Source organism: Paenibacillus sp. J22P169 (genome assembly GCF_059691995.1).
Genome location: NZ_JCAUAO010000001.1, coordinates 2709517 through 2767187 on the forward strand (window position 1 = coordinate 2709517; position 57671 = coordinate 2767187).

Annotated in this window: 31 protein-coding genes (2 of these 31 only partly in view); 2 read left to right on the top strand and 29 right to left on the bottom strand. The window is 40.8% G+C overall.

The annotated features are described in order from the left end of the window. From AC58QG_RS12460 to AC58QG_RS12500, 9 genes are all read right to left on the bottom strand, one after another. Positions 1-448 carry the 5' portion of a transposase gene (locus tag AC58QG_RS12460; RefSeq protein WP_497362846.1) on the bottom strand. 323 nt of this gene lie to the left of the window's left edge, so 448 of the gene's 771 nt are visible here — the first part of the coding sequence; the start codon lies at positions 446-448; the stop codon falls past the left edge of the window. A 126-nt stretch (positions 449-574) separates the two neighbouring features. Continuing rightward, positions 575-3259 carry a CBM96 family carbohydrate-binding protein gene (locus tag AC58QG_RS12465; protein WP_497362346.1) on the bottom strand — a complete coding sequence of 895 codons (2685 nt, stop codon included), beginning with the start codon at positions 3257-3259 and terminating at the stop codon, positions 575-577. A gap of 222 nt (positions 3260-3481) precedes the next feature. After that, positions 3482-4225, bottom strand: a complete 744-nt coding sequence (locus AC58QG_RS12470) for a hypothetical protein (protein ID WP_497362347.1) — start codon at positions 4223-4225, stop codon at positions 3482-3484. Positions 4226-4287: 62 nt separating this feature from the next. Then, on the bottom strand, positions 4288-10752 hold the full coding sequence (locus AC58QG_RS12475) for an InlB B-repeat-containing protein (protein ID WP_497362348.1): 6465 nt from the start codon (positions 10750-10752) through the stop codon (positions 4288-4290). A 192-nt stretch (positions 10753-10944) separates the two neighbouring features. Beyond that, complete coding sequence (locus tag AC58QG_RS12480; RefSeq protein WP_497362349.1) at positions 10945-12537, bottom strand: response regulator transcription factor; 1593 nt, start codon at positions 12535-12537, stop codon at positions 10945-10947. Positions 12538-12551: 14 nt separating this feature from the next. Next, positions 12552-14234: a sensor histidine kinase gene (locus AC58QG_RS12485; protein WP_497288055.1), complete on the bottom strand. Its 1683-nt coding sequence runs from the start codon at positions 14232-14234 to the stop codon at positions 12552-12554. A 110-nt stretch (positions 14235-14344) separates the two neighbouring features. Beyond that, positions 14345-15976, bottom strand: coding sequence for a type 2 periplasmic-binding domain-containing protein (locus AC58QG_RS12490; protein WP_497288056.1), 1632 nt, complete (start codon positions 15974-15976; stop codon positions 14345-14347). A 62-nt stretch (positions 15977-16038) separates the two neighbouring features. Continuing rightward, positions 16039-16917, bottom strand: coding sequence for a carbohydrate ABC transporter permease (locus AC58QG_RS12495; protein WP_497288057.1), 879 nt, complete (start codon positions 16915-16917; stop codon positions 16039-16041). A 25-nt stretch (positions 16918-16942) separates the two neighbouring features. After that, a complete protein-coding gene (locus tag AC58QG_RS12500; RefSeq protein WP_497288058.1) occupies positions 16943-17896 on the bottom strand; it encodes an ABC transporter permease in 954 nt (317 codons plus the stop codon). A 342-nt stretch (positions 17897-18238) separates the two neighbouring features. On the opposite strand from AC58QG_RS12500, the gene AC58QG_RS12505 reads away from it, so the two are divergent. Further along, positions 18239-21022 (top strand): glycoside hydrolase family 31 protein, encoded by a 2784-nt coding sequence (locus AC58QG_RS12505; protein WP_497362350.1) that lies wholly within the window; start codon positions 18239-18241, stop codon positions 21020-21022. Positions 21023-21109: 87 nt separating this feature from the next. Here the strand turns inward: AC58QG_RS12505 and AC58QG_RS12510 are convergent, their stop codons facing one another. From AC58QG_RS12510 to AC58QG_RS12520, 3 genes are all read right to left on the bottom strand, one after another. Further along, the gene (locus tag AC58QG_RS12510; RefSeq protein ID WP_497362847.1) at positions 21110-23224 is read right to left on the bottom strand and encodes a M56 family metallopeptidase; all 2115 of its coding nucleotides are present in this window, start codon (positions 23222-23224) and stop codon (positions 21110-21112) included. A gap of 51 nt (positions 23225-23275) precedes the next feature. Then, positions 23276-23653, bottom strand: a complete 378-nt coding sequence (locus AC58QG_RS12515; RefSeq protein WP_497288060.1) for a BlaI/MecI/CopY family transcriptional regulator — start codon at positions 23651-23653, stop codon at positions 23276-23278. A gap of 134 nt (positions 23654-23787) precedes the next feature. Beyond that, positions 23788-25323: a glycoside hydrolase family 31 protein gene (locus tag AC58QG_RS12520; RefSeq protein ID WP_497362351.1), complete on the bottom strand. Its 1536-nt coding sequence runs from the start codon at positions 25321-25323 to the stop codon at positions 23788-23790. 145 nt (positions 25324-25468) lie between these two features. On the opposite strand from AC58QG_RS12520, the gene AC58QG_RS12525 reads away from it, so the two are divergent. After that, on the top strand, positions 25469-26341 hold the full coding sequence (locus tag AC58QG_RS12525; RefSeq protein ID WP_497362352.1) for a helix-turn-helix domain-containing protein: 873 nt from the start codon (positions 25469-25471) through the stop codon (positions 26339-26341). Between the two features lie 591 nt (positions 26342-26932). Here the strand turns inward: AC58QG_RS12525 and AC58QG_RS12530 are convergent. The 17 genes from AC58QG_RS12530 to AC58QG_RS12610 form a co-directional block, all read right to left on the bottom strand. Beyond that, positions 26933-28339: a hypothetical protein gene (locus AC58QG_RS12530; protein WP_497362353.1), complete on the bottom strand. Its 1407-nt coding sequence runs from the start codon at positions 28337-28339 to the stop codon at positions 26933-26935. A gap of 277 nt (positions 28340-28616) precedes the next feature. Then, on the bottom strand, positions 28617-28889 hold the full coding sequence (locus AC58QG_RS12535) for a hypothetical protein (protein ID WP_497362354.1): 273 nt from the start codon (positions 28887-28889) through the stop codon (positions 28617-28619). Positions 28890-28946: 57 nt separating this feature from the next. Continuing rightward, entirely contained in the window at positions 28947-29831 is an 885-nt protein-coding gene (locus tag AC58QG_RS12540; protein ID WP_497362355.1) for a carbohydrate ABC transporter permease, read from the bottom strand. An 18-nt stretch (positions 29832-29849) separates the two neighbouring features. Then, positions 29850-30761, bottom strand: coding sequence for an ABC transporter permease (locus AC58QG_RS12545; protein ID WP_497362356.1), 912 nt, complete (start codon positions 30759-30761; stop codon positions 29850-29852). A 93-nt stretch (positions 30762-30854) separates the two neighbouring features. Further along, on the bottom strand, positions 30855-32558 hold the full coding sequence (locus tag AC58QG_RS12550; RefSeq protein WP_497362357.1) for an extracellular solute-binding protein: 1704 nt from the start codon (positions 32556-32558) through the stop codon (positions 30855-30857). A gap of 123 nt (positions 32559-32681) precedes the next feature. Then, positions 32682-33494 (bottom strand): response regulator transcription factor, encoded by an 813-nt coding sequence (locus AC58QG_RS12555; RefSeq protein WP_497362358.1) that lies wholly within the window; start codon positions 33492-33494, stop codon positions 32682-32684. Continuing rightward, entirely contained in the window at positions 33487-35223 is a 1737-nt protein-coding gene (locus tag AC58QG_RS12560; RefSeq protein WP_497362359.1) for a sensor histidine kinase, read from the bottom strand. The genes AC58QG_RS12555 and AC58QG_RS12560 overlap by 8 nt, the downstream gene beginning before the upstream one ends. Positions 35224-35710: 487 nt before the next feature. Continuing rightward, positions 35711-38068, bottom strand: a complete 2358-nt coding sequence (locus AC58QG_RS12565; RefSeq protein WP_497362360.1) for a discoidin domain-containing protein — start codon at positions 38066-38068, stop codon at positions 35711-35713. A gap of 162 nt (positions 38069-38230) precedes the next feature. Beyond that, positions 38231-43156 carry an S-layer homology domain-containing protein gene (locus AC58QG_RS12570; RefSeq protein WP_497362361.1) on the bottom strand — a complete coding sequence of 1642 codons (4926 nt, stop codon included), beginning with the start codon at positions 43154-43156 and terminating at the stop codon, positions 38231-38233. Positions 43157-43169: 13 nt separating this feature from the next. Beyond that, positions 43170-44831, bottom strand: coding sequence for a DUF4091 domain-containing protein (locus AC58QG_RS12575; protein ID WP_497362362.1), 1662 nt, complete (start codon positions 44829-44831; stop codon positions 43170-43172). A gap of 18 nt (positions 44832-44849) precedes the next feature. Next, positions 44850-45710: a carbohydrate ABC transporter permease gene (locus AC58QG_RS12580; protein WP_497362363.1), complete on the bottom strand. Its 861-nt coding sequence runs from the start codon at positions 45708-45710 to the stop codon at positions 44850-44852. After that, on the bottom strand, positions 45695-46624 hold the full coding sequence (locus tag AC58QG_RS12585) for a carbohydrate ABC transporter permease (RefSeq protein ID WP_497362364.1): 930 nt from the start codon (positions 46622-46624) through the stop codon (positions 45695-45697). The genes AC58QG_RS12580 and AC58QG_RS12585 overlap by 16 nt, the downstream gene beginning before the upstream one ends. 63 nt (positions 46625-46687) lie before the next feature. Continuing rightward, positions 46688-48052 carry an ABC transporter substrate-binding protein gene (locus AC58QG_RS12590; protein ID WP_497362365.1) on the bottom strand — a complete coding sequence of 455 codons (1365 nt, stop codon included), beginning with the start codon at positions 48050-48052 and terminating at the stop codon, positions 46688-46690. Positions 48053-48232: 180 nt separating this feature from the next. After that, complete coding sequence (locus tag AC58QG_RS12595; RefSeq protein ID WP_497362366.1) at positions 48233-49825, bottom strand: response regulator; 1593 nt, start codon at positions 49823-49825, stop codon at positions 48233-48235. A 14-nt stretch (positions 49826-49839) separates the two neighbouring features. After that, on the bottom strand, positions 49840-51612 hold the full coding sequence (locus tag AC58QG_RS12600) for a sensor histidine kinase (protein WP_497288077.1): 1773 nt from the start codon (positions 51610-51612) through the stop codon (positions 49840-49842). Positions 51613-52309: 697 nt separating this feature from the next. Continuing rightward, entirely contained in the window at positions 52310-53254 is a 945-nt protein-coding gene (locus tag AC58QG_RS12605) for a hypothetical protein (protein ID WP_497362367.1), read from the bottom strand. Between the two features lie 122 nt (positions 53255-53376). Beyond that, positions 53377-57671, bottom strand: partial view of an S-layer homology domain-containing protein gene (locus AC58QG_RS12610; protein ID WP_497362368.1) — the 3' portion only. It continues 547 nt past the right edge of the window; only the last 4295 of its 4842 coding nucleotides appear in the window; its start codon lies beyond the right edge, outside the window; the stop codon is at positions 53377-53379.

Here is a 57671-nt window from a genome sequence, read left to right on the forward strand (position 1 = left end):
CGTTTTTTCGCCCCATCTTTACTTTCCGAGTGCTGTGATGCCCCGCGGGACATTCAACTGATTCACTGTCTTTATGGTACACGAACTTCTCTTTTTGTTCGTCCTGATGCCCGTATAGCATCATGGCATTGAGCTTTATCGTTGGCGTAATTTCGTCCTTAGCTAGAAGTTTGAGATTTGTAAAGCTCCCATATGCTCGGTCGGCAAGTACTTCTTTGACGACAAGTCCTGTTTCAGCCGTTTGCTTCATCAGGTCGGGGAATGCCTTAGGATCGCTGGCGTTACCTGGCTCTACTTTCATTGCCGTAATGATGCCATCCTCTGTCATTGCGATGCTTATTTTGTATCCGAAAAAGGAGTCTGTAGCGCTCTTCCAGCCGAAACGGGCATCTGGGTCTATGGCAGACTGCGCCCCTTTCCAGGCTAATAACCGTTCATCGGTTACAATCTTCTTCGTTTCTTCGAGGCGGGTTTTTAAAGAACCTTCGGCATCAGGAAGTAGTTGTTCTACGGTCTCACCTAAAACAGCAAAGAAGGAGTCTTTATAAAAAGTCTCCTCCTTACTTCAAACTTTCTACTGTAAAGTGACCTGTAGATAGGCCTTATACAAGCCGCTATCACTTTCCTTACTCTTAACAGTGCTTAACAAGCCAGTTAAATCTTGCAGAGCAAGACTTAATGTTTTATCTCCACTTGCCTGCGCTTGTGCATACGCCGTAATGTCATACTGTCGCCATTGATATGTGGAATCAAAAGATCCAGTAGCTATTGTACTACCAATTACAGGCATATTGCTCCAATTAAGCCCGCTTTCGGACCAGGCATCATTTTGCACCTCATAAACTGCAACATTTGAGACAGTTCCGTTTGGATCATTTAATGCACCAAATACATTTAGAATTACGGAGTAAATCGGCTGACTGATTGGGTTAAGGTCAAATTTTAAGAAAGCTTTGCGCCCATACCCAGTCGGATTGTCCTTAATATCCAAACCTGCAGCTGTTCCAAAATTGGTCCCTGCTGAGCCTCCGCTACGCACAAATGCGTCTGCGACTACATTCAACTTCAATGGCTTTAATGTCACTTCCAAATAAGCACTTCCACCACTCGTTTCTTTGCTTAGGATACTGCTCAAGTAACCTGACGAATCCTGCAAAGCCACGCTGAGTGTCTTATCCCCATTCGCTTGAGCAATGGCATATGAGGTAAGGTCATACTCCCGCCATTGATACGCTCCATTAAAGGCAACAGTACTCGACAAACTACCAATGGTCGGCATATTGTTCCAATTCAGCGTACTCTCTGTCCAAGTGTCATTCTGCACTTCATAGACACCAACATTCGCAACGGAACCAGCGGCATCTGTTATAGCGCCATAGACCTTTAATTTAACTGCAGCAATATCACCACCGGTCAAAGTTCCGAGATCGAACTTCATGAACGTTTTCCGTCCATAGCCTGTAGGATTTTCTTTCACTTCTAGCACGGTAGCTGCCCCATAGTTATTTCCTGCGTAACTTCCGCTTCTTACAAAAGCATCTTCTTTCACTTTAATGACTCGTTTATTCGTAGGAGCTGTGGGTTTATCGGGATCTGAATATTCATGTGCTCCAATATCAGAAGCATCTACATATAACGAATTGCCAAAGTAATCTCTACCTCCATTGTTTACAATAAATATACCTGCATCGATAGCTGGAGATGTATTCTTTAGCTTATATCCCGTCAACGTATCTATCTTAGGTTGACCAGGTAACGTACCTGTTCCACCCTTACCAGGATCCACAAATTGAGGATCTCCGACAACTGCAGTTGCATCAGCGGCAAGTGGAGCTGTTAGATAATATAAGTTGTTTCTATACGTACCACCGCCATTTACAAGGCTTTTAACATAAAAAATATTATTTGAGACAACCGTATTGTTATCCGGTGACACTCTTGTGTCATTATTCGGTGAATAAAAGGTATTGTTATAGACAAGTCCACCATAGCCGCCATATATCAACCGATTTGTTATGTTTTGTGCAATATTATAGCGATAAATAATTGGTTTGTAGTTAGACTTATTCCCCTGCAAATCACAAATAAGAAACGCCGAGCCTGAATCATGGGCATAGTTATATTGAAAAATAACATTACTGCTATTCAAATCAGCGTCAAAAGCCGTATCATCCGCTGTTCTCGTTGTTGCCCAATGCGTAATATTGTAAACTTCGTTAAATTGGTAAATACCATCAATCGTATTCGTAACTTCAATGCCAGAAGTACGCCAGTCATGTGCGATATTATACTCACTTAATGGAGCATATGAAGGTGAGATTAACTGGCCGAAGTCAGAGTATTCCAATCCTCCCATTAACATATTATTTCTCATTACAATATTTCTGTTCGGAACAACAGCCGTTTGGTTCGCATTGGAATATGCTGCTAATGTAGCTGCTTGAGCAATCCGAATACCAGTCTCAGATACCCTTTCAATGGTATTGTTTTCAATGGTTATTCCATCGAAATACGTTTTGGCAGGTTGTGTGCCCGTATATCCTGGACGTGTATCTACAGTGGCAATGGAGATGCCTCCCGTACCCTTAAACCAAGAGCTATCATACCCACCTAGAGCAGGTGGATTGGAATACGCCCCCGCTACAGTCCCACCTGTTGTGTCATTTGGTCCAAACTCACGCAACCCGTTAATATCGTGAATGTAACAATTACGAATGACAATATGCTTGTAAGACCCCTCTCGCCCCGATGCTGTTACCCGAATACCAGCCAAGTACCCAGTAACCTCGAAAGTCGAACTTGTAGTCAACTGAACCGTAGTTGTTGTCGTGCGCCAATTGGTTACAGCCAGATTGTTAATTTCCCAATACTCTTGGTTATCCAGCTTCACGGCACTCGAAATCAGACCTTCGGCATCAATCTTCGGTTTTTCTCCCATACCATAGCTATTAATGACAATAGGACTGCCTTCTACACCAGAGCCTTTCGGCCAAAGTTGTCCAAACCAAATTTCTCCTGATTTAAATAGTATTTGGTTACCTGGTGCAAATTGCGTCGCATTTACCTTGCCTAAGGTTTTCCACGCTGTCCCTGGTGTTGTCCCGTCATTCGAGTCTTGCCCATTCGAGTAATCCACATAATAAGTACCAGTTACTGCTGCTTCAGCCTTGGGCATTACTTGGGCTGGCAGTATCATAGCCAATACAAAAATGGCCATAACTACAACCTTCATACACCCACTAAACTTGCTGCTGCTCATCAATAATTCCTCCTCTACAATTTTTGAAATCGCTTCCATTATCAACAGATGAAAAGGAGCACCCTACATCGATAATCGAATGTGTGATGCTCCCATGTAATCGTTAGTCAATGGCTTACGATTGAATTAATCATATACATATGAGAAAGTTATGTCTGCTGACGATTCTGACTTCTTTCTATACAATTTTTACTCTTTATTACCGTTATGTGTAAAAGTTTTTCAATCATTCTTGATTCCTCTATAAAGTTTATCGTTTATTTTAACATTCAATTTTTTAATCATCTGTTCAATAAATTTATCATAGTTTGTATTTACAATTTGCATGGCAACATCTTCTTTGACTTCTGATAATTCTCTGTACCCAGTGGTTGTCCCCAACTTGTACATATTATCTCTCTTCTGCAAATAATACACTTCAAGCTCTCCATCACTTGGTTTAAGTTCATTGTCCATTAACTTCTTTTTCAACTCTAAAACCAAATTACTTTGGCGATAATTATAGTACTCCAATTCACCAAATTGTTTATTCCCATAGATAACTTTTCCACTTTCAATGGATTTTTTACGAGTGTTATTTTCATTTTTAAGAGCATCAAGAAAGGCTTCATAGCTTATATCTTCAATTATACCTTTGTCTTTAGCCAGAATTTGCTCCATTTTCAGTTTGGTCAACTTATCCATCGTTATTTGTTTTAAAATCTCTAATGGGATTTCACCGTTGTAATTTCGACTCCAAAATGTTTTATCAATATCAGCCTTATACTTTTGTCTAAAGTAACTAATGACATCGGACTCCGTATTGTTTTGTATCAACGAGAATTCCGATACAGTTATTTCCTCACCATTAATATAAGCCAGAGTTTTGTTTTTATCGTGATTCCAATCCATGATCACTGCCAAAAGTAGGACAACCAGTGTAGTCGCTATACTTAGAAGTAGCATCTTTTTCTTAATAACCATCATCCTCCATTAATAAAGCAAGCCATTGACTCTATATGGTCAATGGCTTACCCCTATTCCAAAATCTAAAATGCTTTTTCTAATAACCGTTGAATGAACACAGCAGCCTCTGCACGCGTGATTATTCTTTTTGCATGTAGCTGATCTTCAGAAATAATACCTAGGTCTGCAAGGCTTGCAGACGCTAGTACAGACCAATCAGATAGCGTGGTGGCATCCTTAAATGCAGACAATGTCTTATTTGGATCTACTTTACCATCGAGTCTTAAGAGCGGTAATGTTCTACCAAGAATTGTATAGACTTCTTCATGGGTAATGATACCGCTTGGATTAAACATATCTTCCGTTACACCGCTTATTAGTTTAGTATCTACTGCTCTCGTTATCGCATCAGCATACCAATCCTTCACGTCAACGTCTCTAAAGTGTTGTTCTGCTACTCCTTTGTCATAAATACCTAATGCCGCTGATAACATTTGCACAAATTCCGCACGAGTTACAGAACGATTTGGTTCAAAATCCCCATTTGGTAAACCATTAACCACGTATTTAGAGGCTAAAGCCTGAATACTTTCTTCTGCTTCATTCCCTTTTATATCGTTGAATATAATTTGTCTAGCTGCTGCTAATACATAGGTACTGTTTAATAGACTCATACCTACATATTTCCCATTTACATTTACTAATGGAACAGGAACAAAGGAGCCATCTTTTTGCATTCTTAAAGCGATAACATCTTTGTGTGTAGTTTCACCTAAAATACGACCAACCATCTTTTCAAACATTTCAGTAGGTTTATCTACCCCATTATTCGATAACTTTACTTCGAATGATACAGGAGAATCTAATAACCTGTAACCTTGTCTTTCAGCTTCTTGTTTTATAGCAGCAGTCTCTTTTTCATTAGATGGTTTATTAACTATTGTCATTGAAATTTGATTTGGTGATGCGTTCGGGAAAAGTAGTTTAGCCTGAGCAAGCATCTCTTCCGCACTTAAAATATACGATTTGTTCCCTGCTTGAAGCTCAAGTGAGATATGTTTATCCGTAAGTAAACTCAATTGCTCTATATGCAAGTTCACTTGAAAGCCTGTATCTTCTTTCCCTTCAACTGCCTTTGGAGACATAAGTACTAAGATTGCGCCATCTTTCAACTGATCTAATGATGTGTGAATGTTACTAGCATCAATATTCAATTGAGCTACTACGGTTCCATGAACATCTGTTGTTATTTTGGTGTATTTCTCCAATTCCGTAGTTACTTCAACGCGATCTTGTAGGATTAAAGTTGGTGTATATGGTGTATTTCCTGTTGAAGAACTGCCACCTTGCTCAATGACTTTCCATATGGCATAAAGTGTTGTATCTGATGCTACGTTTAAGCTAGTTGCTTCTGTATAAAAACTACCGCTGCCATCTGCCTTCGCATTCCACCCCATAAATATATGCCCTGTTTTCAATGGCACTGGTAGCACTCCAACTGGAGCCGCAAAGACAACTTCCTTATTTGATACACTTACTTCGCCACCTTGTGCATCCAAATTCAACGTATAGGTATTAGGCGACCATCTTGCATAAAGTGTAGAATCCGCAGCTGTTCGGTACCAAGAGCCACTTGAAACCGTTTCACCTGTACCATTACCTACCGTGTTCCATTCAACAAAGGTATAGCCTGTCTTCGTCGGTACTGGCAGCGTTCCTACATAAGTTGCATAGGTCACAGAAGTGACTGAACTGCCATTTAAACTGCCACCTTGCACATCGAAGTTTAACGTGTATGCATTTGCTGTCCAGATCGCAAATAATACTGTATCAGATGCTGTTTGATACATTGTATTGGCTGTAAACGCAACTCCTGTTCCATCGTTAGCCGTGTTCCATTCTTTAAACGTATATCCAATGCGAATTGGTGTATGTAAGGTGCCAACAGCCACTTCATAGCTAACCAGCTTATTAGAATAACCTTCATTTCCACCATTAGCATCAAAATGCAGCGTATACGTCCCAACAGACCACTGAGCATACAAAGTTAGATTTTCTGATAACTGATATAGCGTTGCTTCGGTATAGGATTGACCAGTCCCATCTGAAGCAGTGTTCCAGCCACTGAAAGAATAACCATCACGCTCAATTGGTTGAACTGTTCCAATCGGCGAATCATAAGTAACAGACTTCGTGAATGGTGAAAGGACGGTTGTTTGCGGTTCAAATGTAATCTGATACGCATCCGCCTCCCATATTGCATACAGATTTGTATCTTTTGGATCCTGATAGATAGCGCCTTCTGTAACTGTCGTTCCAGTTCCATTTGCGGATGTGTTCCAGCCTTTAAACGTATAGCCCTCTCTTGATACAGCTGGCAGAGCAGCAACCTGGCCACCAAAAGTTACGGTTTGGTTATCTGGAGCTGGCCCTCCACCTTGTGCATTAAAACTGAATACATACACTTTGGCTTCCCATTGTGCATACAAGATCGTGTCTGTGTATTGCGTATACAGAGTTATTGGACGATATGGTACCCCTGTTCCATCCGCACTTGTATTCCACCCCTTAAATACATAGCCAGCTTTTGCAGGAGTAGGTAACCACCCAACAGAATTCCCGTAAGTCACCGTGCTAACCGTCGGACTAACAGTCCCTGAGTCAGCGTTAAATAGTAATTTAGTTTCAGGAGCTTCTACAATTACATTGTATATAACCGATTGAGGTTGACCATTATAGTCAAAAGTGCCACTTACATCAAAACTTGACGGACTTGCATATCTAGATGCAGGAATCACTTCCCATGTCACAGGAACTTGACTAGTCAAACCTGTAGTTGTATTACGAACTTCTAAGGTTTGAGGCATAACCGGTGCTGTCCCTCTAGTTGTACGCACTTTTTTGTCGCCCACGATTGAATAAGGAATTACAGCCAATTCTACACGCGGTGCAAAGTCCCCCGCAGTATCATTTCTTGATGAGAATTGTATGCCCGTATTAAAAGTTGAAGATGGGCTCAAATTATTGTTTACAAATTCAGTAAAAGCTAGGCCTAAAGATACGCCTGATAGTGAAAGTCCAGATTGTAGTCTAGTATTAATAAAGTCAGTAATATCTACCTCGTACCATACACCATGCGCAGTAGCTGTCGAAGCACTACCGGGTATAGTTGGTGCTTTAAAGGATGCAATTTCACTGCCTTTAAATGGTTTTCTGTTCGTCCAATTAATGCCAGTCTCACTCCAGCCGGAATCTGTTTCATATACACCTAAATTAGTCAAAGCTTTGGAGCCTTGATCAATCGTTTTCCCATACAATTTAAGCTTGGCCGACAATGTACGATTGCTTGGAAATGAACTGATATCAAATTGCACATAGCCTACTCTAGAAAACCCAGCAGAATTAGCTGATTTAATGTGAATGAATGCATCGCTACCGAAATTTTCGATATTTGTTCTATCTCTTACATAGGAGTCCTGTGTCGATTTAAAGATCTGTTTCGGATAATTTGCAACAGATGTAATAGCTGATACGGTAATATCACATGTAGTAGAGATTGTTGGATCGCTTACACTTGTTGCAGTAATGATTGCTGTTCCTTCTGCAATTGCCGTTATTTTCCCATCAGCTGAAACTGTCGCTATTCCCTCATTACTTGATGTGAAAGTCACACTTTTATTTGTAATCGTTTCAGGAAAAACATTGCTTGTAATCGTTTTAACGCCACCTACATTGAGGTATAGCTTATTTGCATCAAGTGCAACGGAAAGAACTTTGGGTTCTACAATCACTTTAATAATGACTGGCACTTCAAGTGAAGCATAAGTAGGCTCACTGATAATCCCTTTTACATCAAAAGTTCCCTTTGCTGAGTACAATGAAGGATTCACCGATTCCCATTGCACGGCTACTGGAATACTGCTTCCATTAGCAAGATTAGTTGCATCTACAGTTGCTGGCAGTACTGGCGCTGTGCCTACCGTTGTAGTAAGGGCCACACTTGTCGGGGCTTGAATAGGTATCGTACTAACAATAAGCTGTGGAGGCAAATTATCTAAAGAATCTTTAGAAGAAAACTCAATAAATTTGGAATCTGTGTTTGCTCTTAATGACTCATTACTTAACTCAAAGGAAGCTTGAGTTTTATCACCGCCAGCTAGATAGGCTTTCATATAATCAGTGACATTCACATCAAACCATGAGTATACTTGTGTGTTGCTAACCGGGACATTAAATGTTCCTATTGATGTAACTTGACTACGAGCAGGTCTATTATTTCCTTTAAGAGTTGTTTCAGACCAACCTGTATTCGTAGGAAATACTGAAATGGTCTTATAAGGTCCTTTTGCTTCTGCTGCTGGAACCGCCTCTATTTTATGTGCAAAAATTCTTAGAATAAATGTTTTGTCGTTCAAATTATCTTGTATATCTGACGTAGGAAATTGTAGCAGAACCTTCTTATTCCATCCATCATCCACATCTGCGTTATTTTGTATCTGCAAATTATTAGGATCAGCATTCTGTGAAATAATGGAGGAGTACGATGAAACATTTACCCCTCGAACATACCCATCGTCCGTCGGTGTGATAATCTTAATCCTATTTGATATAGGGGAAACTTCGATCACACATTCGGCTGTAACCATTGGATCTGAGCTGCTTGCAGCGATGATCTTCGCTGTTCCAGGTGAAACGGCCGTTAACACGCCTGCAGGAGAGACAGTAACTACATTTTCATTGTTAGAAGAGAAAGTGATCAATTTATTCTTAACGGAATTCGGCTTCACCGTAGCCTTAATACTTCCAGTGTCTTGAACATTCATAAAGCGTTTAATAGTATCCAACTCTACATACGCCACATGATCTACGGGTTTATCAGAATCTGAATATTCATGTGCGCCTATATCAGGAGCATCCATATATAATGGATTACCAAAGTAATCTCTGCCACCATTATTTGCTATAGTTATACCCGTATCGATAGCTGGAGATGTATTTTTCAACTTATAACCTACTAACGTATTAATCTTAGGTTGACCAGGTACTGTCCCCGTTTCCCCTTTACCAGGATCAATAAATTGTGGATCTCCTACAACTGCAGCTGTATCTGCTGCGAGTGGAGCGGTTAGATAATACAGATTGTTCTTATAAGTACCACCGCCGTTGGCAAGGCTTTTCACATAGAAAATATTATTGGAAACAACCGTATTGTTATCAGGTTGCACTCTTGTGTCATTATTCGGTGAATAAAACGTATTGTTATAGACAAGCCCACCATAACCGCCATAAATCAGCCGATTTGTTATATTTTGCGCAATATTGTAGCGATAAATGATAGGTTTATAGTTCGTCTTGTTTCCCTGCAAATCACAGATTAGAAAAGCCGAACCTGAATCATGTGCATAGTTATATTGAAAAATGACATTACTACTGTTCAAATCAGCGTCAAAAGCTGTATCATCAGCCGTTCTTGTTGTTGGCCACTGTTTGATATTATAAACTTCGTTAAATTGGTAAATGCCATCTATCGTATTCGTAACTTCCAGACCTGAAGTACGCCAGTCATGTGCGATATTATATTCACTTAAAGGCGCGTACGCAGGTGAGATTAATTGTGCAAAGTCGGAGTATTCCAATCCACCCATAAACATATTATTTCTCATAACAATATTCCGGTTCGGAACTACAGCTGTTTGGTTTGCATTTGAATACGCTGTCAAAGTTGAGGCTTGAGCAATTCGAATACCCGTTTCAGATACCCTTTCAATCGTATTATTCTCAACAATTACCCCATCAAAATAGGTCTTAGCTGGTTGAGGCCCCGTATAATCTGGACGCGTGTCCACTGTTGAGATCGAAATACCGCCAGTAGCCTTAAACCATGAACTATCATATCCTCCTAGTACGGGGGGATTAGAATACGCTCCCTTAACCGTCCCACCGGTTGTGTCATTGGGTCCAAACTCACGTAAACCATTAATATCATGAATGTAACAATCACGAATAACAATGTGTTTATATGCACCTTCTCTGCCAGAAGCCGTTACTCGAATACCAGCTAAGTAACCCGTCACATCAAAAGTGGTGTTAGTCGTTAATTGAACGGTCGTTTTCGTCGTGCGCCAGTTTGTTACAGCGAGATTGTTAATTTCCCAATATTCTTGATTATCTAGCTTTACAGCGCTTGAAATCAGTCCTTCGGCATCAAACTTTGGCTTATCCCCTTCACCATACTTATCAATGATAATGGGACTCCCCTCTGAACCAGAACCTTTTGGCCAAAGCTGCCCAAACCAGATCTCACCGGCTTTAAATAAAATTTTGTTCCCCGGTTGGAATTGGGTTGCATTCACCTTATCCAATGTTTTCCATGCCGTTTCTGGTGTAGTTCCATCATTCGTGTCTTGACCATTGGAATAGTCAACATAAAATGTCTCTGTTGCTTCTGCCGCTTCTACCTTGAGTTGCACTTGTGATGGCAGCACCATTGCGAGCAGGAAGCAAATGAGTAGCACCAAATTCACCTTAAAAAGCTTACTATTTCTCATAAATGTCTCCTCCCATATTCTCTATTGTAATCGCTTCCAGTTTTCTGGAAATGACAAGAAGCACATTGCATCTCTAAAGAATGCACTATGCTTCCTTTGGATAGAATTTATAATACGATAGAGAAAGAGGCATGTCTGCTGACGATTCTGACCTGTTTCAGGACGATTTTTACCTGCCGATAAGTACATATCTTATTTTAGTTTCTTGCTCTTCTGAACATAATCACCAGGTGTCATACCCATGTATCGTTTGAAGATTTTGGAAAAGTAATTCCGATCGGAAAACCCTAATGCTAAAGCTGCTCCTTCAATCGTCGCTTCGGGTCGCTCCAACATTTTAATTGCATTATCAATTTTGTGACGATGAACGAAATCCGTAAAGGTCGTGCCCGTTACTTTTTTAAAATATCTTGAGAAATAACTCGCATTAAGATGCAAGTATTCAGCCATATCGACAGTCGTAACATTCTCCGAAAGGCGCTCTTGCAAATATTGGTTTATTACCTTTAATTTAAAATCTTGCTGGATTGCATTGTCTTTTAAATCCTCATGATCTACAAGGCGTTGTTGGTATTGCGAGACGAGTTTATGCAGATCGTCCACTTTCATAACATACAGCAAACACTCGTAAAAGGCTTCTGAATCTGCCTCCAAATTACCTTTTTTCATCTCAATAGATCGTAAAGTTGTCTGTATTAGTTTCAAAAATACGTTAGGAGCTAGCTTATTCTCTGCCGCAGTAACACCAACGACGGAAAGAAGATCCTCTTGCTCTTCTATCAATTGCTCCTGAAAGGAAGAGGTGTACGTTTCCAATTGTCCAAGTAATCTTGTGCTTGGCTCATTCAACCATTGTTTAGCACCGTCTTGCACCTCTGTTATGACAGATGATGTGTAAAATCCATCCCATTGTCTTTCTTTCAGAAGATGCAATGCAGAAACTAAATCGGATAGCTCATGCTTCCGCTGTATATACTGAAAGCTCAGGCGAATTTTGAGATATTCCTTGCACTTCTCTATCACTTCCATTGCATAGCTACGGAATGTGTCCATTGGATTGGTATGCAGATTATTTCTAAAATTATAAACCAAAACAACAGCATGCTCCGTTGAAAATACGGTCATCCCTTCGAAAGAACTTTTTAGCTCATCCGCAATATTATAAATGCCGTAGGAAGCCAATGAATCTCGATACATATATCTTGGGGAATAGGAAGAATAGAAAGGCGCAATCATACCTACGATGAAATCGTGATGCTTCCAGCTAACACCTAGTCGGGCTCCATACTCCAGTAAATCTTTTGACGGCCCCTCTTTCATGAAACGATTAATAAAAGTGACTTCGAGAATTTCGCGATTCCGGCGCATATCTTCCCGATAAGGCTGTTCTTCCAGGTGTGTTTTCTGCGTCTGCAACACTCGAATTGCCTTCTGTAAACTTGCCTGCAATTGTTCTTCCGTCAGTTCTACTTTGATGAGATAGTCTAAGGCTTCAAGTTGAAACGCTTGTTTAGCGTACTGAAATTCCTCATGGCAAGTCAGAAAAAGTATGATAACATCAGGTTTTATTAAACGTAATTGAGCGGCTAACTCCAAACCATCCATTTGAGGCAATCCAATATCCGTTATGACGATATCAGGAAGCAATTTACGAAATTGCTCCAATGCAATGACACTGGAGTAAGTTTCATAAACAATTTGTAGATTCAGCTCTTCCCAATTTATCATGTCGCGTAAATACTGCAGCATCAGCACATCATCATCGATTGTCATTACTTTATACATCCCATTGTCCCTCCTTACACATGTAGTACGATCGGAATTTCCATAAATACATCGATACCACCACTCTGATTATTCTGTAGTTGAATAGTTGCTTCTGACCCATAAGTTAGCTTAAGTCTCTGCGCAATATTGTACAGACCAACCCGCTTAGTATTGTCCACGAGTTCTTCCTCACTCGCTGTTAATAGTTGGTTCATCAACGTTAATCGGTCTGGTGCCATGCCAACGCCATTATTTCTAACCGTAATACACAAGTATTTATCGATGATCTCTCCGATCACTTCTAATTGTGCATCCGCTTTCCGCTCTGAAAATCCATGCACAATGGCATTCTCAATTAGAGGCTGTAGCAGCAGCTTGGGCATTTCAATTGTTTTCGCTTCGTCTGATAATTTTACATTGAAATCTAGTTGCATTTGATTACGCATTTTCATAATTTCCACATAATCCTCTATCAGCTTACACTCCTGTTGAAGCGTAGCGTTCTCACCTGTATGCAGATAATTCCGCAGCAACCTCGTTAACGAATGTATTTTGCCACTATGAAAGGTGTCTTTAGCCAAACTCAAGCTAATCTTAATCGAATTCAATGTGTTCAATAAAAAATGCGGCCTAATCTGAGAGGCTAATGCCTGCAGCTCAAGAACACGATTCTGTTCGTGTTCTTGCCGATTTTTTTCGATGAGCTCTTTAATATTCTCAAGCATATTATTCAAGGTTCGACCCAAACGGGCGATTTCATCCTGCCCCTGGTCTGGGAAACGAATTTCTGTATGTCCTTCTCCGAATTGTACAGCCGTGAGTTCCAGTTTTCGTATTGGACGATGCAATCTTTTGGCAATGAAAAAGGAGAGCCATCCAAACAGTAAAATAAACAGAACAACTACCGCACCTGCAAGCAGATAGATACTTTTCACATCACCGGCAATCGGCGCTCTCGATGTTTCATAAATGAGCTTCCATTCATTAATTGGAATACTAACTTCACTTCGCAACGTCTTTTTTGTCTTTTCGTTACGAAGATACGGGATATTCATATCTCCAGCCACGAACTGTCCAGCAGAATCGTATAGAGCCATAGTTCCTAAATGCTGCTGTGTAAATAGGTTCTTGAAATAAGCATTCGAAAGAGTCACGTAAATAACGCCTAAGTCCTCCGTATTCCAAGGATCTTGAATGACACGACCAAAATATAAAGTGTATGGCAGATCCTCCTGTATAGGATAGGAATACGAAGTACCAAGCATTTGTAAAGTTATGTACGTATGCTTCTGAATCCGGCTTTGAATGACAGGTAAATCCTTCACTAATCGGTTGAAGTCTTCAACAGTCTTTTGGTTATGGACGATAAGTCCTTTGGGATTCACAATGAGAAATTGAATCTGATTGGTTAAATTCTTTTCACCAAAGTATTGAAAAGATAATTTGATTTCTTCTGCACTTTCAAACTCATCATACGTTCTGATTGCTGTTGTATCCTTCAAAGTTCTCATGCGACTTAACGTAGCTGTATCTTGAGCTAAGTAACGGGAAGATATATCGATAACATCCAGTGTCTTACTAATTTCTTGTGAGACCAGATTGAGATAAGCGCTATTTCTTTCTTCCATACTACGATTTACGTTTGCTTGAATGAGATAATAAGTGAAAATAGCACTTCCAGCAACAGGGAGGAGAACAAGTAATAATAGAGACAACTGAAGCCTCTTGTAAAATGTCATAGACTGAAAATATCTCAATATACTTCCTCCATCTCGTAGCTTTCCATAGAGAAAAGGGGAGGTTGTTCCCTCCCCTTTATCACCTATTATTTACCAAGCATTTGATTGTATGCGTCAGTCCATTCTTTCTCAACTTCTGTACCACCGTTAGCATAATATTTTTTCACATAATCGTCAAAGGCATCAATTGGAAGCTCCCCAGTGATGATTTTGAAGTAAGCTTCAATCGTTGACTTCGCAAGCGCATTGCTTGACTTAGCAAAAGCATTCGTCGGCGGAAGAACGAGTGGCTCATAGCCTTTAGTTTTTACATTTTTCTCTGCAAAATCGAACAAGAATTTGTCTCTCTTCTGTGCGAATCCACCACCAACAGGATTAAATACGTTCCATCCCTTGGCGTTCGGATTCTTCGCTGGATCTTTATCCATGTTGATGAATTGTTCGCCGTTCAACTTCCAATCTTGATCTTTGATCCCCTGTGTTACGGTAAGGGAATATTCATAATCAGTGAAGGTAGCATCAATCATTTTCAGCGTCGCTTCAACAATCTTAGGATCTTTAGCTCCCTTTGTTGTGAAAATATAAGAATTATTATAGGTTTGCCATTGAGGTGCACCAGAAGCACCCTTAGGACCGGTCGGAGCTTTCCCGAAAGCGATAGTTCCGTTAGGCTGTGACTTGTTAAAATTAATGTATTGCCCGCCTAATGCATCGGTTGGGTTGTTTGGCTCTAGAACATTACGCCAGTGATAGAACATCCCCTTGCCTGTCAAACCAATTTTGTTATTGTAAAATGCTTGAGAATCCGCCCAATAACCCGTTGTATTCTCTGAAGTGATGAATTCAGGATCGATAAGTCCTGCTTTATACCATTTGCTTAGCACATCTAGTGCATCTCTCATCTCCGGTTGTGTCGCTGCAGTCACGACCTTGCCATCTTTAAGAACTGGCATTAATGCACGAGCTGGCTCCTTCGCTGCTGCTTTCACATCATCGAATGCTGGACGACCGAATGCCCCCATGACAATTGGGATAGCAAAGTCTGACATACCGTAGGTGTCTTTTTTCCCGTTTCCATCAGGATCATTGTTGCGGAACTTCGTTAACGCATCTTCAACTTCAGCCAGCGTCTCAGGTGTTTTTGTAATCCCTACCTTACTCAACCAATCCTGTCGCCAAACGATAACAGTCGGATACATGGAACGCGCATTTGTCCCTGGAAGGGCATACAGTTTACCGTTTACTTTACCGAAATCCCAAGCATTTTTATTGACCGAATCAATATATTTGGCATAGTTAGGAGCTACTTTACGAATAAGTGCTTCGTCAATCGGAGCCGCTACATTTTGAGTAATTAACTTTGGCAGTGTTTGAATGTTAGAGATTTTCATAAAGTCTGGCATTTCGCCAGCGGCAAAGCGCATGTTGAGCGTTTCATCCCATTTCTGAGCATCTGCATACCAAAGGTTGAATTTAACATTGAATTTATCCTGTACGAGTTTTACGACAGGGTTTGTATCAGGATTCTCTACTTGAGCATTCGAATCGTAACCCAACCAATCAATTTTTACTGGCTCTTGCTTAGCTGGAGCTGCTGATGGCGATGCGCTTGCAGCATTCTTATCTCCGCTGTCATTGCTGCCACAAGCAGCAACCAAGCTAGCGCTAAGTGTTAATCCAAGTGCAACCGTTGAAGCCTTTTTCCATTTCTTCGTCATTCTTACCCCTCCATGATCATTCTATCATATGTTATCCCTAATAATAGGGGATTAACCAATCACTATCCTTTGATCGACCCGATCAAAGCGCCTTTGATAAAGTATTTTTGCAAGAATGGATACACAACCAAGATTGGAAGAATTGACACCATCAACGTTGCCATTTTCAAATTCTCTGCACTCACTGTTAATTTGTTTCCAGATGATGCAGCTTCCAACATGGGATCTGTTCCTACAAGTAAAATATTTCGTAATATAATTTGAAGCACTTGCTTCTTCTGATCCTGAATATAGATCATGGCATCGAACCATGCATTCCAGTTACTAACTGCTGAATACAGAGCAACGGTCGCAATAATTGGCAAAGACAACGGAAGAATAATCCGGAATAAGATTACGATATCGTTAGCACCGTCAATTTTAGCCGACTCCTCTAGACTATCTGGCAGCCCCGCTAAAAAGCTTCTTGTAACGAGCAACATGTAAGTACTAATAGCTGCTGGTAGTACCAGTGCCCACATGCTGTTCATCATCCCTAAATTTTTCACCAGCAAATAAGAAGGAATCATACCGCCGGAGAAGAACATCGTAACCACGATTAAAGTTGTCCATAGCTTACGATTCGGCAAGTTCGCTTTGGATAGGGGATAAGCACCTAGAAAGGTTAGCAGCACGGTGATCGAAGTCCCCAGCAGCGTCCGAATAATCGTATAGCCGTAAGCTGTCCAGATTCTGTCGTCCTGGAGTACCGTTTTATAGCCACTTAAATCAAACTTCGTAGGGATCAAATGAAATCCATAGCTATTAATGACATCTGGAGGGCTGAGTGAGTTCGTCAACACCTGAAGAATGGGAATAATGAAGGTAACACATAACAGTCCAAGCAATACATAAACCGACGTAATAAATACACGATCTGCCATCGTTTGTTTGATTTTCAATGCATTTCTCTCCTCTACTAAGCTGTTAGATAATGGATTCGTCAGTAATTTTCTTAGCTATGAAATTAGCGCTCAGAACGAGAACCAAGGCAACCACATTTTTGAATAAGCCTACTGCAGCCGCATAGCTAAAGTTCATACGAGCCAAACCTTCATTGTAGGTGTAGGTAGAAATGACATCACCAACATCCAGCACTTTGGCATTTAACAGATTGAATACTTGTTCGAAATCATCATTGATGATCGAACCACTTGATAAAATCAACATAATGACTATGACTGGAAACATCGATGGAAGTGTAATGCGCCATATGCGGCCGAAGCGATTAATACCATCCACTTCAGCTGCCTCATAAATTTCAGGATTAATCCCTGCAATTGCAGCCAGGTATATGATCGTTGAGAACCCGATATTGCGCCAAATGTCAGAACTCACAAGTATGGTGCGGAACCAGCTTGGCTCGGTAATAAAGAAGATAGGCTGGAGCCCAAGGTGATCTAATAAAATGTTGATCGGACCTCGACTCGGAGACAAAATCTCAATTAACAAACCCGAAAGTACGATCCATGACAAGAAATGTGGAACATAGCTGATGGTTTGTACGAATTTCTTATAAGCACCATGCTTGACTTCGTTAATTAAGATTGCAAGTAAGATCGGTGCAGGAAATCCGAGCAGTAACTTGTAGAAATTAATTAGTAGCGTGTTTCTTAATACTAGTGGGAAATATTCACCAGTGAACAAATCTTTAAAGTTCGATAATCCTACCCAAGGGCTTCCTGAAACACCCTGTAAGACCTGATAATCTTGAAAGGCAATTAAAACCCCGTACATCGGCCCATAATGGAAAATTGCGTAATACGCCAAAACGGGAAGAAGCATGATAAACATATACTTATAGTTCCAATATTGCCGCCATAGCGAATTGGATTTGGTCATCCTTCTCTTTTCGCTCTTAATTGCTGTTGTAAGCTCCATCTCATCCACTCCAGTACTGTTTGTTGTCTGTATGAATACTATAAATTCAAGGACAGTTTGTGTCTGCTGACGATTCTGACCTCTTTACAGACGATTTTTACCTAGAACAAAGAACCTTAGTCGCACTAGACAAAGGTTCTTTGTGTCGGATATTTGGGATGATTGCGTTTTTACATTATAGCGAATAGTTGAAAAGAACTCTTTGGGTGACGCAGGTAAAAATCGTCCCTATATAAGTCAGAATCGTCAGCAGACACATCTATGCTTCGAAAATATAGTAAAGATATAATACTCATACCTTTGGACATAGATTCAAATTACTGTAGAGAAAAGAGGATTTCAATGCACACAACGCTAAAACTAGAATGGCTTTCAGGCTTATCAAAGGATGTACAGCATCAATTATCAGAGCAAGAACAGTTTATTACTTCCAACATTCGTAGTGTTAAAAAGATCGATTTAGATTCAGGCGCATCATTGACGAGCGAAGCACAGGAGTTAGATGAAACCAACTGGTTTTTTGCTCAGTTTACACTTTCAGATATAGATAACCAGTCTCTTGCTAACGTTCAATATGCAAGTCTAGATTTTGGCCTATTCGCAAATCTACGTAAAGTATCCCTCTACTTGGATGGGGTTGAAATTGGTAAATCCAACAATTACGGCTCAGAGTGCAAGTTCGTTGTTCCTAGCAGGATGCTTTTGGAGAACGGTAGACACTCCCTTCTCGCCGTGATCACAGATAGTGTACAGCTCCAAACTTGGATCAAAGGCAGAGGCATGGAGCTTCATACGCCAGAAGGCTTCATTAGTATGCTTCATGAGCTTCCTACCACCGTTCAACTCGTAGCTAAGGATGATCTCGGGCATGTAACAGGAATCCGACGTGACGATAGCAAAATTGTAATTGACTTCGATTCTGGCAGCCAGGGTGTACTTCAGGCATGGAGCCAAGGAGTGTTTCGTTTCACGTTGAATCAAGCAACAGATCCGGCTCAACAGCCGCTGATTGACAAGTTATGTCTCGATGAATTAGACCAGCATCTGCAAGTTGAGCAATGGGGAGATATGGAGCAACTCTATGGTGGTTACGCTATCGCCTTTCAAAATCTGAAAGTTCAAATCACAACAGAACCATTCTCTTTATCGGTTTTCGATTCACAAGAACGCATCTTATTTCGCCAGCATTCTTCTGGTTTAATTAACGGCCAAATAGTAGGAGCAGCAATCGATTTAGCCCCTGACGAGCATATCTTTGGATTAGGAAAAAACGCGACTCCAACCATGGATAAGCGTGGTCAGCGTGAAGATATTTGGGTGAATCACGACTGGATCACCTGTGATATTCCTGTCCCTTTCTACATCAGTACACAAGGTTATGGTCTTTACATGAATAATTCCTTTCATTCTGTCTTTGATATGGGGAAGCTTGTTCCGAATCAAGCCATTGCTTGGGCTATGGGCGGAAAGCTAGATTATTTCTTCATCTATGGTCCAGAACCAAAACAAATTGTATCTAGTTACACTGCTATCACTGGCAGATCCAAGATGATCCCTCGTTGGACTTTCGGATATATGCAGTCCAAAACAGGCATTGATACGACGGATCTCTCGATAAGCACCCTTCAAAAATTTAAGCAGGATGATATACCAATCGACGTATATTGCATTGATCCTGCCTGGCAGAATGATATGTGCGATCTGCAGTGGGACAAGCAAAACTTCCCTGATCCTGCCCTATTCATGAATTTTCTCAAGGAAAACGACATCAAACTTATGCTCTGGACAACGCCATTCGTTAATCAATCTTGCGGCAAATTTGAGGAAGGGGTAAACCAATCGTTCTTCTGCGTAGATAAGGATGGTGCATTCTATCCAATCGTGTGGTGGAAAGGCTTCGGCGCAGGTCTACTTGATTTTTCCCAACCACTTGCGGTCGATTGGTGGCGCGAGCAATTACGTCCACTGCTTGAAATCGGCGTTGACGCACTGAAGATTGATGGCGGAGACGGTGGAGAAGTTCCTGCAACGATTTATAATGCCGAAGGACGTAGCGGCAGTGAATTTCACAACTTATATCCGGTCTATTTTGCCAAGTCTATTTACGAATCGATGCTACAAGAACGTCCTAATGTTCGACCTATCGTGTGGGAGAGAACGGGATTTATCGGCAGCGGCAAATATCCATGCTCTTGGGGTGGGGACCAGAATGGTGATTTTGAGGGGACTCGCGTCTTAATTAAAGCAGGACAAGGTGCTGGACTCATTGGTATCCCCTTTTGGTCACATGATATGGGCGGTTTCGGTGAATGTCCGGGTATGACCGAGGAATACTTGCTACGCTCTTTCCAGTGGGGACTGTGGTCACCTCTATCTCGAGCACATGGACCAAGATCCAATCCTTGGGCGTACAGTGAGATGACTACGGATATTGTCCGTGATCTGATTAAACTACGCTATCGTTTACTTCCTTATTTGTATAGTTTGTCTTATGAGACTGTGAATACTGGCATTCCTATGATGAGAGCAATGATGCTCGAAAACCCTGGGGATCCTGAGACTTATAAAGCGGATTATCAGTACTTCCTAGGTTCTAGCTTCCTTGTAGCTCCGATCTATGAGGAGAGCGGTCATGAGCTGTACACCGCGGTTCGGGATGTTTATTTGCCTGAGGGGGAATGGATTGACTACTGGACTGATCAAGTTTATCAGGGTACTCAAATGATTCGTTATGAGGCTGCACGAGATATTATTCCGCTGTTCGTTCGAAAAGGCGCTATCATTCCGTATACCGAACAAATCAATAACACGTCCGATTATCGAGGTGACCGTTACGAGATTCATCTCTATCCTTCAGAAACGGAAACTAGCTTCAAACTTTATCATGATGACGGATTGAGTTTGGATTATAAGAATGGTGCTTATGACTTGATCCAATTGAGTTGCCGCAAAGAGAAAGATCAAGTTATCGTTAACCTTACAACTGAGCATCATGGCATGCTTGATGAACATCCAACGACAGAATTTCGTTTCATCGTTCATGACTCGGAACTTACATATCACTCTTTAACCATTGAGTATGAAAAAGGGATAAATCGCGAAGTTATATTGACTGCGGACTTCTAATAAACGCTATTATCTTCATAAAAAGATGAATGACCTTACAATAATTCGTAAGGTCATTCATCTTTTTACTATTCATATCAATCCACTTTATTTATCAAATGCAGCTGCTTTAGGTGAATAGACCGAGATAGAGATCACTTTGGCTTTCTGATTTCCAGAAATATCTGGAAGAACCACTCTCAGCTCATAATTCCCTGTTTGATAAATGAGAAGCTGCTGTTTATCTTGGGTAATCGTTTGAGCCGGTTTGCCTAGTACTTGAAGGACATCCCCATAAGTAACAACATTGCCATCCTTAACAGCATCCAACGCGCTGCCACTTAACCGAATTTCATACACGACATCACCATGTCCTGCGGCAAATTCAATCGTACCTTTGCTCATACCAGGCGCATAGGCCTCATATGGGTTACCCGCTGAGGAATCTTTATCAGGTGTTCCCCAGGATGTATGAACATCATCGATCAAGGTCTTACCGACGATAAAGCCAGAAACTCCCTTGGCTTCACCTTTCGCCGATAGATCCTTCATTTGCTTCAAAAGTGAAGCCGCGCTATTAGTTGTTACAGTTCCAGTAGTCGTTGCAGTCGTTGGTTCCTTGACCGTAGGTTGATTATTATCCGCCATAAGATTTGTCGCCGCTTGATTGCTAATGACCGCTATATGATCTAACACCGCATCTTCTTGTTCTTGCGAAGGCAACGTAAAAATAAATTTCAATTGAAACTGCTCATTAAGTTTGTAAGTTAGAATTTCTTCCTTCTGAACGATGTTATCCGTAAAGGCTTGCCCCATTTTGCTCTCGACCTGAGTTAGCTTAATGAGCTGTAAATCTTTATCATAGGACCGAACATCATAGATTTGGTTCCCTTTATTATAACCAAATGCAATCGCCCGATTTGAGTAAGTAGCATAGATGCCATCCCCTGCTGGATTTTCTTGATCCGGCTCTCCCCAAGCTGCTTTCACTTGATCAATAAGTGACGACTGGGCGGCGAATTCGCTGCCTTTCACTTTACCCACTCGCGCAAGCTCAAGGATTGAATCCAATGAATCCTGCTTGCTGGCGTTAGTATCAGGTGAAACAGTAGTTAGTGCCTCCAACTTCGTCTGAGCATGCGTACTTCGTGCCGTCGTCAACGCGACACCACCAATGACCACAATCGTTGCAAGACCTAGAATCGACCAACGGTATGAACCTTTTTTGAATGATTTTATCATATGAATTCTCCTCTTCAGTTGAGCCTTATTTCCCGTGAAGGATGCTGATCCTGGCGTTCGTACAGTGTGCGAGAGTTTCTCCATTAAAGTAATAATCGTTCGCCCATATTCCAATGATCGTTTGGGTTCAATATACGTTAAAACAAGCGCGTCACAGGCTAACTCTTGATCTTCTCTCATTCGCGAATAGGCGTACCAGAGAACTGGATTAAACCAATGAATAAGAAGCAGCATGTAAAATAACCAATTCACCGCAATATCCTTACGTTTCAGATGTGCTAACTCATGCATGAAAATATACTGCAACTGCTCATCACTCATAGCCTCGAACTCGTTAACAGGTAAAAGCAGTTTCGGTTTCATCATGCCGTACAACGATGGGCTCCGTACATCAGTCGATTGCACCAATGTGACGTTCTGTTTGACCGACATTATCTTCTTGGAACGCTCCAGGATCTCCAACAATCGAGTATCGTTCCTATTTATTTTCCCTTTCATGAACCGGTTATGTTGACGTTGGTTCATACCAATTGTGTAAATCATCAGCACCAGAATACCTAAGAGCCAGAGGAAAAGACTGACGGTCTTAACGCTCCATTGAAAGCTTAGCGTTGTTTCGCTAACTTGTGTTTCGGATTGCGATAAGTTGTTGCTTAATTGCCCTATCAGTGAATCCTGACCGGGCTCTCCGCCAGTCATATTCTGAAGCTCAGTTACAAACCTCTTGTTTGGATCAATTGTTTCTGTCTTAAATACAAACACATTGTCAAGATGAGGTAGATTGTAAATGCTTAGGATATTGGGAGGATCCCAGGGTACAGCCAGCTTAATAATCACTAAAATCCACAAGGCGTACTGCCATCTTGGTTTAAGCCGGTCTCGCAATAGCCATTTGGCCAAAAGAATCAACGTAACGATAACGCCAGCCATCATAGAGGTAGTTAGCACCCATTGAAATCCTACTTGAAGGTCGTGCATCACCAAAGTCAAACGCCTCCCTCTTCCCACTTGGTGCATGTGGAATCGGACAAGTTACATCGGTTTCTTCTCGTCCAAAATTTTCTTCAACTCTTCAATGTCTTCCGTCGATAATTTCTCTTCTCTCAAAAAATGAACAAGCCACGGAGATGGTCCCATTCCGACAATTCGTTTCATAAAGGACTGCGTCTCCTTCATAACACAGTCTTCCTGACTGACAAGCGGGTAATATTCATAATTGCGTATCCCCTGTTGATAGGCGATAACTTGCTTCTGGACTAACCGATTTAGCATCGTCCGTATCGTCTTATTGCTCCAATCAGTTGACTCTTCAAGTGCTTCAATAATTTCATTCGCCGTGCAAGAAGCTCTGGACCAAAGTACTCGCATGACCTGCCATTCGGCTTCTGAAATCTTAGGTGTTTCTTTCATTGACATACCACCTTTATCGCCAGATAATAGATTACACTTGTAATCTGCATATTTATATATTACAAGTGTAATCTGTGATTGTCAACTTTCATTCGATGCTACAAAAACCATGGGGGAATTCCAAAGACTAATGTTTATATCAATCGGTACCACGGAAGACGTGACAGTGGCGCATCTACTTTTCGCAAGCACGGGCCGATTACTGTGCTACCATCATCTCCTTGCCATGTACCGGATGGGAACACGATGGTTCGACTACGCGCGCCTTTCACGACAATTGGAGCGACGAGAATGCGATCACCTAGCATGAACTGGTCGGTTATCTGCTCATAACCGTCTTCCGGAAATACATAGGCCATATGCCGAATGATCGGCTCTCCCGTATGTGCTGCGTGATGAGCAAGGCTCAAGATCGTTTTGCCAAACGCTTCATGCAACTTAGCTGCATCCACGCAGAATGCCAAATGCTCCCGGTCGAGCACACGCCAAGGTGCGGTAGAAAATTGCATCATCGGAAATAACGCCGAACATTGGGCGTAACGGACGAACAGCTCTTGATCGAGCATATAGTACGGATTATTCTCAACATCGCCGATTTGACCGCCGCCGATCATATCCGGACATGTGAAGGCGTATCCAGCAAGCCCTTGCGCCAAACTGTTCGGCATCAGCGATGCGAGGCCATCCCGATTCCAGCTGTGGTTTTTGTCAGCGAGCCGCTGTACGAGTGGAAGCCCTGCGCTTTTCCAGCAGGCCCGGTATTCGTTCAGTGGATATCTCCGTCCGATCTTCGCCCAAGCCTCGCAGTGGTTGTTCGGGTGGAGCTGCACGAAACTTTTATCAGACACACGGTAAAATTGCGGGTCCCCGGCATCGAATTTAAAACCGTCTATCCCGTAGTCATTCATCAGCTTCTTCAACTCACCTTCATACCACGCAACGGCCGCGTCGTTCGTACAATCGAGTACGGCACTGTAGCCATTCCACCAACGACGGATCGCGGTTTCTCCGTGTTCGTCCTTAAGCAAATAGCCCTCCCGCTCCAAATAACGAAAATTAGCAGCGTTGTCTGGACTTATGAACGGACACGTCCACAACATCACTTTAAAGCCAAGTTGGTGTAGCTTGTCCGTCATCGCTTTCGGATCAGGAAAACGGTCGTAGCGAAACTTCCATACTCCATAATCTTCCATCCAATTGTCGTCGATCATAATAACGCCTGGCGGCATACCACTGGTGAGTACACTTTCCGCATAAGAAAGTGTCTTCTCCTGGGTTGGTTCATACTGGAGTTCGATCCATAAGTTATACTGCGGCATCGTAAAAAAGAGCTCCTCTGGAACTGAACCGAAAGGAGGAAAATGCGACTTAGCCGCTGCTAGGAACGTTTCCCGCAAGTTACCGCGGCGTTCACTGAACACAAGGTCTCCGCTCTCACTTTCCACCGTAAGCTGGCCTTCTGCAAAGTTGAAACGAATCGGCTCATCCGACCATATATAGCGCCCTTTATTCGATATAAGCAGCGGGACAGCTTGATTGCTTCTCCCCTCGCGAATCAAATCTCTTGTATGCTCCACCTCTCCGAACGGCATGAGAAGCCCGTCATCGATATCTCCTCCCCACCAAAACTCACCTTCGTACCTCTCAATTTCAAGTCGCTTCTGTCCCATCCTTTTTTTCCTGCTCCTTTCCCCTGCTTTTCTTATTTCATTCAAAAGCTTCCCTTCTGTTACATCATAGGATACAATCAGGAATTAAATATACCGCCGTTCTTGCGATTTTATTACACAATCTTGCGGTTAGGAGGGAATAAGGTTGACGACTGAGGGATCCAACCAATACATGATGATGCTAAGCGATATTTATCCTTTCAATATGTTTGTTCCTGAATGCTCCAGCATAACGATATTCCCCCCACATTGGCATGAAAAATGCTTGGAAATCATTTTATTTGTCGAGGGTACCGCTGAACTGCACATCGGGGGCTTATCGTATACCGCTGCCTCCGGGGATCTTTTTCTAATAGAGGAAGGACTCATTCACAGCGGGTATGCCATTGACGTGATGCCTCGCTATTATACAATCTTGCTCGATAGGCACCGAATGGTCGGTTCCGATCTAAGCAGCGTCGAGTATGGAACCTTTCTGACTGGCAAGCTGTTTTTGCCGGCCCTGCTTCAGCTGGGTCATGCACATTACGATGTGTTGAAGCGGATTGTTACCGCCGTTATCGAGGAATTCACCAATCGCGAACAGGGTTTTGAGCCAGCCGTCAAATCGCACCTTCACATTTTACTGACACAGCTTGCCCGCTATTATGGCTCATCTTCCGATGACAACCTTCGTAAGCAGGAAGCCTACCGGCGCAAAGCAGAACGATTGAAAGACGTCATTTCATTCGTAGATCGAAACTATCAAGAAAAGATTACGGTGGGCCAAGCTGCCGCTATCGCCAAGATGAGTCCGTACCATTTCTGCAGGGTATTCAAGGATGCGGTTGGCCGTACGTTCAATGAATACGTGCAGCTTTACCGAGTTGGTAAAGCAGAGGAATTAATTAGAGAAACCGACCTGCCGATCACGAGGATCGCTGAACAGGCCGGTTTCGGTACGATTCATTATTTGGACGAGCTATTTAAACGGCATCGTGGCTGCACACCGATGCAATTCCGAAAGCGGGAACATTGACTGCATTTTTCCACTCACCTGGAGTTGCACTTTTTAAAGCCATTTCTCAAAACTAAATCAGACAAGCCTGTCATTAAGAAATTAAGATAACAGGCTCATTTCATTATTTTGTTTACTTGATCATTACATTGTCAATCTGCACGGATCCCCCCATGAGCCCAAAGCAAATTTTCCGCTTGAGTAGCTCGAGTCATTGAATTTTAACGATGCAGTAGCAGAATTATTGAAGTACACCTTGATATTAGACCCGTTTGTAACAATCTTCAGATGGTACCACTGCCCGACCACAAAAGTGAAAGGCGAAGCCTAAAGCACCGCGTATGGGAATTTGTACAGCTTGATCACACTGCTGTTGGAATGTAGAGCGACTCCATAGGCTTGGCTTCCAGGGTTATCCGCGCTATTTTAAGAGTTCCGCTGTTGAAATCGTCGGCAAACAGGATATTGGTCTTGGCTACAACATTGTCGAAATGCACCATGCCGTTCTAAGCGCCAACAGCGAACTTGCCAGCAGCATAAGACGAATCGCTCACATCAATAATCGGCGCAGGTCGCTTTCTCTTTACATTTCTATTACAAAGCGAGAACATTCTAGGCTTGATAAATTGTTATTTCCCCTAAAACATACCACCCTGCAACCATCTTATCATTCAGAATGGCCAACTGAATCTCTGGCTTAGATCCTGCATCACGATTGACAATGGCAACCCCGAAATCATATGTACCTAATGGAATTCCATCAAAAGAAATGGATGTATTATATCGGTAGGTTTGACCTTTTAACCAATCTGACGGCTCCGCTGTATCCGTTAACTGAGAAACTAGCTTACCTGTATTCCTATCAATTAAAGCGAAGGAAGGTTTATATTTATTACGCCAATTAGCTATATTATTAGGAAGCTTCCCTATCCCCGTATTCTTCCACTCATGAACAATCGAATAGTTTACAGTGGTTACCGCAAACCCAGGATATTCGACTGACACGGGTACAAAACGATATCCCCCATTTATAGCAAAGTCCTCCACAAGGTCAGGAGCGATTTGCGTCCATAATGAAGCATCTTCTGGATATCTCAAGTCGAGCGTATTGGCATGGAGCTCCATTGCATCACTAATTACGTTCTTCATCATATCCCGAAGCGTGGGAAACCCGTCCCCTTGATACCATTCTTCTCGCCACGCAAAGCCATGATAACAATTCTCTGCGAATACCGGAATATTCGGCCAATACGCCGCCAACTTTTCCTTGTCCTTCTGTTTAAACCAGAGGGGGCTTCCGAAGCTATCCCGACGAATCAGGTATCCTTTCTCCCTTAGCGCCCAGTCTTGCAAAGTTAAATCAAACGTATTCTCACCATACTGTGCTCCTAACAACACTCTTTTGAAGTGGAACGCGTAAAGATTGGTAATCCATTCGAACACTTGCTTTTTTTGGACCGCCGTTAAATAGTCAACATTGTGCATCTCCCCCCACCACCCTAAGCCTTGGGCATCAATATAATCGACAATGGTAGGATCATCATAGACATCAGCAAAAGCCTTGACGAAATTGGAAAATTTCTCTTGAAATATTGCATCATATAAATTAGGTGTCAAGAACGTCGAGTCGTTATCATTGTTATTATATCCCTGGGCTCCAGCTTTGAAGACAAAGGATGGAGTCGCCTGTACAAAAGCATCCTTACTGTCCACATATACACGAAAAGCTAGCTTTAATCCTCTCTCTAAAGCCAACCGTATGAGTAACTGGAAGTTGGCATCTTGATTCCATGCATAGCATCCCTCTTCAGGTTCTAACAGAGTCCATGGTAATCTGATGTAGAAAATGCTAGCCCTGTTTACATTCGAATCCTGCTTAGTCCAATACTCTCTAGCATCCGGCATTCCGGTTATCTCTCCCATTAAGAAAGCATCAATGTAGAGTACCCAGCCCATAGCAGGATTTCGAATAAAACGATCTTTATCTTCTATAGGATGGTGAATAATTACTTTATCCAAAACCTACACGCCCTTTTTCAATAAATTCAACTTAATCCAAAGCTCTTCATAGCAGTTAGTCTCTTAACTTCTCTTTAATTCTCTCATTTACCCATTCTCTCATAGACAATATCCATCTAGTCTTCCTAGGATAATCGCCGAATGTGATATTATTGGATTGTATTATTGAGCATAAATCGGTTTGATACAACGCTCTTTTCTTGCCAGTTATTCGTCCTGTACGTAACGTGTAAATACCATTCGCCATTCACACCATCTAGTGATATCGTGATGCCGTTCATAAACGGAGTCCTTCCCCTTCTACAGCTGTACTGTTTGTAGACCATTGATATTTCAATGTTTCAACATCTATGTCCGCATCGTAGAATGTTACTTCAGTCGAAACTTTATTTGAAGGAACGGTGTTACCGTTTACGCTGAATGCTCCATTGTAAGCAGTCACATTATCGAATTGAACGTTTCCGATATATACCCCTAAACCAAACTGTTTCGATGTATACGAAGAATCGTTGAACTCCAACACCGGTGCTTCAGATCGGTTGACATACACTTTAATATTGGAAAACTAAGTTTGTCATAATAGAAACTCTCTCTCCCTTACAACTGTCTATTCTTTAACGCTTCCAAGTGTAATTCCTTTTGTAAAATGCTTCTGTAAGAATGGGTATACCATCATAATTGGCAGGGCTCCCAAGAAGATTTGCGCCGTTCTTAAAGTTTTATCGCTTAAATTTTGCAGCAAGCTCAAATCATCTGAAGTTATACTGGCTTTATTCAACGAATTTACTAGTGTTGATAAATAAGTTTGCAGCGGGTATTGTTCCGGTGAGTTTAAATATAAAATTCCATCAAACCAAGAGTTCCAATGGCCTACAACCGTAAACAGAAATATAGTTGCAAGAGCCGGCTTGGAAACAGGCAAACAAATCTTCCACAATAGCGACCAATGACCAGCACCATCCATCAAAGCCGCTTCCTGCATGTCTTTTGAAATATTCCTAAAAAAATTAACCAACATGACCATATTCCATACATTTAAAGCGCCAGGCAGAATAAGTGCCCATATCGTATCCAATATCCCAGTTTCCTTCACCACAATGTAGGTAGGTATTAAGCCGCCTCCAAAAAACATTGTAATTGCAAAAAACCATACGTAGTACGTTCGAAAACGGAATTGAGTCACTTCTTTTGATATGGGGTACGCCGTTAATATAACCAGGAACATGTTAATAATGGTCCCCAGGACAACTCTTTCAATTGAGATCCTCAATGATCGGATAAACTCTACTTTTTGCCCTAAATATTGATAAGCATCCAGCGTAAAGCCTACAGGCCATAACTTCACCTCAGCAGCAATCGCTGCTGTATTGGAGCTTAGTGAAATAGCAAGAAGATGAACAAACGGTACAATCCCGATAAAGGTAATGAAAATTAATATAAGTGTATTTAAAGTAATAAATATTTTTCTTGAAAAGGATACTTTATAGAACACATTGATCACCTTACCTTACTAGAATATTCTGTATTTGGTGAGCTTATAGGCTAGAATGTATGAAACTCCTACTAGAACCATAGAGATAAACGATTTAAACAAACCTATTGCTGCCGCAGGTCCATATTGCTGATCAAACAATCCGATTCTGTAGACGAAGGTGTCTATAATATCAGAACTGCTATATACAAGAGGGTTGTATAAAATCAGAATTTGCTCAAATCCCGCATTTAAAACGCCCCCTAAACTTAAAGTAGCCATTAAAATAATAATGGGTGCCATGCCGGGTAAGGTAATGTGTATCGCTTGTTTCCATTTTCCCGCTCCGTCAACAATTGCTGCTTCATATAAATTGGGATTGATTCCAGCTATCGCCGCGAGAAAAATTATCATATTGTAACCCATGCCTTTCCAGACATCCGAGCTGATCAGAATGGTTCGAAACCATCCGCCATTGCCCATAAACATGATAGGTTCGGAACCTACTAATGAAACAAGGCTATTTACAGGACCTCTTAAAGAAAAAATCTCAAATAGTACGCCGCCTAACACCGTCCAAGATAAAAAAAACGGGAGAAACACGCTCGTCTGCACAAAATTTTTGAACCATGCACTTCGAAGCTCGTTTAATAACAAAGCTAATACTAGGGGGACTATCAGTCCCAATACAATTTTGAGTACCGCAATAATCAGTGTGTTCCAGACAACTTGCTTAAAATCCGGAAGGTTGAACACATATTCAAAATTTTTCAAACCTATCCATTTCGACCCGAAAAAACCAAGGGAAGGCTTAAATTTTTGAAATGCCATTACAATTCCGAACATGGGACCATAAGAATAAATCAATGTCAATATAATCCCGGGTAATAGCATCAGATGCAGAGGTGATTCTACCTTGAAATGTTTGAGACCGTAAGATTTCCCTTTCATTTGACACTCCTCCAACAAGATGTATTTCTGAAAATGCGCATGCTAAAGTAAAGGGGAGATGTGTATCCCCCCCTCCATGATTCAAAACTCTTATTATTTCTTCGATTGTTTAGCGTACCATTCGTTGACTTCTTTCGTTATTTCGTTGCCACCAAGTTTGCCCCAGCTTTCGGCATATTTATCGAACTCGTCCACAGATGCCGATCCTACAATAATCTTAGTAAATGTTTCGTCTGTCAATTTGTCGAGCGAAGCACCTTTCTCGATTTGAGTCGGAGTCGGAGTTCCTGAATATTCGTTAAATACAACCGGATTCTCCTTAAGTTTCTTTGTCATTCCCCATCCACCGTTTTCACTTACACGGCTGGTATAGTGCCCCCATGCACTTTGGTCTCCTGCTAGAAATTTAGTTGCTGTCGAATATAGCCCTACCTTTAAACTCTCAGTCAGTGTGCTTGGGTCGTTTGCTTTTAGAGCCTTATTCACTGCAAGGTAATCATCTTGAATGGCAGTTGGGTTATAAAACCGCGGCTCGAACCAATTATATACAAACCCGTTTGCTGGTGTATTAATCTCTTTGTATTCAGGCTTCTCCATTTCAAGATAGAAATTTGCCATTTTTACTAAAGCTTCAGGGTTTTTCATATTTTTATTCGCTACAAGCACTTTATCCAATTTAAGTTTGGCTACTAGATTCTTTCCTTCTTTCCCCTCGAATGAAGGTATCAAATAAGGTTGCCAATCAGCTTTAGGATCTTTATCACGATTCAAGTTTAAAGGCCACTCTGGGTACCACCATTCACCGAATGAAATACCCACTTTACCAGCAACAACGTCCTCAACGACTTTATCAATATCCTTAAATGCGAATTCTTTATCCAATATCCCTTTCTTGTACCAGGATTGGAACCTCCCTAGCGCTTTCTTCGTTTCAGGAAGGGTTTCTCCGGCGACAAGCTTGCCATCACTACCTTTTATCCATGCTTTAGGATACGAGCCCATACTATAGAATGCACCTCTGGCATCAAATCCCCAAGTAATTAATTGTTTATTCATTGTAATACCGTAAGTATCATCTTTACTGTTCTGATCCGGATCCTTGTGAACAAACGCCTCCGCTACTTTTTCTAATTCTTCAATGGATGTAGGAACTTCCAAATTCAAGTTTTTCAACCAATCCTTACGAATCCATAACAGTTGAGATGATGTAAAAGGGTCACCGAAATTCGGTAATCCTAGAATTTTTCCGTCGGAGTCCGTAAACATTTTTAACGCTACTCCTCCATCTTGTTCCACATATTTCTTTAATGTCGAGGATGCATATTTATTATAGGCTTCTGTTAAATCTGCCAGCATGTCGTCTTCTTTAAATTTTTCATAGTCACTGGCACCGATTGCCATGATATCTGGTAGATCACCTGAAGCAACAGCCAGAGAAAATTTTTGTTGAAACTGATCCGATGGTACAGTCCACATATATTTCAAATCGATATTCAGCATTTCTTTTAATTTACTAACATAACCGTTTGTTTCAGGAGTGATGTTCGCAGGTGTTTTAGGATCTTGTGGCGGACCAAAACCAAGAACTTCTGTAACCTTTACAGGCTCTGTATATTTCTCTAAAGGAACCACTGGTGCATTTGAATCCACCTTTTGATTGTTTTTTTCTGTTTGTGATGGTGAATCGACTTTTAGTGATTGATTGGGATTTCCATTATTATTGTTATCACATGCTGCAAGTAATACGCTTACTGAAAGACAAGCTGCTAGCGAAATATTTAATAAGGCTCTTTTCAATGCGCTTCCCCCTTAAATTGTAAGTAATCTCGAGAATTACAATTCTAATTGTAGATTCAGAAGATACCGCTTACAATCGCTTTATCTTTACATTACTTTCTTTTGGTTTACATCCTGTTATTTTCACAATCTATCTTTATACTCTTGAGGTGTCATACCCGTCATTTTTTTAAAGTAAATCGCAAAATACGATGGCGATGTAAATCCAATCTGAGTGGCAATGTCTTGTATTTTCATTCTCGTGTCCGTTAGCATCGCTTTGGCAGCCTTTAGCCTGGATGCTTGAATATACTCAGAAATGTTACTGCCTGTCTGTTGCTTATAATAACGTGAGAAGTAGGAAGGATTCATAAATACAAAATCAGCCATTTTAATAAGAGACAGATTCTCTCCTAAATTCTCATCAATATATCGATGAATTTTCTGTATTATATTATGTTGGCCACTTTCATTGGTTTGATTATCCGATAATCTCTCTTCATCTCTGAACGCTTGAGGAATATAGGCTTGGCTATCCTCCATACTTTTTAATGCAAGTTGTATAAGATCATTATTTCTCTTCTCTGCATCCAGCTTGTGAATAACATCTTGTAAAGCTGCAATGAGCGTTGTATCATCTTCATGTTTCAATATATAATGTTCTACATTCTTCTGGATTGCTGCATAAGCATATTCAAACTCACTGTATCCCGTCAGAAATATGATTTTACACTTCGGCCAATAGAACAATACCTCATCTAATAACTGCAACCCGTTTTTCTCCGGCATACGAATATCACTTAATACAATGTCTACTTTAGTTTGTTGAATTATTTCGACTGCACGAATAGCCGATGTTGTTTTCCAAATATCCAGATCCAATCCGCTTTCGCCAAACATTTGCGCTAAACCATCTACAATCGCCGGTTCATCATCAACAATTAATAATCTATACATATGTCTTCCCTCCGTAAGGTATATTGAATTCGACCTTCAATCCGCCTAAGGTGCTGCGTGATATATTTAAGCTACTCTCATCCCCATACTTAAGCCATATCCGTCTCGCTACATTCAACATGCCGGTCTTCTCAATGACTCCCGATAAGTCGCTTAGTTGTTCTCTCAAATGATCTATTTGCCCATCCGATACAAATACACCATCATCCTCAATAGTTAGAACCACTCGGCTGATCTCATCTCTGATCCGTATACACAAGGTCCCACCCTCTATACTTTGATCGAAAGCGTGTTCAAACGCATTCTCAATAATAGGCTGAAGGATCAGCCGTGGAACCATCGTAAGGCCAAGATGAGATGGCAGCTCATCATATTGGATCGAAATCCGATTTGAGAAACGAATTCGTTGAATTTCACAATAATCCAATGCATTCTTATATTCCATCTGCATTTGAACATCATCAGAGCCGCTTCGGGTAATAAAGTGATAATAACTGGAAAGCTTCTGTGCTAGAATCGCAGCCGTATCCTTATCACCTGACTTACAGAATCTATAAATATTATAAAATCCGTTATACAAGAAGTGTGGGTTAATTTGGGATTGAAGCTGTTTAAGTTCAGATTGCTGAAGTGCGATTTTCTGTTCATAGTTTTGTTGTATAGAAGTTTTTAACTTATCCAGCATGCTGTCAAAGCTCTCATAGAGGTAAACAAATTCATTACCATTGGTTAATGATATGGGCACATGAAGATGATCAATTTCCGTTTTTCGAAAAGCCTGCATTAATTTATGAAGAGGTCTATGAATCATTCGATTGACAGAAATAGAGAACAGAAATATGACAATAATAGAAAAAATAGAAAGAAAAAAGAACCAATAGTTGAACTTTCTAAGCGGCCCTGTTAATTCTTCATCAGAGACATAGGTGTACAATTTCCAACCGAATGTGTTCAGCTTAGTAAGCGTTACATAATAGGTACCGTTGTCGGTCTTCATCGATATGGGATTGGACAAATCATCGACTTCAATTTTAGCGACACCTTCCGTTATGGACTTTATAATAGATACATCCGATTGCTCACTGATAACGGGAACATTCATGAATTCGTCTATAATCGCTATTCCTGCATTGTTGCTGCGCATAACAAGTTGTTGTAATGTTTGCTTAAATCTTATGACGGACAATTCCAAATAACAGATGAGACTTCCATTATTGGATGTAGTAATAATTGTAAGCTTGTCGTCAGAATAATAAATTTTCCTGCCCTTATTTCCTTCTATCTTTTCTTGAAGAACGTTCCACTCCTGATTAGGCAACTTTGTAACCCCTCCACCAGTGGAAATAGTTTTACCGTAAGATTTAATATAAACCCCCGTATTTATAATAAACGGACTTGCATTCTGAATCATTGCCAATTGATCATTCATTTTCTCTACGATTTGAATCTCTTCATATACATCCAATTCCTTCCCCTGAAAGCTTAGTTTCTGCAAATCAGAATTTGTCAGAAATTGAAGCTGTTGACTACGAATAAAGTCCATTTGGTACTGTAGTTGTGCAGCATAGAAATTAGCATTAGATTGATTGGAACTCATGACTTGATTTTTCACAAACGAAAAAGCTAAATAATTAATTCCCATACTGATGGCATACACCGGGATTATGAGGATAAGAAAAACAAATAATATTTTATGACGAACATACAATTTGGATTGTCTCTGAGTCACTAGCAAGCCTCCTATACAACATAAGCCCGCTACCCAAATAACCAGGATAACAGGCTCAAAATAAATAACAACTATAATTTTAAGTAAAGAATATAACATATACAATATCTTTATTTTTACAATTCTATTAATTGGTTTACCAATTAACTTTCATTCCTCCAACCTTATGATGTACATTGTCAGTTTTCTATCAAGAGCTTACAAGAGCTTTGACAAAGAGCAAGAGCCCTTGGAGGAAATGATATTGCGGGAGGCTAGAGTCTCGCCATTATCTGTTAACATTATTTTCTTTTTATAACAAACGCGAGAAGGATTTTGTAGAATTGCTGTAACATATCCTAGATGATGCCAATCTGGAGGAAGTACAGTGCAGCATCAAGGAGTTGGACAATCTGCATCCGAGTCAAGGGTTGGTAAAGCAGAGGAATTAATTAGAGAAGCCGACCTGCCGATCACGAGGATCGCTGAACAGGCCGGTTTCCGATGATTATTGCGTACTGTAGAGAATGTTTATTTCCGCGGCTGAAGCCCATCCGCCGTTGCCCGCTATCGCTTCCAATCTGATGTACTTTGCATTTGTTGCAGTAAAAGAAACAGTTTTTTCAGTCTTATCGTTCGCCCATGTACCGTTCGCTATTTGACTATAAGAGATTCCGTCATTACTTACATAAATTTTGTAAGACGTAATGATACCATTAGAACCAATTTGTCTCGGCAGATATTTAATTGTATTGACTTTAAAAACGGATCCAAGTTGAAGTGTGATCGACTGCGGTAAAGGATTGGATAAATTCCACTTCGTATGCCAAATCGTTAATGGTTTTCCATCAACCGCTTGATTCGCAGCATCATTCTCGCTCACAGTTTCCACACTAGTCGCCGATACAGTAAATTGAGACTGAGGAATGATTGCTTGCGGGTCTACCGTTGCTGATTTTCCTCCCCACACTTTAAATTCAGATATTGCAAAATTACCCCATTGAAGGTTAGCCCCGTTAATTTTGATTCTTACATTTTTTGTAGATACATACGTATTGAGCGGAATATCTCTTGTCTCAATCACACTGCTGTTTGTCAGCCACACAATATTTCGATTCTGTGCGATTGGTTTCCACCGCTTTCCATCAAAATATTCCACGTCCACATTCGTAATGCCTTGCCCTTGACCATAAGAAGTGGACAAAGATATTTTATCCGTCGTAACCGTCGTTCCCCCCCAGTTTAATTCTATAAACTGCGGAAAGGAAACGCTTACAGGAGTAGCCCAGATTGAAGTATCATTTCCATCAGAAACAAGACTAATATTCCCATTTCCTGTGGCCTGTTTTGTAAAGGCACTGGCTGAAGTTTGTACAGCTATATCGGAACTGCTTCCCGTAACAACGGTTGAACCCATTTTATACCAACCCGCGTTAGTTTGTGGGGTCGTGATGGCCAATTTGATTTCCGGTTGGGACCCATTATCCCGATTGACTATTGCAACACCCCAATCATAGTTTCCGCTTGGGGCCCCTACAAAATTTATCCCACTCGTGTACGAAAAACTTTGTCCTTTAATCCAATCGGAAGGTTCCGCTGGATCAATGACGGTGTAGACGGGCTGCCCGGTTGTTTTGTCCAAGAGAGCAAAAGCAAGTTTGTACTTATAGTTCCAATTCGGCATATCATTGGGCAGCTTGCCTACCCCTGTGTTTTTCCACGTGTGAGTTATAGCGTTTTCAGTGCCAGAAACGACGTTATCCGGAAATGTGATGTTTGACAGCACTAAGCGGTAACCACCATTAACTGCAAAATCTTGAACCAAATCTGGAAATTGGCTCACCCACACAGTTGCGTCTTGTGGTACCCGTAAATCCAGTGTGTTAGCATGTGTCTCCTTCGCGTCACTAATGACACGGCCTAGCAAATCACTAAGTGGACTCGTGTTACTATCACAAGAAGTAGCCCATACACCTAGCCCTTGGTAACAGTTTTCAGCAAATACTGGCGTACTGGGGAAATGAGATTTAATTTGGTCTTTATCCACCTGGGGGAAATACACAGGGCTGCCATAACTATCCCTGCGAATCATATAACCTTTCTCATTTATCGCCCATTCCTGCAAAGATACGTCAAATGAATTTCCGTATTGTCCACCAAGTAACACCTTTTTGAATTTGGAACTGTATAAATTAGTAATCCACTGAAAAGTATCTATTTTCTGGCTACTATTCATGTAATCAAGTTGCGTAGGTCCCATTTCCCCCCACCAACCCAAACCTTGCCCATCAATAAAGTCTACGACAGATGGATCATCGTACTTTTGAGCAAAAGCACTGATGAAATTCGTGAATTTTTGCCTGAAAATAGAATCTGTCAATTTAGGTGTCTTAAAACTCGCATTCGAATTTGGCGCATATCCTTGTGCTCCAGCGCCAAAAACAAATTGGGGTGTCGCTTGCATATGGACATCTTGGCTATCTACAAACACGCGAAAAGCCAGCTTTAATCCCCTATCTTTCGCCATTTGTACAAGTTGCTGATAGTTTGCGTCATCGTTCCATGCGTAATGTCCTTCTGTAGGTTCCATTCGAGACCATGGCACTCGAATATACAAAATACTTGCCTTGCCAACATTAGGATCCTGCGAGGACCAATAGGTTGCAGCATTTGGAAAACTCTGACCATATTCCTCCAGATACAATACCCATCCCATTGCAGGATTACGTAGAAAGCCAGTTGTGTCTTCTGTCGGAGATACGGATTGCGCAAAAGACCGTTCAACTAGAATCAAGTAACAACAAAAAAATATTGCTAAGGCAAGCACATACTTAATAATTACATGAGAGCGTAGCTGTTTTTTCACTAAACTTCCTCCTCCATTCATCTCATTGATTCAGAATGATTTCCAACTAACTCCAAATCCATCAATTCTCTCTATGCAGTTAGATTTAGCTCTCCCACCCCCTTTCATCGTACATGAAAGCAAGGGCAACATCCCTTATGAAGATGCTGCCCTTTGTCTGACTTAATTTAAAAACTTCAAATACTGCATCATTCTAGCAATGACTACTGCCACTTGAGCTCTTGTTGCTTGAGAGGTCGCATCAAAGGAATTCGGGCTTACACCGCTCATCAACTTTGCATGCAATGCTTTGGAGACAGAATCTTTTGCCCAATCACTAATCTCGGATTGATCACTGAATGTCGATAAAAGTTCGGATACGTTAACAGGCGCATCTATCGGTTGTCCTGTAAAGCTAATCGCTTTTACGATCATTTGGGCCATTTCCTCGCGTGTGATATACTTTTCCGGAGCAAATGTACCGTCTGTATAACCTGATATCAAACCGAAGTAAAATGCCGCCCCTACGGAACCTGCATACCAGGAACTTTTCGGTACATCGGTAAAATGGGCTGCATCCGTGTACTCTTTCAATCCCAGTGCATGTGTCAGGATCGCAGCAAACTGAGCTCGGGTCGTGTTGGATTCCGGATCATAAGCTCTATCTGAAACCCCATTAACGATTAGTTTAGAAGCAAGCAAATCAATTTCTTTTTTTGCCCAATGATGTTGAATATCATCAAACGATTTATTGAAGGAGATAACTGTATAAATACTGTTTCCTCTACTATGAATTCTAACAGATCTATTATTGTCATCTTCTTCAAAAGTAGCTGGAATGAATGTAAATTCGTTCGTGACTTCATTATAGATGACCGCAGTTGCTCGTTCCGCCTGAACAACTCGATCTAAATTAATCGTTCTCACCACATATTGATTGAAATCATTTACTTCGGTGTAATTACCTTCAGCTTCGGCTTTTATGGAATAATCTACAGCTGTGCTCGAAAGGACCGCTCCCATAGCGCTCGCCTTGTTCTTGATTTTCTCCAACAAACCATCTTTAGCAGGTTTTATGGTAAGTACCACATTTATTTTCCCGACTTCAACACCTAATTTTTTTGAAAGGTCTTCAGCATTGATCACATTAAGCGGCAATTCATAACTGCCATTCTCGCTTCTGATTTCAATCTTAGCTTTCGGAGCAACATTAAGTGCTGACATAAGCAAACTTATCGGAAGTACGACCTGGTGGGAATCCGCTTTCTCATCTAATTCAATTTTTATATGTTGAGATTTAGCAGGTTCATTCTTTATGGATTCGATTAATGATTTAAAACTTAGCGTATCCACAGTTACGGTTGAAATTTTGTTGCCTAATGCATCGTTTTTCGTCTCGGAATGTAAGATCAGCTTTCCTTCCTGGGGAGCTGGAGTAATTTCTCCTACTGTTCCTGTATTACTCGTATTTGAAACACCTACTATACGTGTATCACCAAGGACGTACCAATTAAATTGACCCTCTTGCACCTTGGCCGTATCAATAGCCAGTTGAATGCCGGGTGTATCATTATTTTGTTTATCTACAAGACCAACTGCAAAACTGTAAGTGCCGGATGGAACATTACTCAATGTCACGTCATAATTGTAACGATAGAATTGACCTTGAATCCAAGATGAAGGTTCTGCCTCCTGATCCGTCCATTGTTTCACAACTTTGCCGTTTGATTTATCCAGTAAAGCAAACGCAACTTTATATTTGTAGTTCCAATTCGGCATATCACTCGGCAATTTGCCAACAGCAGTATTTTTCCATGTGTGGTAGATCGCATAGGTTTGATCCGATGTCATTTCTGCTGGGTAAGCAGCATTGCTCAGGACAAAGCGATAACCGCCATTGATCGCAAAATCCTGCACCAAATCTTTATTATTGCTTGCCCATTCGATGACATCCTCCGGATGCCGCAGATCTAAAGTATTTGCATGAGTTGCTTTTGCGTCATTCACGACCCTTGTTAACATATCATGGATCGGTCTGGTTTTGCCGTCACATGAACCAGGTCTGGATACGAAATTTTGGTAGCAATTCTCGGCGAATACAGGAATTTTAGGCCAATGGCTGTTGATCTTATCTTTATCCCCCTGTGAGAAGTATACGGGGCTGCCGTAACTATCTCTCCTTAACATGAAACCTTTTTCGTTCATCGCCCATTCTTGTAGTGATTGATCGAACGAGTTCCCATATTGACCGCCTAGTAATACTTTTTTAAATTTGGAACTGTATAAATTAACGATCCATTGAAACGTATTATTCTTCTGTTCAGCAGTGATCGCTTGATTAAAGGTGTACATTTCTCCCCACCAACCAAGACCTTGCGCGTCAATAAAATCTACTTGCGAAGGATTGTCATATTGATCCGCAAAAGCGGTAACGAACCTTTCAAATTTTTGTCTGAAAATTGGATCCGTTACATCCGGAGTCTTAAAGCTAGGATTAGATGTTGCAGGGACTCCTTGTGCGCCATCATCAAAAACAAATTGCGGTGTTGCCTGCATATGAGAGTCCTGGCTATCGATGAAAACACGGAAAGCCAATTTGATGTGCCGATCTAGTGCCATCTGTACTAATTTTTTATAGTTTTCATCCTCATTCCATGCGTAATGACCTTCCATTGGTTCCATTCGCGACCACGGCACACGTATATACATAATACTCGCTGAATCCCTGTGCGGATCAATGGTATTCCAATACATATCGGCATCAATAAGGTCATTATTAAACTCTTCTACGTATAAGACCCAGCCCATTCCAGGATTATGAAGGATATTCGTTTTATCCTCAACAGGTGTGACCGTAACGTAACTAGCAGGCGGTATACCAGGAACAGTAACCTGCAGAGATGAAGTAAGCGATTTACTCTTATCGCTCTTATTAGTAATTTCTAGAACTAGCGCTACTGTCGCAGCATTAACCGAAGGAACAATAGTTCCATCGAGAGAAATAATATTTTCCTTATCCGAAGATTGAATGGCTGCTTCATACCCATTCGGAACTGCTGGCAACACAATCTTCATTTGACCTCTAGCTGGTTGCTCTATGCTCGTAATAGATTTGGCAACACTTTCCGTGGACATGCTCCACACCTTCAGTTCCTCCAGACCATAGTAACCGTTTCCAATATTTGCATTATTAACTGTTATTCGTAATTGCGAAAAAGTTACACTGTTGAAATGAACATCCATACGATCTGAAGATCCCCAATTCGGAATGCTGACTACCGATCGAATTGTCTTCCAATTTCCATCTATGTACCCTTCCAATTTCAAATCGGTAATTCCTTTAGACCATCCATCCTTACTTATTAGTGTAAGTCGATTTGAGATATATTCTTTCCCTTGAAAATCGAGGGTATAAACCTCAGGAAACTGTGGAGCATTACTTTTCCAGGGTTTGCTCTCATCTTCGTCAGTCAAATAGGTTATACTGCCCTCTGTATTCATTGCCGATGTAGTTATCGTAGCTTTCGGCGCTACATTCAATGTGTAAATGAGTGAATCCTCAACAGCTGGCGGCACTAGAACGTGGAGCAGCCCCGTCTCAGCAGTTGATCCATCTGATTCGTCTGTAACTAAAAGTTTAATACCCACAGTCTCTTCTTGTGCAGCAAAGTTAATCGTGCCGTCCAATTTTACGACATCCGGTTTTTCCGAGTACGAAATTTCGGATCTAAAACCATTCGCTAAAGTCGGCATTTTCAATTTACTTTCGCCAGTTACAGGGGAGTCTAGGCGTTGTATAGACTCAGCAACACCTTGGGCATTCGCATCAACCTTACCCCAAATTTTAACTTCAAATATGGATAAGGCACCCCATGTGTAATTCGCATTGTTTATTCGAATCCTCAGTTTATTAGCTGTAATTTGCGGAAACGATATATTTAATCTCTCAATCGGACCACTTTGTTTCCAGTTTAGGTCGTATCCTTCTACAATAGAGTTCCATGCGCCATTGCTAAAGTACTCAAGATCTACATTTGCAACCCCTTGGTCAGGTCCATAATTGCTATAGAAGGATACCATATCCGTAGATAAACTCATTTTGCCGAAGTCAAAATCAATGACAGGCTTTTCTTGCATATCCTGTGGTTTGTCGGCAGCAGCAAAGAAATCACCAACCCCGTTCGAATCGTTTGCAACTCCGTCTACCAAATTGCTCAAATTCCCATGAGACAAGGTTGATAGCGTAGTAGACATGGTTGAAAGCCCAGCCACGCTCGTATTGAATTCAGTCCTCTCTGCCTTCGGTACAAGAACTGAAATGGGTGCTGTAAGTGCCGAACTTCCATCTTGTGCGTTTTGAATTTTGAGTACTAAATCAACATTTGTAGCCAAGCTTGGTGGAATAATAGCTCCATCTAATTTAATTACATTCGTATTACTGCTTTGATCTATACTTACCGTAAATCCGTTGGGTACTGCAGGAAGGGTCAATTTTGTCGCGTTCACTGCCGGATACGTAACTTGAGTAACGGACTCAGCAACAGCAGATGCCGTAGCTGAAAGTTCACCCCAAATTTTAATTTCATAAACGGATAGATTTCCCCACACTTGATTTGCATCATTAATCTGCAGTCGTATTTTGCTGCCTTGAACGTTATCAAAATTAATGTCTAACTTTTGAAGATCATCTGTACTCCATGAAAGAGAATAATTTTGCACAATTGGATGCCATTGTCCGTCTGCATAATAAAGCAAATCGATGTTTGACAATCCTTGTTTAGATCCATAATTAGCATAAATGGAAAGTTGATTAGAGGAGAAGTTCATTTTCCCAAAATCAAAGTCAAGGACTGGTTTCGTACTCATCGTACCAGGCTTATCGTATGCATAAAAAAAGTCGCCTACATCCATTGGAGTATTTACAATAGTCCCGTCCACAAGTTTATTAACTGGATTTGAATCGACTAAAGTCGTACTTATAGCTGCTTGTGGTGCAATATTGGAGGTAAAAGGTACAACTTCAGCAAATACAGGCATCATTGAATTTGGAAATATAAAGCTAGTTATCATTGAGAAGATCGCTATTATGATCACATTTTTTTTAAGCATGTTTTCCCTCTCCCTATCTCAGCTTCTCTTTTATTTTCCTGTTCACCCATTCGCGTTTTGTAAGCAGCCACTCAGCATCCCGGGGATAGTTGCTAAAGCTGATTGGCTGGTCAAGACCTTCCTCTAAAGCAGCTAAAACGTACTCTCTGCCGTATAACTCTTCGAGCAGTTGAAGCGCACGCAAATCTTGTAATGCTTCCTGCAGAACTTCAAGCCGGATAGACTCAATCGGTTCATAATCGCCCGGATATACTAGATAGGAATCGCCGGAGGCAAAGGCGTAATTCGCGTCCGTATTCTTATAAGGATCGATTTCCTTACGGGAATACTGCGAATACCAAAAGTTATAGCCCCAGTGCAGAAACCCTTCAATTTTAAATTTATATAGTTGTATACCCAGAATCCGGTTGCGGGCTGACGGCATGCTAAAGAAACGATTCGACACTTGCTTATACTGAACACAGCAATAATAGGTCCACAAAGATTCGACTCGGTTAGCAATAAAAGGTTCAATATGATCATTGGCAGGAATCGGATTCTTGACAAGTCCTTTTTCATAAAACTCATAATCCGATAGCGCATCGATAATCGGAAAATCTTTTAATAGGTCACGCACCATCAGGCTTGCGTTACCGTATGATTCCAGATGATCGATCGTAGGTTCGTCGGAAATATGAAAATAACACGATTTTCCCAATTTATTTTCTTTGATCCAATCTATTAATGCAGGTAATAATTGCGTTATAAATGATCGATATTTTTCACCGTATGCTTCTGTTTCCCAGCCAAATATCTGTTTATAATCTCCGTTTTCAGAAGCCATAATCTTAGGCGCATGCTTAGCTCCCCATTGTGTGAACAGATGGGAGAACTCGAAATATTCGATCCCCTGTCTCTTACACAACTCCACCCATCGGTTCAAACGGTCAAATCCGAATGTATATGTCTGTGAGTCAAGCACATTGACATCAATCAACTGCACGGTTGGACGCTCTTCACCGATTTGTGTATCGAGAGGCGGAGTAAATATCGGGGTCAAAATCATATTGATCCCGTGCTTAACCGCTGTATAAACATACTTTTCAATGACATCCCAATGCTTTTCACTGAACACATCGATCTCGTAATAGGTCGCTAGACAGTCTACATAAAACCATTCCGTATGCAACAGTTTTTGTTTTGGCAAAAGCGCTGAAAGCACCTCCAATTCAAAAAAAGTTTCCCCCAATGGATTTCCAGACTCCGATTCAAAAGATATGCGGATCTCATATAGACCAGGCTTCACTTTTCCTTCTGGCTCCACCGTCACCCACACCGCTCGCCATTGGTTGGGAAATGTTATCAAACCCTCCGATTCATCAAAGTCGTAGAGAGGATCGGGATATAGGCCAGGAATAGTGCGTAAAATATGTTCATCATGGTCATGATAAACTGGAAGTTCAGAGGGCACGAGTCCTACTGAACGAAGCGTTATCGCCTCCTCCATCTCTGATCTAACCTTCACTTGAATGCCCTTTGTGAGACGATCTGCACGATAGGCAACTTGAAAGGATATCGTCTCATTGGCGAGCGCTGATGCTTTTTGATTCGTGACCTCGTTCAATTCTTCATCGGCAAACACTTTGGCAAGCGAACTTATACAGCGCACTTCAAATGTCAATTTATCTGTAGTCATTGGTTATTAAGCTCCTCCTTATCCTTTGAGTCCGGTATTTGCTATACCCTGAACAAAAAACTTTTGGCTGATCGTAAACAATATAATAGGAACAACAACAATCAAACATGCTCCTGCCATTTGAAGTGCATAATCACTTCCTGCTTCTTGTTGAAAATACTCAAGACCTACTGTTACCATCTGATTCTTGATGCTTGAAATGAATATAAATGGACTGACAAAATCGTTCCAAATCCAAATAAATGTAAATAACATCATGGTAACGAGTGCTGGCATCGCGAGTGGAAGAATAATCCTGTAATATATTTTAAATTGAGAACATCCATCGATTAGTGCCGACTCGCTTAGTTCCTTTGGAATTCCCATAAAAAATTGCCGAAGCAAGAAAATAAAAAACACATCGAAGGTAGCCGGTAAAATAATAACCCATTGCGTATCAATCAAATGCATAGCTTTATAAAGTAAAAAACGTGCAACAATCGTCGTATCTGTAGGAATCATCATAGTTGCAAGCATAATCAGAAACAATATGTTTTTACCTTTAAAGTTAAGTCTAGCAAAAGCATATGCGGCCATCGTTACGACCACCGTTCTAAAAACAATCGTAATCAGGACTGTGCGAATGGAATTCCAATACCAGTGGAAGTAAAAGGGATGGTGAAAAATTGTTTGGTAATTTCTCCAAAAAATATGCTCAGGTATGATGGTAAGTGGATTCGCAAACACTTGGGCTGTAGGCTTCAAGGATGCTGAGATCATAAACACAAATGGCACAAACATTATTAAACCAACAAACAACATGATGATCGAATAAATCAATGTATTGATTTGTAAACCGCTTCTATTCTGATCAGACTTAACTGTTAATAGTGAACCCATTTTTTTTGCCCCTTCCATAGAATGATAGTTATAATCATGATGACAATAAATTGCAGCATTGATTGAGCGGATGCATAACTAAATTTATTGAATGAAAATGCTTCTTCATAAATATTCAAAGAGAGAACACGCGAAGATATACCAGGTCCACCATTTGTAAGCATACGAACGATAGAATAGTTCTGAAATGATCCAATAATACTGGTAATTACAAGGAAGAACGTTGTTGGTGAGATCATAGGAATCGTAATATGAAGCATTTTCCGAAAACGTCCAGCGCCATCCATGTCAGCAGCCTCATAACAATCCTGCGGCACGCCTTGCAAAGCAGCCAAGAAGACAATCGTCTGAAAAGCTAAATTCAACCAAACACTGATCAGTCCTATCGTTGGAAGAGCGGTAGTTGTCCCCCCCAACCACATGGGTGGGTTTAGTCCAATTCCTTTTAGCAGCATATTAACAGGACCATCGTATGGATCAAGTATAATGGACCATACCATGGCGATTGCTACGACGTTAGCCACGTACGGGATTAATACCAAAGTTCGAGTGAACGGCCTTAGATAGAATTTTTTATTTATCAACAAGGCAAGAAAAAATGAAAATATGATAATCCCCGGAACATATACCATAGCGTAATAACTGCTTTTTACAAATGCGCTTAATGCAATGGCATCATCAAATACGTTTATATAATTAGTCAACCCAATAAACTTTAATTTGCTGATATCCTTTAGACTGTTATAATCCATAAGACTGATTACGAATGCATAAATAAAAGGAATAACGTTAAAAATGACAAAACCCACAAAAAAGGGAGCAATAAAGCCGTACGCCGCTCTCCCTTCTTGCTTAGCTATAGAGTATCGGACGACTTTATTTTTTAATATTGGAGTCGTTTCTAATTTCTGCATGCTTCTCCCCATCCTTTATTATAAGAAAAGGACTCCGAAGAGCCCTTTATCTCGGTTTACTCATTATTTATTTTTCTTCGCATCTTCGATCGCTTTATCCGCTCTTTGTTTGATAGCTTTTACCGTATCGTCCAGTGATTTCTGACCGACTAAATAAAGCTCTGATTCTTGCAGAATAATGCTGCTATATTCGCTAGCTGCATTGCCAACAATTTTTTCGTCTGTGACTCCCATTCCTTTATCAAACAAGGTGGTTTTCAAATCTTCTATCGTGATCTCACCATTCATTTTAGAAACAGTATCCTTGAACATTGCATCAAGGTCCGCTTCACTCAAATCCACTCTAGCTGGAAGCGCCCCCTTATATTTGTAGTAATTTTCAGACCAAAATTTCACGAATTGGAAAGCTTCTTTCGCATGTTCTGAGTTTTTATTAATTCCGATTCCAGCCGGTGAAATTAAGTTGTTATTTCCTTTTCCGTCAGCAGATACCGGAATTTGCGTTACTCCGAATTTCCAATCCCTTGGATATGTAGTTTTATCTGCAAACATGTCGGTATACCAGCTGCCGATCAAATGCATACCATATTTTCCTGACATAAAGCCATCCCAAGACAACTTCTTAGTTTTGAACTCCAACCAACTCGGTTGAATTTTCAAAACATTGCCTAGGTCACCGAAGAACTTCAAAGACTCCTTAAACGCTGGATCGTCGTAATTGGAAGTTCCGTCATCCTTATAACCTTTTACGTTGTGCTGTCTAGCATTGAAATACATGTAGTTATCATAATCCAGCATGTAAGAACCATAGATCCCCTTTGAGGAATCCGTTAACTTCTTGGCCGTTTCGATATATTGATCCCATGTCCAAGTACCTTTTGGGTAAGGAACCTTAGCATCGTCAAATACTTTTTTATTGTAATAAACAGCCCATTTACCTGCATAACTCGGTAATGTGTAAATTTTATCGTTATACTTACTTAGGTAATTGCCATACACTTTGTCAACGTCGTACTTATCTTGTTGAATCAAGTCATTTAATGGAACAAGAAACCCAGATGAAGAGTATCGATCCAGTAAAAGAGGATTACTAAGGTAAAGGATATCTGTTTTATCGCCTGTGGAGACGGCTATATCCACTTTTTTGTAAGCATCTACGCCATCGCCTGGAATAATGTTTTGTTCGATTTCAATTCCTGTCTTATCTTTAAAATCTTGTAACAATTTAAGGATGGATTCATCTTTACCGCCTTTTGCATCAAAAAACATGGTCAACTTAACAGGCTTGTTGGTTGCGGGTGTTTCCATTGATGTGGATGAAACTTTCGGACTAGCAGTTTCCTCTACTTTGGAACCACATGCCGTTACAATGTTCATCAGAAGGACTGCAACGGTAAGTGACGCTATTTTAAATCTAGCTTTTCCCATTTGTTTCTCTCCCCTTCATGTGCTTTATGACTACATACTTAGTATAAACTGCGTTGTAGCATCACATGAATGCATTAATCAAACGAAACGTTTCATATCTACCTAGCTTTTTATTTTTCTAAGTGGGCTTCTTACTGCCAATTCAAAAAAATTGCATTATCTATCGATAGCATGCACTTTTTACTTATATTTGATTGGTGACACACCGGTAACTTTTTTAAAAACTCGGCTAAAATAATGTTCATTATCGTATCCAACTTGTTGACCGACCTCATAGATTTTTAAATCCGTTGTTCGAAGCAATTGTTTAGCCTGTTCAATCCTGTAGTTGGTCACATATTCGATCAAGTTTTCCTTGGTTTCTTTTTTAAATAAATTACTTAAATAGTTGGCAGAAATGTTCATTTCTTTGGATAAAAGCTCCAATGAGATCTCATTGCGATAGTTTAAATGAATAAACTGTTTAATGTTTCGGATTAATCTGGTTGATTCATTCGCTTGACTTAGCGTCAACGAAATGGCATCCTCAAACCTGATAAGCCAATTATTAAAGTCTGCCAAAATCATCATCTTATCAATAATCATATATAGATTTTCTTTCCACAATGGGCGAACCGATTGTTGAGCATCTGCTGCCTCTGATTCTAAAACAAATAATAATGTTGAGCAGAAGCCTTTTAGCTCCTCCTTCGAAATGTTAGAAACTGCATTTACTTTTTCTTTAATCATTTGGATAATTAACCGGATACGATCGATATCAGCAATTTGCAGTGCGCGTTCCATATTTTTTATTTCAATTGCTAAATCAAGTGTGTTTAATGGCTCCCGTGAGAGGTGATCAAACTGGATAACACTTCCACGAGGAAAAGAAAAACTATTGCTTACAGCTTCACTTGCCTCTTTGTAACATTGCCTTATAGAGGACAAATCGCGGTGGATTCTACTTGCACCAATCGCCACGGAAATGTTTAAGTAAGTTTTCAAAGCTCCTTTAATACTTTCTTCTAATCGATTAAGTTCGTTCCAGATTATTTCGCTCTTTTGTTCTTCAAACGTAATTAACAAGGCAATTTCTCGTGGCCCTGTTCCAATGGCATAACCTATTTTAAAGTCAGAAAGGATTTCTTGTACCACATTCAGCATCGCATAGTCCAGCAAATGTACATTATCTTCCGAGTACTTGTTATAAATTTCAGAACTTCCTGGTTGAATAACATAGCAAATTATCATGTCTTCATGCAAAACCATACCGTAATATTGGAGCCATTCCTCGATTTCCTTACTGGAGAACATTTTGCCAATAAGTAAGTCTTTCAAAAAGTTATCACGTAATATCGAAATATTTCTTTCAAAATGTTTATCGGTTCGATTGGATAGCTGATTTTCAGATCGTTCCCGTTCAATTTTGGCCTTGACTTGTTCGAGAGTGCTTATTAAATTCTCAGACTGGAGCTCCAACTTGAGCATATAATCCTCGGCTCCGGCTTTCATTGCTTCTTTGACATACTCAAAATCATCGTATGAGCTCAAAACAATAAATTTAACTCTCGGTTTCAGTTGGAGCAAAGTTTGAATGAGTTCAACGCCATTGCATACAGGCATTTTTATATCAGTTATGATAATATCTGGATCAAGATCAGCGGCCAACTCAAGTGCCTTTTTGCCATTCTCAGCTTCACCGACCCATTCAAAACCATACTGTTTCCAGTTAATTAGTGATTTAATACCAACCCTTGCCAGCATCTCGTCATCAACAATCATCACTTTATACATGAATTGCCCCTTTCTTACTTCACTTTTTGTTTATGGGATGGGAATTGAATCCGAACATTTGTATAATTGCCCGGCTGACTCTCAATTTCTATTCCGTACTTATGACCGTAAGTATGTTTTATTCTTTCATCTACATTCTGGATGCCAATACCCCGTTTTTCCGTTTGTCCTAAAATGTTATTGATTTGCTCCTGGGACATGCCAACGCCATTATCTAATATCGACATTCTGATCAATTCATCCACACAAACAATTTGGATCTGGATAGCAGCATGTCCTTCCTTTGGTTCAATACCATGAAAAATCGCATTTTCCAAAATCGGCTGCATCACGAACTTAATACACTTTTCATCCAAAACTTCTTCTTGAATATCATAGTCCACTTGAAATTTATCTTTATAACGGATTTGTTGAATGTAAATATAATCCTTTAATGAATCTAGCTCCTCACGAATCGTCACAAACGTTCCAGAATGCTTGAAAGAGGTCCTCAGCAATCTTCCAAGCACTTCGACCATCTCTTTGATGTTGTCAGCCTTCTGAATAATAGCCATCCAACGGATAGTGTTCAGCGTGTTATACAAAAAATGAGGATTGATTTGTGCTTGCAACGCTTTGTACTCTGCATCTTTTTTCATCTCTTGTTCTTGAAGAACTTCATGGAAAAGTCCGTTTATCCGCTCAAGCATGTAATTGAAATTTTCACTCAACATACCGATTTCATCATTACTTTGAATGTCTGATTTCATTAACAGATTGTTGCCTTTAATGCCGCGCATCGTGAGCGTTAACTGCTGAATCGGCTTTACAATACTGCGCGTCACCAAGAACCATAACACTCCTGAAATAATAAAAGAAATAACAAAAGCTATAGCTGTTGTATAAAAAATGAGATGATTATCTTTTATCAATTCATCATAAGATGTAGTTTCAATGACCCACCATCCATACTTTTGAATATAGTGGGGGGCAATTAATACTTTTTTGCCATTTCTCTCAGAAATATAGTATTTTGAGACCGAATTAAATCGCTGTTTGATTTCATCTATTCCTGAATAGGTTTGATATAACCCATTACTTAAGTTATGAAAGACCACTCGGTCCTGATTATCTACAATCAATAGTTCAGTATGTGGGTCATGTACAACATTTTTAAATGTTTTGTTAAAAAAAGATTCTTTAATACTTAAATAAATAACACCCTTATTTTGATTATTGATATTAATGCTTCTTGCGAGCGAGATGACATATGGCGTACTTTTGCTGTTATTAAGAATAGCTCTTTCAATGCCTAGCCACTTCACTTTTCCGTTAAGATCATGAACATTCTTATACCAAGGTTTATTTTTAATCTTCTCAATATCTAGTTGGTCAGCATCATTCCCGTAAAGTAAATTTCTGTTGTTATCTCCAATGACAACTAAGGATGAGACTTGGGAAAAAAGATTCGAACCAAGAGTCAGATCGTTTACTGCCTGATCAGCTTTTTTCATATCCAAGAAAAATTCAAGATCGTTTTGGTAGTTCGTACTTACAACATTCCGTATCGCATGATTTACAAATATTAAATCCGTAACATTCTCCCACTCATCTAAATTTTTTTCTACATTATTCCCAATATAGGTAAGGTTTTGAACAAATGCCTCACTCACCTTCTCCTGCAAAAGATAAATCGAAATAAAATAGGAACTCGTGCTGATTAACGCCGTGGGCAAAATGAGAATAACCAAAAATGAAAAGAAGATCTTTCTTTGTATGCTTAATCGTGATTTTAATAATTTGAACAAGATTAGCGCCACCTTGTCTACGAATATATTATAATCGAATAATGTTCGACTTTATTCTTGGATCAACAGCTCAAACCGAGCCTGTAGATGTCTTAATGTCGTTTTCGCCTTTAGCGATGATCACTGCTCCAATAATGCATTCTGCAAGTCCGCCCTCCTTCACACTTCCATAGAGATTCGGTAAATTGAAATAGATAACGCCGTTTATTAATTAACATTAGTCACACCTCCATAATCCCTTGAATTAAATCGCACTATGTACTTAATCACTTCTAATTGTCCCTATCTGTACTAATAAGGGTGCCCTTCGCTATTTTCATAGTTAGGATACCCTCACTAAGTTACCTCTTCATTCTAATGAATAAAATATATCACTTACCGCACAATTTGTTCAGTCAATTTTTGCTTGTCCAAAAAACTGCTTCCTTTGTTGTCCACAACTACTTGAGTTGTGAACACGAAGCATCGTAATTACATACCAATATGCTCAGTAAAAGAACAAAGAGCTGCCTTTAGCAGCTCCTCTTTGAATCATAACTATACAAATCTTAGCTTCCAAAAACCTTAAACTCCCTAAAAGCTGTCCAGTATCCTGGTGGTGTTGCGTAATTGTAACTCTTACATACCTTACAGTCGCTGAATACAAGCTCTGCCATCATTTGGCTGAAGTGGCAACTTGAGCAGAGTTGCTGTCCGGCTAATTGAGGCGATTGCTGGGGGGTAATGAATGTTCGTAACTCTTACTCTGCTCTTCTATTCGGTTGTTCAATCTTGTGCTAAAGACAACTCGAGCACATTCATATCTCGCATCCTGAAAAGAAACGTATCCTTTACTTTCCTTTGAAACAACGCGGATCCTTGCTTTTCCTGATGAAAGCTCTAATATTGGGCTAGTTTCATCGGGCTCAAGTGATTGAATCGTATCGGCAAGTGTAGAAGAATCATAGTCTTCCCTTTCGATCAATTGATCCACATTTTGCAATTCAGCAGCATTTTTGAAATGGATATCGTCTGCGGACGTGATGAGTATATGATAACTATAACCTTTGCTAAACAATCTGTCCTTTTCCTGCTCATACACCTTTCTTAGCTCAATTTCATTTTCCACAATTTCCGGAATCCACTTATTTTCAAGAAATATTTTGGCATTGTTAAGAACATAATCGTAATACATTCCCTCGGTATTTGCGATTAAACCGTAAACTACGCCGCCATCTTCCACAGTTTTTTTGCGTTTTTTGTTTTCAAGTTGCATGGATACAAGAAGATCGTCATAATCGACAGCTCCTGAATATCCTTCTTCCTGTGCGATGATTTGAAGCGCCTTATTGTTCACCGCAAGTTGTAGTACTTGCTGTTTGAACACCTCAATAGGTATTTCATCTCCGATCTGTTTGTCTTCTAGATTAGAGCCCAACTTCACTCCATACGTATTATTAAAATATGCTCGAGTATATTCATTAGCTTGCTTCTCGACCCGCTGCAACTCCTTCAGAGAAATCTCATATTCTCCAAGTTTGGCGACTGCCTCGGAAACATTAGCGCCTTTGACGTCATTTCTATAGATATAGAAGCTCGATATGAACAGAATAATTACAATTAGTACGCCCGTAATAAGGAATGAAACTTTTAGGTTTGTCATTATCATCCGACTACTCCTAGTACATCTATATTTGATGGAAACCGCGACACCTCGTCTGCTCCGCCCCTCGCTCTTCAACCGCCGATTTGACCATACTATCGGCGGCGAAGAGTCAGGACATATTAGATCCCGCTTCCTGGCTTCAACAATGACATGATCAACGTAATGGCTTCTGCTCGAGTTGCGAACTTATTCGGATTAAATCTTCCATCCTCATAACCCTTAATTAATCCAGCTGCCTCAGCAGTTGCCACATAGCTTTGTGCCCAGGTCGGCACAAGAGCTGCATCCTTGAACGTTAGAACTGCATCAGGATTTAGTTTAAGTCCCATCGCGCGTACAATCATGACAATCAACTCCGTCCGTGTTACTTCATTATTCGCACGGAATGTTCCATCGTCATAACCCGAAATGATACCCGCGTTTGCTATTCCTTGAATTAAGTCTTGGGCCCATATCGGTGTTTCTCCTTGATCAGCAAAGCTAAATTCAGATGTATCCTTCTCTACTTGAAGAGCTCTAGCTACTATTACAGCAAACTCTCCACGCGTTATTGCAGCATTCGGTCTAAACGTACCGTCTTCATAGCCATTAATAATCCCACTCTCAACCGCTTGTTCAATAGATACTAAGGCCCAATGTCCTGATATATCGGTCATATCAGCAGGCTGCTCTGATTCTGTTGGTGTTGGTGTTGGTGTTGGTGTTGGCGTTGGCGTTGGCGTTGGTGTTGGTGTTGGGGTTGGTGTTGGCGTTGGGTCCGGTGTTGGTATCCATCCACCACCAGAAGGACTTGCTTCTGTTTTTACCGTCACACTCGGTCCATCCACGCTCCAATTGCCCGCTGTATCACCCGCTTCAACTTTAAAGGTATACGTTGTATCGGCAGACAGACCGCTGACATGATAGCTTGTCGCATTAGCTGGCAAGGCTACAAGTTCAATACCTTCCTTATAAATTTTATAGCCTGATACACCAGCAGCCGAATCATCCGTTGCTGCGGTCCACGTCATCGTAAGGCTAGTTGTACTTGCATTTGAGACAGTTATTGCCGCATTTTCCGGCCATTCGGGCGCAACTACATCTAAAGGCGGCACTTCCTCAGTAATCACACTCTCATCGAATCTGGTTACCGCACCTTGCAACACTCCGTATGCAGCAGTAATTTCATCTTGGCTTGCAGCATGATCGACAACATCTTGCGCAGCAGTAATTGCCATATTTAATGCATCCAGGGCAACTTGCGGATACTGGCCCGGCTCCTCCCCAACGACTGCGTTATCCGCCTTTTGTCCCGCCGCTACGATTGCTCCAACCAGTTCCGTTGTAATGACAGCTGGAGGATCTGTTGTAATGGACACCGTTAATGCAACTTCTCCAATAGGATCACCGTTGGAAGATACCTTCACATTAGCAGTGTAATTCCCGGCCCCCAATCCTTTCTTTACATGAGCAGCCAGCATCGTAGTCTCATTAGGATTCAATGTATATGGCACATTTGCAATACGGAATGCATTAATGTCTCCGCTTACTTGATAGGTTAAATAACTAATTCCCTTACCTGTATTTCGAATCTCAATACTGCGTGCATCCTGATAGTCGGAATACCCCACTTCTTGATCAAGGAATTCAATCTTCGTATCGGTAAAGCTTAGATTCGATTCCGGAACAACAACTGTGGCAGTATGCTTTACAGTTGGAACCACAGTTGATACTGCGGTAATAACAAGGTTATCCGCCGTCTCGTCTGCACCAACAAACAGTCGTCCGGAAGCATCAATAACGGTGTTCGCGCTCGATTTATTCGCCACACTCCAGCTCACACTTTGACTGCCTGTCTGATCTCCATAGCTTACATAAGCTGCAAAGGTCCGGGATGAGCCTGGAACAACATCAGCTGTATTCGGAATAATGGCTATGCTTGTCGGTCCGCTAACTTTAACCGGTGTTAACACTTGCACATGGGCAATAATTGTAGAGATCTCAGCATTTTCAATAGTTCCCTTTGTATCAAAATTGCCTGACTGCGCATACCACATCGGATTCATCGTCTCCCATGTGACTTGATACTCTGTTTCAACATTGTTTTTACGAATCTTTACCTTATCAGGCAAAACAGGCTTTGTTCCAACCATCGTCGTGAAGTTTGTCTGAGTAATCAACTGCGATTCATTTTCCCCTTGTAGGAACTGAATACGCGGTGCATAATCTCCAGCCGTTCCACCGTTCGGAACATATTCCTTAGACACAAACTGAAACATTTGTTGATTAAGAATTGTAGCATCCTTCGAATAATTGCCTTTTACGATATCCTCATGTGCCAAAGCGATAGAAATACGTTTTTCTCCTTTGGACAACTTTTCATTGATGAAATTAGTAATATCAAATTCAACCCAATTATTCACTGGAGTAACCGTGTTTTTTGTTATCCGATCAAATGTCCAAGTTGCAATTGCTTCGTCGTCTTTAGAAGGCCTGTAAGTAACTGCATTGTTCCAAGTTAACATACTTTCAGTCCATCCCGTTTTAGCCGCATAGATGCCGATTGGCATTAACGAGTACGCTTCTCTAACTTCTTTCAAGTATATCTTGACAATCGCTTTTTCTACTTCAGTTCCATTAAATGAAGAAAGATCAAAATTCAGCATTGAATATCTCGAATAAGCAGCAGGCCCTGCAAATTGGGTATATAAGCTATATTTATTTTGCAGTGTACCTGCTGGATAGGCGCCTGTAGTTGTCCCGTGTGTCTCGGTTCCACTCGCGCCTCGGACAAACGCATCGTCGGTCGTAATAAACGTGAGAACAGAATTTTGTTGCGGGATAACGTTAACTGTACTTGAATTAGAAATTTCCTGACCGTTTACAGTAGCTTTGGCAGTTATCGTAACAACTCCCTCGGATAGCGCTTTAACAACACCTACTTCACTCACCGTCGCGATACTTACATTTGAGCTTTCGAAATATATACTATCATTCGTATTTGGCACTAGATTTGCAACAAGCTTCTCCGATCCGTATACAGAAAGATATACATTAGATTTACTAAGCAGGATCGAACTATCCGCAAGTGCCGGTTTATCCGCTGCGCTGTATTCATGTGCTCCAATATCAGGCAAGTCATTGTACAATACATTTCCGAAATAGTCCTTGTGCGTGTTATAAATATCTCTAGCAATATTAAAACCGATTGCAACCCCTGCGTCGATCGCCGGTGAAGTGTTTTTCAACATATAACCTTGCGCAACATCCAAATTGGATTCATAAGGCTTATCCTGACCTGCTGCTACAAATTGAGGATCAGCAACAATTGCCTTCTTATCCGCTGCAGGAGCCAATAGTCCTCCACCGTACAGATTGCCCTCCAACTCTATTCCGGAAAAGTTGAAGTCTTTTGAGGGCAGATAGAAAATATTATTTTTGGCCACTTCTTGGCCACTGATGTTAATAGAGCCCGTAGGTATGGCATTATAAAACGTATTATTATAGAGATATCCAGGTAAACCGCCATAAACCAATCGGTTTCTGGTGTTGGTAATTATGTTATACCGAAATACCGTCGGATTCGTGGTTGCCCCGTTCCATACACAGAACAAGACCCCATCGCGATTGTCATGAGCATAGTTATACTGCCAGACCGCTCCAATGCTTGCACCGTCAGAATCCATCGCAACACCATCTGCCGTATTCGACAAATCGTTACCCGACCTGGTGATACCTCCATTCCCGTCATACGCAGCTTCTCTAAAGTCATGTTCAATATCAAATATTTCGTTATACTGAGCGATAGAAAATTGTGCGTGCGTATCTTCAAGACCCGATGTATGGAATCCCGATACGGTATTGTGCTCGACTAACGCCCCATCCGTGCTCGCCCAATAAATACCAAAGTCCGACCAACGTTTGTTGCCATTTACATAGTTGTTCCGGATCACTACATGTTTGTGTAAACCTGCATCAGGGTCGTCCACCTTACTCAACGTATAGGCACGCAGATGAACAGATTGCATAACGCGAATACCCGTCTCCGAAACGTCCTTGATCACATTTCCTTCAATTAGCACACCATCAAAAATAGCCTTCTTAATGTTGTCCTTCTGCGTTGTCGGCGGCATCGCTTGCGTTATGCCGACAGGTACGCCATAGAGATCCTTATTGGTAGTCGTCTCAGGTGTATTCCGGGGTCTTGGGTCCTCGGTTGTAAAGGCAATACCGCCGCTTGCCTTCCAATAATCCGTATCAAATCCGCCTCGGGACAGCGCTTTTGCCCAAGTTAACGCTGAATTGCCGTCCAGTGCTGGACTATGGAATAATCGCATACCATTAACATCGTGAATATAGTTGTTTCTTATTGTGATATCATGACTCACATAGTCTACAGCTTTACCCGCCGTAATCGAAACTAGAATTCCCACAT

Excerpts from the sequence above, each read along its gene's own strand:
- AC58QG_RS12465 (WP_497362346.1), bottom strand. The coding sequence starts at position 3,259 with ATGAGCAGCAGCAAGTTTAGTGGGTGTATGAAGGTTGTAGTTATGGCC.
- AC58QG_RS12470 (WP_497362347.1), bottom strand. The coding sequence starts at position 4,225 with ATGATGGTTATTAAGAAAAAGATGCTACTTCTAAGTATAGCGACTACA.
- AC58QG_RS12475 (WP_497362348.1), bottom strand. The coding sequence starts at position 10,752 with ATGAGAAATAGTAAGCTTTTTAAGGTGAATTTGGTGCTACTCATTTGC.
- AC58QG_RS12480 (WP_497362349.1), bottom strand. The coding sequence starts at position 12,537 with ATGTATAAAGTAATGACAATCGATGATGATGTGCTGATGCTGCAGTAT.
- AC58QG_RS12490 (WP_497288056.1), bottom strand. The coding sequence starts at position 15,976 with ATGACGAAGAAATGGAAAAAGGCTTCAACGGTTGCACTTGGATTAACA.
- AC58QG_RS12500 (WP_497288058.1), bottom strand. The coding sequence starts at position 17,896 with ATGGAGCTTACAACAGCAATTAAGAGCGAAAAGAGAAGGATGACCAAA.
- AC58QG_RS12505 (WP_497362350.1), top strand. The coding sequence starts at position 18,239 with ATGCACACAACGCTAAAACTAGAATGGCTTTCAGGCTTATCAAAGGAT.
- AC58QG_RS12515 (WP_497288060.1), bottom strand. The coding sequence starts at position 23,653 with ATGAAAGAAACACCTAAGATTTCAGAAGCCGAATGGCAGGTCATGCGA.
- AC58QG_RS12520 (WP_497362351.1), bottom strand. The coding sequence starts at position 25,323 with ATGGGACAGAAGCGACTTGAAATTGAGAGGTACGAAGGTGAGTTTTGG.
- AC58QG_RS12545 (WP_497362356.1), bottom strand. The coding sequence starts at position 30,761 with ATGAAAGGGAAATCTTACGGTCTCAAACATTTCAAGGTAGAATCACCT.
- AC58QG_RS12555 (WP_497362358.1), bottom strand. The coding sequence starts at position 33,494 with ATGTATAGATTATTAATTGTTGATGATGAACCGGCGATTGTAGATGGT.
- AC58QG_RS12570 (WP_497362361.1), bottom strand. The coding sequence starts at position 43,156 with ATGCTTAAAAAAAATGTGATCATAATAGCGATCTTCTCAATGATAACT.
- AC58QG_RS12575 (WP_497362362.1), bottom strand. The coding sequence starts at position 44,831 with ATGACTACAGATAAATTGACATTTGAAGTGCGCTGTATAAGTTCGCTT.
- AC58QG_RS12580 (WP_497362363.1), bottom strand. The coding sequence starts at position 45,710 with ATGGGTTCACTATTAACAGTTAAGTCTGATCAGAATAGAAGCGGTTTA.
- AC58QG_RS12585 (WP_497362364.1), bottom strand. The coding sequence starts at position 46,624 with ATGCAGAAATTAGAAACGACTCCAATATTAAAAAATAAAGTCGTCCGA.
- AC58QG_RS12590 (WP_497362365.1), bottom strand. The coding sequence starts at position 48,052 with ATGGGAAAAGCTAGATTTAAAATAGCGTCACTTACCGTTGCAGTCCTT.
- AC58QG_RS12595 (WP_497362366.1), bottom strand. The coding sequence starts at position 49,825 with ATGTATAAAGTGATGATTGTTGATGACGAGATGCTGGCAAGGGTTGGT.
- AC58QG_RS12605 (WP_497362367.1), bottom strand. The coding sequence starts at position 53,254 with ATGACAAACCTAAAAGTTTCATTCCTTATTACGGGCGTACTAATTGTA.